Source organism: Clostridium brassicae, assembly GCF_026738875.1.
GTDB classification, from domain to species: Bacteria; Bacillota; Clostridia; order Clostridiales; family Clostridiaceae; genus Clostridium_H; species Clostridium_H brassicae.
In genome coordinates, this window is record NZ_JAPQFJ010000005.1 from 115,344 (window position 1) to 173,014 (window position 57,671).

The 57,671-nt window shown below is 26.9% G+C and carries 55 protein-coding genes and 4 CRISPR repeat arrays (2 of these 59 cut by a window edge); of the genes, 7 read left to right on the top strand and 48 right to left on the bottom strand.

The features are described 5' to 3' along the window. The 17 genes from OW729_RS06830 to OW729_RS06910 all read right to left on the bottom strand — a co-directional run. Window positions 1-81 carry the beginning of a LytR/AlgR family response regulator transcription factor gene (locus OW729_RS06830; protein WP_268060730.1) on the bottom strand. Its footprint begins 627 nt before the window's first position, so 81 of the gene's 708 nt are visible here — the first part of the coding sequence; the start codon lies at window positions 79-81; its stop codon lies beyond the left edge, outside the window. 85 nt (window positions 82-166) lie between these two features. Next, a complete protein-coding gene (locus tag OW729_RS06835; protein WP_268060731.1) occupies window positions 167-1,036 on the bottom strand; it encodes a hypothetical protein in 870 nt (289 codons plus the stop codon). Between the two features lie 212 nt (window positions 1,037-1,248). After that, window positions 1,249-2,496, bottom strand: coding sequence for a sensor histidine kinase (locus OW729_RS06840; protein ID WP_268060732.1), 1,248 nt, complete (start codon window positions 2,494-2,496; stop codon window positions 1,249-1,251). 6 nt (window positions 2,497-2,502) lie between these two features. Beyond that, the gene (locus OW729_RS06845) at window positions 2,503-3,198 is read right to left on the bottom strand and encodes a response regulator transcription factor (protein WP_268060733.1); all 696 of its coding nucleotides are present in this window, start codon (window positions 3,196-3,198) and stop codon (window positions 2,503-2,505) included. 261 nt (window positions 3,199-3,459) lie between these two features. Next, window positions 3,460-6,003: an ABC transporter permease gene (locus tag OW729_RS06850; protein ID WP_268060734.1), complete on the bottom strand. Its 2,544-nt coding sequence runs from the start codon at window positions 6,001-6,003 to the stop codon at window positions 3,460-3,462. A 17-nt stretch (window positions 6,004-6,020) separates the two neighbouring features. Further along, complete coding sequence (locus OW729_RS06855) at window positions 6,021-6,719, bottom strand: ABC transporter ATP-binding protein (RefSeq protein WP_268060735.1); 699 nt, start codon at window positions 6,717-6,719, stop codon at window positions 6,021-6,023. A gap of 362 nt (window positions 6,720-7,081) precedes the next feature. Further along, complete coding sequence (locus OW729_RS06860; protein ID WP_268060736.1) at window positions 7,082-7,261, bottom strand: aspartyl-phosphate phosphatase Spo0E family protein; 180 nt, start codon at window positions 7,259-7,261, stop codon at window positions 7,082-7,084. A 392-nt stretch (window positions 7,262-7,653) separates the two neighbouring features. Further along, window positions 7,654-8,202, bottom strand: coding sequence for a GNAT family N-acetyltransferase (locus tag OW729_RS06865; protein WP_268060737.1), 549 nt, complete (start codon window positions 8,200-8,202; stop codon window positions 7,654-7,656). 129 nt (window positions 8,203-8,331) lie between these two features. After that, entirely contained in the window at window positions 8,332-9,189 is an 858-nt protein-coding gene (locus OW729_RS06870) for a GNAT family N-acetyltransferase (protein WP_268060738.1), read from the bottom strand. 236 nt (window positions 9,190-9,425) lie between these two features. Further along, entirely contained in the window at window positions 9,426-10,154 is a 729-nt protein-coding gene (uppS, locus tag OW729_RS06875) for a polyprenyl diphosphate synthase (protein WP_268060739.1), read from the bottom strand. Window positions 10,155-10,224: 70 nt separating this feature from the next. Beyond that, window positions 10,225-10,731: an AAA family ATPase gene (locus OW729_RS06880; RefSeq protein WP_268060740.1), complete on the bottom strand. Its 507-nt coding sequence runs from the start codon at window positions 10,729-10,731 to the stop codon at window positions 10,225-10,227. Between the two features lie 387 nt (window positions 10,732-11,118). Next, window positions 11,119-11,571: a peptide deformylase gene (def, locus tag OW729_RS06885; protein ID WP_268060741.1), complete on the bottom strand. Its 453-nt coding sequence runs from the start codon at window positions 11,569-11,571 to the stop codon at window positions 11,119-11,121. Between the two features lie 54 nt (window positions 11,572-11,625). Continuing rightward, window positions 11,626-12,159 carry a GrpB family protein gene (locus OW729_RS06890; RefSeq protein ID WP_268060742.1) on the bottom strand — a complete coding sequence of 178 codons (534 nt, stop codon included), beginning with the start codon at window positions 12,157-12,159 and terminating at the stop codon, window positions 11,626-11,628. Between the two features lie 67 nt (window positions 12,160-12,226). Next, window positions 12,227-12,610, bottom strand: a complete 384-nt coding sequence (locus OW729_RS06895) for a hypothetical protein (protein WP_268060743.1) — start codon at window positions 12,608-12,610, stop codon at window positions 12,227-12,229. A 503-nt stretch (window positions 12,611-13,113) separates the two neighbouring features. Beyond that, a complete protein-coding gene (locus tag OW729_RS06900; protein WP_268060744.1) occupies window positions 13,114-13,722 on the bottom strand; it encodes an HD domain-containing protein in 609 nt (202 codons plus the stop codon). Between the two features lie 98 nt (window positions 13,723-13,820). After that, window positions 13,821-14,201: a nuclear transport factor 2 family protein gene (locus OW729_RS06905; protein WP_268060745.1), complete on the bottom strand. Its 381-nt coding sequence runs from the start codon at window positions 14,199-14,201 to the stop codon at window positions 13,821-13,823. Window positions 14,202-14,430: 229 nt separating this feature from the next. After that, window positions 14,431-15,087, bottom strand: a complete 657-nt coding sequence (locus OW729_RS06910) for an alpha/beta hydrolase (RefSeq protein WP_268060746.1) — start codon at window positions 15,085-15,087, stop codon at window positions 14,431-14,433. 263 nt (window positions 15,088-15,350) lie between these two features. Here OW729_RS06910 and OW729_RS06915 point away from each other — a divergent pair, with 263 nt between their 5' ends. Then, window positions 15,351-16,262, top strand: a complete 912-nt coding sequence (locus tag OW729_RS06915) for a hypothetical protein (RefSeq protein ID WP_268060747.1) — start codon at window positions 15,351-15,353, stop codon at window positions 16,260-16,262. A 162-nt stretch (window positions 16,263-16,424) separates the two neighbouring features. Here OW729_RS06915 and OW729_RS06920 read toward each other — a convergent pair whose 3' ends face one another. The 7 genes from OW729_RS06920 to OW729_RS06950 all read right to left on the bottom strand — a co-directional run bounded on the left by OW729_RS06920 (window position 16,425) and on the right by OW729_RS06950 (window position 21,301). Then, window positions 16,425-17,009 (bottom strand): GrpB family protein, encoded by a 585-nt coding sequence (locus tag OW729_RS06920; RefSeq protein WP_268060748.1) that lies wholly within the window; start codon window positions 17,007-17,009, stop codon window positions 16,425-16,427. 138 nt (window positions 17,010-17,147) lie between these two features. Next, window positions 17,148-17,864, bottom strand: a complete 717-nt coding sequence (locus tag OW729_RS06925) for an alanyl-tRNA editing protein (RefSeq protein WP_268060749.1) — start codon at window positions 17,862-17,864, stop codon at window positions 17,148-17,150. Between the two features lie 32 nt (window positions 17,865-17,896). After that, window positions 17,897-18,448 (bottom strand): helix-turn-helix domain-containing protein, encoded by a 552-nt coding sequence (locus OW729_RS06930; RefSeq protein ID WP_268060750.1) that lies wholly within the window; start codon window positions 18,446-18,448, stop codon window positions 17,897-17,899. Window positions 18,449-18,681: 233 nt separating this feature from the next. Next, window positions 18,682-19,416: a class I SAM-dependent methyltransferase gene (locus OW729_RS06935; RefSeq protein WP_268060751.1), complete on the bottom strand. Its 735-nt coding sequence runs from the start codon at window positions 19,414-19,416 to the stop codon at window positions 18,682-18,684. A gap of 116 nt (window positions 19,417-19,532) precedes the next feature. Next, window positions 19,533-19,796: a CD3324 family protein gene (locus OW729_RS06940; RefSeq protein WP_268060752.1), complete on the bottom strand. Its 264-nt coding sequence runs from the start codon at window positions 19,794-19,796 to the stop codon at window positions 19,533-19,535. A gap of 583 nt (window positions 19,797-20,379) precedes the next feature. Beyond that, on the bottom strand, window positions 20,380-20,688 hold the full coding sequence (locus OW729_RS06945) for a DUF1989 domain-containing protein (RefSeq protein ID WP_326498363.1): 309 nt from the start codon (window positions 20,686-20,688) through the stop codon (window positions 20,380-20,382). Window positions 20,689-20,905: 217 nt separating this feature from the next. Continuing rightward, window positions 20,906-21,301 carry a hypothetical protein gene (locus OW729_RS06950; RefSeq protein WP_268060753.1) on the bottom strand — a complete coding sequence of 132 codons (396 nt, stop codon included), beginning with the start codon at window positions 21,299-21,301 and terminating at the stop codon, window positions 20,906-20,908. A 513-nt stretch (window positions 21,302-21,814) separates the two neighbouring features. Here OW729_RS06950 and OW729_RS06955 point away from each other — a divergent pair. Both OW729_RS06955 and OW729_RS06960 read left to right on the top strand, forming a co-directional pair. After that, complete coding sequence (locus OW729_RS06955) at window positions 21,815-22,627, top strand: alpha/beta fold hydrolase (RefSeq protein ID WP_268060754.1); 813 nt, start codon at window positions 21,815-21,817, stop codon at window positions 22,625-22,627. 306 nt (window positions 22,628-22,933) lie between these two features. Further along, window positions 22,934-23,413, top strand: coding sequence for a YbaK/EbsC family protein (locus tag OW729_RS06960; protein ID WP_268060755.1), 480 nt, complete (start codon window positions 22,934-22,936; stop codon window positions 23,411-23,413). Between the two features lie 233 nt (window positions 23,414-23,646). On the opposite strand, the gene OW729_RS06965 is transcribed toward OW729_RS06960, so the two are convergent. Together OW729_RS06965 and OW729_RS06970 are read right to left on the bottom strand one after the other, a co-directional pair. Beyond that, the gene (locus tag OW729_RS06965) at window positions 23,647-24,249 is read right to left on the bottom strand and encodes a GNAT family N-acetyltransferase (RefSeq protein ID WP_268060756.1); all 603 of its coding nucleotides are present in this window, start codon (window positions 24,247-24,249) and stop codon (window positions 23,647-23,649) included. Window positions 24,250-24,812: 563 nt separating this feature from the next. Beyond that, the gene (locus OW729_RS06970; protein WP_268060757.1) at window positions 24,813-25,811 is read right to left on the bottom strand and encodes a hypothetical protein; all 999 of its coding nucleotides are present in this window, start codon (window positions 25,809-25,811) and stop codon (window positions 24,813-24,815) included. A gap of 314 nt (window positions 25,812-26,125) precedes the next feature. On the opposite strand from OW729_RS06970, the gene OW729_RS06975 reads away from it, so the two are divergent. Continuing rightward, complete coding sequence (locus OW729_RS06975) at window positions 26,126-26,557, top strand: hypothetical protein (protein ID WP_268060758.1); 432 nt, start codon at window positions 26,126-26,128, stop codon at window positions 26,555-26,557. Window positions 26,558-26,641: 84 nt separating this feature from the next. Here the strand turns inward: OW729_RS06975 and OW729_RS06980 are convergent, their stop codons facing one another. Both OW729_RS06980 and OW729_RS06985 read right to left on the bottom strand, forming a co-directional pair. Beyond that, a complete protein-coding gene (locus OW729_RS06980; RefSeq protein ID WP_268060759.1) occupies window positions 26,642-27,457 on the bottom strand; it encodes an EFR1 family ferrodoxin in 816 nt (271 codons plus the stop codon). 67 nt (window positions 27,458-27,524) lie between these two features. Continuing rightward, entirely contained in the window at window positions 27,525-28,154 is a 630-nt protein-coding gene (locus tag OW729_RS06985) for a hypothetical protein (RefSeq protein WP_268060760.1), read from the bottom strand. A gap of 574 nt (window positions 28,155-28,728) precedes the next feature. On the opposite strand from OW729_RS06985, the gene OW729_RS06990 reads away from it, so the two are divergent. The 3 genes from OW729_RS06990 to OW729_RS07000 are packed head-to-tail and all read left to right on the top strand — an operon-like array spanning window position 28,729 to window position 31,752. Further along, a complete protein-coding gene (locus OW729_RS06990) occupies window positions 28,729-29,859 on the top strand; it encodes an ABC transporter permease (RefSeq protein ID WP_268060761.1) in 1,131 nt (376 codons plus the stop codon). A 1-nt stretch (window position 29,860) separates the two neighbouring features. After that, window positions 29,861-31,054, top strand: a complete 1,194-nt coding sequence (locus OW729_RS06995; protein WP_268060762.1) for an FtsX-like permease family protein — start codon at window positions 29,861-29,863, stop codon at window positions 31,052-31,054. A 2-nt stretch (window positions 31,055-31,056) separates the two neighbouring features. Further along, a complete protein-coding gene (locus OW729_RS07000) occupies window positions 31,057-31,752 on the top strand; it encodes an ABC transporter ATP-binding protein (protein ID WP_268060763.1) in 696 nt (231 codons plus the stop codon). Between the two features lie 748 nt (window positions 31,753-32,500). Next, window positions 32,501-33,250: direct repeats of the CRISPR family, unit length 30 nt; unit sequence ATTTAAATACATCCTATGTTAAGGTTCAAC. A 183-nt stretch (window positions 33,251-33,433) separates the two neighbouring features. On the opposite strand, the gene OW729_RS07005 is transcribed toward OW729_RS07000, so the two are convergent. From OW729_RS07005 to OW729_RS07105, 20 genes are all read right to left on the bottom strand, one after another. Further along, entirely contained in the window at window positions 33,434-33,718 is a 285-nt protein-coding gene (locus tag OW729_RS07005; protein ID WP_268060764.1) for a hypothetical protein, read from the bottom strand. A gap of 350 nt (window positions 33,719-34,068) precedes the next feature. Further along, entirely contained in the window at window positions 34,069-34,563 is a 495-nt protein-coding gene (locus OW729_RS07010; protein ID WP_268060765.1) for a DUF7832 domain-containing protein, read from the bottom strand. Window positions 34,564-34,663: 100 nt separating this feature from the next. Then, window positions 34,664-36,262: direct repeats of the CRISPR family, unit length 30 nt; unit sequence ATTTAAATACATCCTATGTTAAGGTTCAAC. Between the two features lie 233 nt (window positions 36,263-36,495). After that, a complete protein-coding gene (cas2, locus tag OW729_RS07015; protein ID WP_268060766.1) occupies window positions 36,496-36,786 on the bottom strand; it encodes a CRISPR-associated endonuclease Cas2 in 291 nt (96 codons plus the stop codon). Continuing rightward, window positions 36,787-37,785, bottom strand: a complete 999-nt coding sequence (cas1b, locus tag OW729_RS07020; RefSeq protein WP_268060767.1) for a type I-B CRISPR-associated endonuclease Cas1b — start codon at window positions 37,783-37,785, stop codon at window positions 36,787-36,789. It abuts the gene before it with no gap. Between the two features lie 9 nt (window positions 37,786-37,794). After that, window positions 37,795-38,286 (bottom strand): CRISPR-associated protein Cas4, encoded by a 492-nt coding sequence (gene cas4, locus OW729_RS07025; protein WP_268060768.1) that lies wholly within the window; start codon window positions 38,284-38,286, stop codon window positions 37,795-37,797. A 9-nt stretch (window positions 38,287-38,295) separates the two neighbouring features. Continuing rightward, window positions 38,296-40,908, bottom strand: a complete 2,613-nt coding sequence (cas3, locus tag OW729_RS07030; protein ID WP_268060769.1) for a CRISPR-associated helicase Cas3' — start codon at window positions 40,906-40,908, stop codon at window positions 38,296-38,298. Between the two features lie 312 nt (window positions 40,909-41,220). After that, window positions 41,221-41,985, bottom strand: a complete 765-nt coding sequence (gene cas5b, locus OW729_RS07035; RefSeq protein ID WP_268060770.1) for a type I-B CRISPR-associated protein Cas5b — start codon at window positions 41,983-41,985, stop codon at window positions 41,221-41,223. A 2-nt stretch (window positions 41,986-41,987) separates the two neighbouring features. Beyond that, a complete protein-coding gene (locus OW729_RS07040; protein WP_268060771.1) occupies window positions 41,988-42,947 on the bottom strand; it encodes a type I CRISPR-associated protein Cas7 in 960 nt (319 codons plus the stop codon). Then, window positions 42,940-44,670, bottom strand: a complete 1,731-nt coding sequence (cas8b, locus tag OW729_RS07045) for a type I-B CRISPR-associated protein Cas8b/Csh1 (protein WP_268060772.1) — start codon at window positions 44,668-44,670, stop codon at window positions 42,940-42,942. Before cas8b ends, OW729_RS07040 begins: the two co-directional genes overlap by 8 nt. Before the next feature lie 12 nt (window positions 44,671-44,682). Continuing rightward, entirely contained in the window at window positions 44,683-45,396 is a 714-nt protein-coding gene (gene cas6, locus OW729_RS07050; protein ID WP_268060773.1) for a CRISPR-associated endoribonuclease Cas6, read from the bottom strand. A gap of 675 nt (window positions 45,397-46,071) precedes the next feature. Then, window positions 46,072-47,212: a CRISPR direct-repeat array (repeat unit 30 nt; unit sequence ATTTAAATACATCCTATGTTAAGGTTCAAC). Between the two features lie 328 nt (window positions 47,213-47,540). Continuing rightward, the gene (locus OW729_RS07055) at window positions 47,541-47,735 is read right to left on the bottom strand and encodes a DUF4250 domain-containing protein (RefSeq protein WP_268060774.1); all 195 of its coding nucleotides are present in this window, start codon (window positions 47,733-47,735) and stop codon (window positions 47,541-47,543) included. 401 nt (window positions 47,736-48,136) lie between these two features. Then, window positions 48,137-48,628: an NUDIX hydrolase gene (locus OW729_RS07065; protein WP_268060775.1), complete on the bottom strand. Its 492-nt coding sequence runs from the start codon at window positions 48,626-48,628 to the stop codon at window positions 48,137-48,139. 73 nt (window positions 48,629-48,701) lie between these two features. After that, the gene (locus OW729_RS07070) at window positions 48,702-49,028 is read right to left on the bottom strand and encodes an inorganic pyrophosphatase (protein WP_268060776.1); all 327 of its coding nucleotides are present in this window, start codon (window positions 49,026-49,028) and stop codon (window positions 48,702-48,704) included. Window positions 49,029-49,729: 701 nt separating this feature from the next. Continuing rightward, a CRISPR array of direct repeats spans window positions 49,730-50,542; the repeat unit is 30 nt; unit sequence ATTTAAATACATCTCATGTTAAGGTTCAAC. 185 nt (window positions 50,543-50,727) lie between these two features. Then, window positions 50,728-51,639: a type III-B CRISPR module RAMP protein Cmr6 gene (cmr6, locus tag OW729_RS07075; protein ID WP_268060777.1), complete on the bottom strand. Its 912-nt coding sequence runs from the start codon at window positions 51,637-51,639 to the stop codon at window positions 50,728-50,730. Window positions 51,640-51,657: 18 nt separating this feature from the next. Next, window positions 51,658-52,053 (bottom strand): type III-B CRISPR module-associated protein Cmr5, encoded by a 396-nt coding sequence (gene cmr5, locus OW729_RS07080; protein ID WP_268060778.1) that lies wholly within the window; start codon window positions 52,051-52,053, stop codon window positions 51,658-51,660. After that, the gene (cmr4, locus tag OW729_RS07085; protein WP_268060779.1) at window positions 52,046-52,936 is read right to left on the bottom strand and encodes a type III-B CRISPR module RAMP protein Cmr4; all 891 of its coding nucleotides are present in this window, start codon (window positions 52,934-52,936) and stop codon (window positions 52,046-52,048) included. Before cmr4 ends, cmr5 begins: the two co-directional genes overlap by 8 nt. Before the next feature lie 18 nt (window positions 52,937-52,954). Then, window positions 52,955-54,184, bottom strand: coding sequence for a type III-B CRISPR module-associated Cmr3 family protein (locus OW729_RS07090; RefSeq protein WP_268060780.1), 1,230 nt, complete (start codon window positions 54,182-54,184; stop codon window positions 52,955-52,957). Continuing rightward, window positions 54,174-56,015, bottom strand: coding sequence for a type III-B CRISPR-associated protein Cas10/Cmr2 (cas10, locus tag OW729_RS07095; protein WP_268060781.1), 1,842 nt, complete (start codon window positions 56,013-56,015; stop codon window positions 54,174-54,176). The genes OW729_RS07090 and cas10 overlap by 11 nt, the downstream gene beginning before the upstream one ends. Next, window positions 56,015-57,214 carry a hypothetical protein gene (locus OW729_RS07100; protein WP_268060782.1) on the bottom strand — a complete coding sequence of 400 codons (1,200 nt, stop codon included), beginning with the start codon at window positions 57,212-57,214 and terminating at the stop codon, window positions 56,015-56,017. Before OW729_RS07100 ends, cas10 begins: the two co-directional genes overlap by 1 nt. 28 nt (window positions 57,215-57,242) lie before the next feature. After that, a protein-coding gene (locus OW729_RS07105; RefSeq protein ID WP_268060783.1) for a cell division FtsX domain-containing protein crosses the window boundary here: on the bottom strand, window positions 57,243-57,671 show its final stretch. Its footprint extends 1,143 nt past the window's final position; 429 of the gene's 1,572 nt are visible here — the last part of the coding sequence; its start codon lies beyond the right edge, outside the window — the gene reads right to left on this strand; it ends in the stop codon at window positions 57,243-57,245.

Below are 57,671 nucleotides of genomic sequence, written 5' to 3' on the forward strand. Positions count from 1 at the left end.
TAAATTTAAAGCTTTGTCTATCATATGTGCTATTTCTTGTCTTTGATTGTTTTCATCATCACAAACAGCTATTTTAAGCATAGAATCACCCCACAAATAATTATAACATGTATTAAGCCTGTGGATAAGCATTCCACAGGCCTTAAAAGTACTCTATTAAAATTTTCTAAGCTGTAATATTTATTTTTTCATTATTGTGATTAGAGTCGTCTTTCATATTATCTTTATATTGCTTAATATTTTGTGCTATTTTCTGTTGTTGTATCAATAATTTATCTGGATTTTGTGTATTTATGCTACTACTAACTTCATTGCTTTGTTTATTTTCATCAGTATTATTGTCACTTTGTATACTGCTATTTTTATTTACATCATTTAAGTTATTAGATATATTTTGAGAAATTTTTTCAATATTATCATTTACTTTAGAAAGACGTTTCTTTTTTCTAACAGGGTCAATTCCCCTTTGCTCATCTGTCTTTATTTCATTTTCTAAAACTCTTGCTTCTCCTGACATTATAGTTCTTTGAGATGATAGTTCCTTAGCTTGTGATAGATTACTTGAAAGATCTAAAATATTTTCCATGGATTTGTCTACTTTCACACCATTAACTGAATCATTCTTTGACTTCTGTTTAGATTCTTTGTTTTTATTATCCTTATCTTCAACACCCATTGGCTTACGTTGCTCTTGTAATTTAATTTCATTTAACTGTTTATCAATTTCTTCAATTTGTTTATCAATGTTTTTCATCTTTTCTTGTATGGACTTTGAGTCCTCACCGTTTTTTAAACTTCTTTCTTTAATGGCATTTTTACTCTCCATCAAATTTTCTTTCTGCTTCATTAGGTTCTCCAATATATTGTTTTGTTTCGACTTTCCTATTGAAGATTTAACCATACCGTTTTTGTTGATACTACCATCTTTTTTAATCTTTTTATTGTTATTAACAGCATTCTTAGACGCATTGTTGTTAGAATTATAACTTATTCTTCCGAATCCTATATGCTGTCGTGGCGAAAAAGATATATTCATATATAACCCTCCTTTATCACAATTTTGTAATGATTGTATATTTTGTTACACCACTTATATCGTAAACTATTATATTTACTTAATTAGTTTGTAACAAAAGGTAGGCAAAATGTACCCAATAGACTTCACTTATATTTTTGATAAACTTAAGAACTAATTTAAATTTGTACTTAATATATAAACATGTTTATATATATTTAATAACTCTATGTCTAACTTGTAGCTAAAAAAATAATAGTGAAACTAGTTCCTTCATCTAGTTTACTTTTCACCTCAATCATTCCTTCATGTCCTTCTACTATAGACTTTGAAAGAGATAATCCAATTCCAACAGATTCCGTTTTTTTGCGTGTTTTTCCTTTGTAAAACCGCTTAAAAATATGTGGTATTTCATTTTTATTAATTCCTTCTCCATTATCCTTAACAATTATCCTAATACAAACAGGAGTTCTTTCTATAGAAACTTCCACATTTCCACCTTCTTTTGTATGTTCTAAAGCATTTTTAATCAAATTTATAATTCCTTCGCTAAGCCAATTAGCATCATGTTTCATCATAATTTGGTTTTCTTTTGGACAAAAAATAAGATTGATTTTTTCACTTTCAGCCTTTGCCATAAGCGCCATAACAGCTTCTTCTACTGTATTATTTATATCACAATTTACCTTTTCAAATTTTATTACTCCTGCATCTAATTTTGCAAGCTGAAGTAAGCTTTTTATAAGCCACTGAATTCTATTTAATTGTTTTCTACTATTTTCCAAAAATTCTTTTCTTTTATCTTCATTTATTTTTCTATTTAAAAGTATATCATTATATATTATAAGAGATGATATTGGAGTCTTAAGTTGATGTGAAATATCAGACAATATATCTGTCAAAAATTCCTTTTCATTTTGAACTTCTAAAAAATTATTCTTCATAATTGATCTCATGCTGTTAAAAGAATGTCCAAGTTTCGCAAATAACCCTTCTGCATTTTCATAAATACCTACATCAAATTTACAATCAATTATATTTTGTGCTGCTAGTATAAGACTCTCAACCTTTTTATAAATATTTACATATTCAACTGAAGTTATTATCAATACAACACTAAAAAATAACGCAAATAAAATTAATATGTATTTTAATGCCATTTTATAGCTATTATCTACTTGTGGTATAAAATCTATTTTTATATTTTCACTAAATCCATATTCTTTTAATAAATTCTTACCCTCTTGTATATTTTCTTGATTGGCTCCTTTTGTTATTATTGGGATTATTTCTTCAGTTAATTCAGGATGTTTTTTACTTATTTCTCCTAGTATTGCCATATTGCTTTTTGCATAATTAATCTTTATTTTATCATAGCTTGTATTCATTATAAAAAAAACCATTATTAAAGTTATAAAAGCTACACTTAATATACTAAATGAACTCCGTTTTAGTTCTGGATTGGTAAAATAATTATTCATAGCTTCCTACCCCTTCTCAACTTCTAAATCCCACTGATACCCTAACCCTCTCTTTGTTTTTATATAAACAGGTTTTGAAGAATCTTCCTCTATTTTTTCTCTAATCCTTTTTACATATACCGAGAGAGTATTGGTATCAAAATAATTTCCTGCACCTTCTATTAATTTATCTAATATTTCTTCTCTACTCATTAACTTTTTAGGATTTGTCATAAATATTAAGAGTAGTTTATATTCTTGTGTAGATAGAAGTATGTCTTGTCCATTTTTTTTAACCTCTGCTCTTTCTGTATCTAAAATAATATCTCTAGATTTTAATATTTTTTCATTATAACTTTCTGTATTAAACCTTCTTAAATTAGCTTTAATTCTTGAAATAAGTTCCCTTACCCTAAAAGGCTTTGTTATATAATCATCACCACCAATATCTAATCCTAAAATAATATTTACTTCATCATCACAGGCAGTTAAAAATATTATAGGGACTTCACTTTTCCTTCTTATGTATTTGCATACATCATATCCACTTCCATCTGGAAGCATTACATCCAATATAGCTATATCAAATTTTTCTTTATCAAAAGTTTTTAAAGCTTCCTCTACATATTCACATCTAGTAACATCATATCCTTCATCTACAAGTGTAAACTCAATTCCTAAAGCTAGTCCTTCATCATCTTCTAAAAGCAATATTTTACTCAAACTTTCTGCCTCCTATATAAAAATCTCAAACTACAAAGTTATACTAAGCTAAGATAATCCCTTAAAATATATTTTACACAGTTTTTAACACATGTCTACTTTAACAAACTCATATATTATATCTTTCTAATGACCGAATTATTTAAACTAATAAACAAGCAAAAGCAGACTTAACTTAGTAACAAAGCTAAGCTTAAGAGGGTAAAAATTTTCTCTTAAGCTTAGAATGTTTATTTATATTCCTTATAACTTTATTTTAACTTACGCATCTGCTCTTATTAAATCAATAGTGTTTTCTTTTTTTATTTGATTTAATGGTTTAATTACTGCAATTAACCCTACAATTACTGCAGCTACTACCGAAATTCCTATAACTTCCCAAGGTACTCCCCATTTAAACCTTTTTATATGCCCAAAAGAAACGCTAATCATATATGAGAAACCAGTTCCAACAATTGCTCCATAGAAACAACCATATAATGCATAAAGAATTCCCTCAGTTAAAATCATAGATCTTATATTTTTATAAGTCATTCCTAAGGCACTTAAAGAAGCTATTTCTTTTTTCCTCAAAATCAAGTTAGTTGTTATAGTATTTATGATGTTTACTCCTCCAATTAAAGATATTACAGCTACAAAACCATACATTAATACTTTCATTTGAAGTATACTATTTTTCATCTGCTGGAGTTGTTTTACCATATTAATAACTTTAACTCCTTTAATATCCCCTATAGGTTGAATCCATTTTTCAAACTCTGCTTCCTTATTTTGATCCTTTAGTACGATTTCAGCAGATTTTAAAGGCATATCATCTACATTTTTGCCAGATATGTTTTTAATAACTTCCTTTGTCGTTATTAGTTTTAAATCTTTAAGTTTAAAATTTTCGGAATATGGTGGATCATCTACTATAGCAACTATCTTAATCTTTACCATATCTTTATCTACATTTTTTACTGTCTCATTCTTATTGTTACTTTTATTATAATTTTCATCCTGTATTGATTTTTGATACTCAATATTTTTATTCACATACAAACTATCCCCAACTTTTAAGGTAGTAATGGGTCCTTCATAATATTTTCCATTTACCTTTAATAAATTATTTCTTACCAATATAACTCCATTTTCTTTATTCATTTTTTCTGCATTTATTTTTCCTTGTTTAACATATGCTGTACTTCCTTTTAATTTTGCTTCTTCATAAATATCAAAACTCATATCTAAAGAAGTCATATCTTTACCTTCAAAATTTATTTTCTTGTACAAATTAGGCATCATACTTGATACTTCTTTATCTTTTTGATTATCTAAGATTAATGCTTTCGAGGCGTAATTTCCATAACTTACAAATATATTTTTTACTAAATCATTCTTTTTAACATCATCTATCATATCTTTTGTTAAAGAATTGTTACCTTTTTTATTTATGGTATCCATAATTACAAAATGTGTTTTATAACTTTCTGAATCTTGGTCTGTAAACATTTGACTTATATTTACAAAGGAATAGAAAGCTATAAATATAGTAACACTTATACTTATTGAAAATACAGTAATATTAAATCTTCTCTTATTTCTTTTTATATTCTTAAATGCCATTAAACTATTTATTCCTAAAAATTTCTTTGCTATTCTTCCTCTATTTTTCTTTATTTTTTCTTTTGTTATAGATGCCCTACTACTAATAGCAGTTAAAGGAGATATTTTTCCTGCAAACCTTGCGGGAATTAATGCTGAAATATATATCGAGACCAATCCAATTATAGCACTAATTACTAAAACATAATATGGTACTACAATATCCATTTCTCCAAAAACAGACCCAGACATCATTTTGAATAATTTGCATACTACAGCTACTGCAAATATCCCGCAAATTAACCCAATAGGTATTCCTATTAAACTTATTATAGTTGCTTCTCGCAAAACTATTTTTCTAACTTGCTTTGGCGTTGCTCCTACTGCTCTTAAAAGTCCATATTGTTTCATTCTTTCAATAACACTTATCTGAAAAGAATTATATATAACAGCTATTGTTGCTATAACAGCTATTATTATAACTATTGCCGCAACTAAATATAAGCCAGTATTAACTCCTCTATTTTCTCCTTCTCCCAAATAAGTTAATAAATTTGAATTAGTAGTAATATTTTTAAAAGATCCCTTTAATTCAGCAACTGTATCTGATATATCTGCTTTTTCTGATATTCTTACATATATAGTAGATTTAATTATATCAAATTTATCACTATAAGTTATTCCTAAAGATTTTCCTTCAAACTGAGTAACAGCATCATTGGCAATTAATCCTGTTATTTTATAGTCTTTTATTACCCCATTACCAATATCTAATTTTATAACATTTCCCACTTTAGGTTTATCTTTAATATAATTTAATGCCCAAGGTTCTAATGCTATTTCTTCATCTTTATTTGGAAATCTTCCTTCTATAGTTTTATAGGGTAAAAGTTCTAAAGCATCTTTATTGAATTTCTTAATATCTATTTCCTTTGAGTCTCTAAGCTTTACGCTTTCTAAATTCTCCTTAAGTCCTACCTTATCAACCTTAGGATTATTCTTTAATTTTTTATAAGCATCTTCATCATTTTTAGACATTTGTAGATGAAAACTTCCTTTTTCTCTAATCTCACTCTGAACAAAAGAATTCTGCATACTCTTTATGAATAATCCTATAGATGTAACTAATGCCACAGAAAGTATTATTCCACAAATTGTAAGTATGCTTCTTTTCTTATTGTTTTTTAAGTATTTATTTGTTATGTCCTTATAGCTTCTCACAACACTTTCCCCCTAAACTAGCTTATTTTCTCCTTAGATTTCATTTTCTCATCACATTTTATTTCCCCATCACTTATAGTTATTACCCTATCTGCTTGCTCTGCTATATTTAAATCATGAGTTATAACTATTAAAGTTTGATTGTACTTTCTAGAAGAAAGTTTTAGAAGTTCTATCACTTCTTTACTATTTTTACTATCTAAATTTCCAGTAGGTTCATCTGCAAGAATTATGGAAGGTTTATTTATTAAAGCTCTTCCAATAGATACTCTCTGCTGTTGGCCTCCAGATAACTCTGAAGGAAGGTGATTTTTCCTATTTTTAAGTCCAAGCATTTCTATTACTTCTTCTAAATATTCCGTATCTGCCTTTTCTTTATCTAATAATGCAGGAAGAGAGATATTTTCCTCAACGTCTAGTACTGGTATCAAATTAAAAAACTGAAATACAAATCCAACATTTCTTCTTCTAAAAATAGCTAACTTTTCTTCATTTAATTGATATACATCTTCTCCATCTAAGTAAATTTTTCCTGAAGTTGGCCTATCTAATCCTCCTAGCATATGAAGAAGTGTACTTTTACCTGACCCTGATGCTCCAACTATAGCAACAAATTCTCCTCTCTCTACAGAGAATGATACATTCTTAAGAGCCTCTACTCTATTGTTATCTTCACCATAAAATTTTGATAGTTTTTCAACTTTTAATATTTCCATATATGTACCTCCAGTCAATCTAATTAAAATTTTCTTATTAATATCTACAACTTAAACTTAATATTTTAAATACTCATTTATCCCTCTTGAGTAGCTTTCTATGTTTTCTCTCTATAGGTTTATTATATTTTCTTAACTTGTTTATAACAATAACAGCTCTCTTACATTTGGAAGTTTAAATCTTACAATTCAGTAAGATTAATATATAAAAACATAAATATACTTATCAGAATAAACTGCCTAATTACTAGCTTTATAAGTATTTTAATAAATTTTATTATAGAAAAAACAAGATAAAAATAAAAGACTAAGGATTAACCCTAATCTTTTTTACTACAAAAAAAAAGCCCTATTAAAAGAGCTCATTTCTTTTTTAACTTTTCATCAATAAACTTATTATACTGATTTAATGCTGCATTTAATATCTTGCTGGCTGTTACTACTTCCTGGTCAACCAAGTTCCCCTGTTTTTTATTTATTAGGTCATTTAATTGTCCCCTTAATATATCTATATCTTTTAATAAATCCTCTAACTCAGACATATTAACACCTCCATAGTTAGTATTAACTACGAAAGTGTTTTTAATCATTCTTATGTATAATTTCACTTAACAAACTTTAGTAACATTAATATCCACTAGATGCTAATCTTTTCATAATATTCTTTAATCCTCTTCTTATGTTCATTGAATGCCATTTTTATTATTTTAGCTATTTCTTAAATACCTATATCAAAATGCACAATACCATACATCCTAAAGTTTCCACTTAGTAAACAAATTAAAAAGTAACTGATCCTAAGAAAGAGATTATTATTCCTCCTAGGGTTTAAAATACAATAATATAAAACCCCTTCACGTTCGGTACAAGTTAACATTAAATAAAAAGCCCTGAGATTTCTCTCAGGGTTGATATTAAAACTCTCTTTTTATATTCAATTATCTAATATTTTTCCCATTATAACAGTATTATAATAGTTTCCATCTTTATGAATACGATCATTTATTAATAGTCCTTCTTCTACAAATCCATATTTTTTATATAATTGAATTGCCTTTGCATTTGTTTGTACCACAGTTAATGAGATTTTCTTAATTCCCGCAGTACTTGCACACAGCAGTATATTTTCTATCATTACCTTACCAATTCCATGTCCCCAGTATCCTTTCAATATGCATATTCCAAACTCAGCTTTATGTCTAAACCTACTTAACTTACTTCCTTCGCAACGAGCAAATCCAACAATTTTACCATCTATTTCTGCAACTAAAAATACATTTTTTACTGCTACTGAATCTTCATAAATAAGTTTTTCAAAGTCTTCTGGTGTTAACAACCCTTCGCCAGATTCCCTGTCAAGATTTTCTGTTTCTCCATCAATTTCAATTCTTAATTTAGATAATTCAGTTGCGTCATTTTTTGTTGGACAACGAAGTATCCATGTTAAACTATTCCTCTCTACTCTTTTGCTTTCAATAATCATACACTTCCTCCAAGAACTATCCTAAAATATTATATTTAAAAAAATCTCATCTTCTGATTTAAATACTGTTATTTCTTTCTTAAATCCATAATTGCAGTATAGTCTTATATCCACTCATTGGGTGTAAACTTAATTCCACCTTGATAATCTATAATAATCAACTTGAAAATCAATCTTGAACCCGCATTTCCTATATAAATTGAAAGCTGTTGGATTTTCAGAATCAACATCAAGCACTACTTTATCACATTCTTTTAATCCTTCATTCAGTGCAAATCCCATCATTTGTTTTCCAAATCCTTTTCCTCGATATTGTGTTGCAATTCCCACACCATAAAGAAAAATATCTCCTTCCTCATAATTGAAATCAAAAACACCCACTGGAATTCCTTCTTTATAAGCTATATATCCTCTTCTATTTTCAGAAGAAATTACAGTATCGATAAAATTGCTCCTTTCCTCTAAGTCAGGAAAAGCATCTCGTGTAATCTCTGCAAATATTTCTTTGTTCCCATCATTCACATCACAAAAACGTAACTGCCCATACTCTGACAAATTCTCAGAACCATTATGAGACATCCTATATTCTGATCGTTCTAACTTGGCATCTGGAAAAGTTTTTAAAACTCCAATACCACCCGTGCTTTTCGGTTCTACGACTAATAAAATCTTATTTACTCCCGATAATAACAAGGTTTCTTTGGCAGCTTGAAATAGTTTTTTGAAGTATCCTTTTTCTCTATGTTGTGGATGTGTAACCGCTAATATTTCCGCTTCATAAGAGGTTGGCATAAAGGTAGTTAAAAAAGCAATTATCTTATCATTTTCATATCCCATATAAAAACACGGCATTATCTTATCAAAATTAATTTCATTTGATAAAAAAGCATGATTTTCTAAATTATCTTCACAAAAAGCAATTGTTTCTAAATTAAAAATTTCAGCCATCTGATTTTCTGTTAGCCTATTTGTCTTTTCTATTCTCATATAAACTTAACCTCACAACATATAATAGTTATTTATTTCACACTATAATACAAATTTATCTTGATACATTATATTATCTTATAAACTACTTTCTTTTAGATTATATATATCGATTTATTTTATAATATTTCCAAAATTTATACAAGCTTTGCAAAAATAATAAAAACCCCTAAGAATTTCTCCCGGAGTTGATATTAAAACTCTCTTTACTTTAATAATTGTTTATAGTGACTTTTCTATAAAAATTTAGAATCTGCTTCATTATAATATTTGATTGCCTCTTTCAAATGGTCATACTTAAAATCTGGCCAATAATCCTCTGTAAACCATAAACTTGCCTTTGCAGATTGCCATAACAAAAAATTACTTATCCTCATTTCTCCACTTGTTCTAATAATTAAGTCAACATCTGGCACTCCAGCAGTAAACATATAATTGCTAATTAACTCCTCGTTTATTTCATCAATATTAAGATTTCCAATACCTATACTATTCATTATGTTTTTTGTAGCATTTATTATTTCTGAACGACTTCCATAATTTAATGCAATATTCAATACCATACCAGAATTATTTTCTGTTAAGTTTTCTGTTTTCTTAATTTCGTCTATTAATTCCAAAGAAAGATTCTCTGTAATACCTATATGTTTTACTTTAATATTTTCTCCAGCTTCATTACGTAATTTTATAAAAAATTCTATAAAAAGCTTCATTAAGAAGGTTACCTCTTTATCAGAACGGCTCCAGTTTTCAGTAGAAAAAACATAGAAAGTCAGTGTTTTAACTCCTAATTCATAACAATTTTTAGTAATATCCTCAATTGGTTTTGTACCAGCTTTATGACCAAAAGCTCTAGGAAATCCTTTCTTTTTAGCCCATCTGCCATTTCCATCACAAATTATAGCAATATGCTTTGGTATCTTAATTTGATTATTGTCTAATAAATCCTTAATTGGACTATTCATTTTTTTATGACTCCTTTTCTTTAATAGTAATTAGTTATTTATTGTTGCATATAATCAAAATAGTTGATAGTTATTTACATACGATTTTTATTATCTTATCAACAGTTTCCGCTATAGAAATATTCGTCGTATCTATTTTTATAGTGTTCATACTTTTATATAATTCGAGACGCTGAAGGCTTGTATTTAATTCTTTTCCATCTCTTAAATTAAACTGGACATCATTTATAATTCTCTTATTAAGTGTTTCTTTTGAACAAATAAGAGTAATTTTTATAACCTCAAATTCTAAATCACTCAATGGTTGTAGTACAAGATTAAAGATATCTTCGTAATGTATTACCCAATTAAAAATAACATATTCAAAAGATGAATTATTAAGAAAGTTTCTTAATAAATAAATTATATTATTTACAACCATATTTTTATTTTCATCATTTACAGTAAAAGGATTCATCATCCAACACCAATCACCATCAAGCCATACTGAATTATTAAGTTTCTTATTAAGCTCTCTACTTGTTGCTGTTTTTCCTACACCCATTGTCCCATTAATTATAATAAGTTTTTTGACCAATTTTAATTCCCCCATAAAATCTATATTTCAATTTAAAATTAATAGTTATACTCGTAATTCTCAACACATGTTTTTTCAGTTAATACTTCATTTTCCCATGACTTTTTTATTTCAATAAGATTTAAAACATTATATCCATTGTTAAATAGAAATATTATTATCTTATCATTATTAGGATGCACCCAATTAAATACATTTTATAATGTTTATAAAATTTATACAAGTTTTGTAAAAAATAAAAACCCCTAGGAATACTCCTAGGGTAAATACTCTTTTCTATATACATTAATTTGCTGTTGCATATTAACTACTTCTTTTAATATTAGCTTTTTATAGAATCATTTAAGAAAGAAACTACTTATTATAAAATACTTAAATATTATAAAATCATCTTATATATTCGGTAACCCAATCAGTAAAAAGTATGCCTTCTAAATGGTCTATCTCATGGCAAAAACATTTTGCTAAATCTCCTGTACCTGTTAATATAATCTTCTCACCATTTTCATTTAAAGCCTGTACTGTTACTTTTGCAGGTCTTTTTAACTTTCCAAATACATTTGGAATACTTAAGCATCCCTCTATAACTTCTTGTTCTCCTTCCTTCTCGATTATTTCTGGATTAACTAATTTTATAAGTCCCTGTCCCATGTCTATTACAACCAATCTCTTTAATATCCCAACTTGTGGACCTGCTAATCCTCCACCATTTTCTGAATTATACATAGTATCAGCCATATCGTCTAAGATTTGCCTTATTTTATCATCTACTTTTTCAACTACTCTACTTTTCTTTCTTAATATTTCATCATCAGAAAGTCTAATTTGTCTTAATGCCATCTTAACAACTCCTCTACTTTATTATTTTATTTCACTTTCTTCAAAACGAAAAATTTATCTTGATTTTGACCATTCATATGCTTTCCTGTCTATATCTTTTATAAATGCATCTTTACCATCACAATACCCATCAATATCATATCTAAATTTTATTGCTAACTCTTTTTTTAACTCTCCATAATTATTTGCCTCTTCCGGATGATCAATCATATAATCTCTAAAGTTTAAGTGTCTTTCTATTTCTGAATTTCCTGTTTCAAATACATGTATATGGTGTGTTCTATGATATAGTCCTTTCAGAAAAAATCTACGTCCCTTTATTCCATATTCTCCCTTTGCTATGTATCCTAACTTACTTAAATCATCATTGTACATATCTATATTGTTAATATCTTTTACTTCAACCAAAAAATCTATTATTGGCTTTGCAAAAATTCCAGGAATTGAAGTACTCCCTATATGATGAATTTTTAATATTTCGTTATCCATTACATCCTGTATTAATTTTGATTCTTTTATAAATTCTTCTTTCCAACTAGGACTATATTCAACAACTTCGATTACCCTGACTTGATTTTGTTCATCCATTTTAAGTATTCCCCCTATCTTGTTTATAGTTGTATTATAATAATATCAGTAAATCTTATAACACTTTTCAATCATGACATTCTAAGTTGTACTTTTTATTCAAATATTCAGATACATAATAACAAAAAATCACTCCTAATATTGTTGCAATTACGTCCTTAATATCAAAAATCATATGTGTATAGTTTTGTTCCAATTCATAAACAAGAACACCTGCAGAGCAAGTTAAAATTGTATTTTTAATTGCTTTTTTATTTACCTCTTTTTTTACATATAAAATAAAGAAGACTATTCCTATAATATAAAAGAAATTAGGAGCTGAATCTGCTATTCCAAAATCATTTATATTATTTTTGTATATATAGTCTCTATAACATGACTTAGAAATAAAGCCTAATACTGTATTAATAATTGCTATGACTAAATAAATTTTCTTAACTTTGCCTTTCATAATGTCCCCTTCCATTTAGTAGTATAAATAAATCGTATATTCCTAATCCATTTCATTGTCTATGAACATATTTAATAAATATAAGACGTTGCTTCATAAATTTTTATATTTTATCATTACTGCTTGTACAATTTTTACTACATTATCCAAAAACTATATGAATAAAAGCACAAGAAATATTATATCATATAATTTTACGAGCATGTACCCTCTCTATATCTATCTCTCGTTAACCATAACTTCTGTCTTGTTAACACTTCCACTTAATTTATGGCATTTTATCTAGCTTAAAACACTATAAATAAACCCTCAAATCATATCACAATTTTTTTAAACTTTATCTTTATACCCATACTTTAATCCTAAATCTATGGTTACATATCCACTTACCTTTTTATGGTACCTTTATAATTATTGATGTTAAAGTATTTTTCTTTTATAAAACCAAGCGGAGACAGTTTTTCGTCACTATCTCCGCCTACCTATTTGATAATTAATGATAACTATGCAAAAGTGTTTTCTTTAACATTTGGAAGTACATCATAAATTGAACACTTCATCTTCTTTTCAAAATAATCTTTTATTTCTATAGTCCTTTTCCATCTTGCAACAGTATATTCATGTACACCATACTGACAAGCAACATCAACAAATCTTTTTTCAAGTAAACAAAATCCTGTTGGTAGTGCTAAAGCATCGCTTAGTTGTACTAATAAGTCATACTCATCATAAATAGCTGAATTTATAATTTTTTCAGTAAGATCATATTCTTCTTTTGTAACATCCCATTTTCCTATTGCTGAACGAATATCTTGTATCATAAATGAATGTGTAATACAAATTTTAGCAACATCTTCCCAACCTTGTTCCATGCAATATTGGTATCCAGCAATCACATGACGTTCTGAAACTACTCCCACTCGTCTACCTATATCATGTAACAACCCTAAAACATATGCTTTATCACTATCTAGATTTGCACAGTGTTCCGCAATGTTTTTACACGCTAAAGCAACAAATTCAGAATGTTGTTTCCATAATCCTGGATTTAACTTTTCAGCCTCTTCAAGAACCTTTACGGCTACATCTTTATTAGGATATTTCTTACACATATTTTATCTTTAGTGAGATAGTATATTGTAAGTACTAAACTCTCACTAAATCCCCCTTTCTTCCTTACTATTTACTTCTTAGTTTCTAATAAGTTATTTTATATATCAATTTTAGACGTATATGTTCCTTGATGAAAAATCATTTTCCACTTTTCATCAATACATTTCCATATTGAACTACGAAGTGTATATTTCTTATTTTCATTTAGCTCGTCATGTTTTATTACTTTATACATTGCTAATATACAATCATCTGACAATTGTCTTATTTGAAAATCTATAATTTGCCATAATAATTCATAATTATCATTTTCCCTCTGAAATATATCACCACTTTTATAATGATATTCATATCCTGAACTAGTAAACTCAATAAAATCATTTGCCAAAATATCATTTATTTTCCGTGCTGATTTTCTTACTTCTAATTTTAACAAATCATTTTCTAATTGTAATATGTGTTCTTTAATAGAATTCACTTTATCACCCCACAATTAACAAATCAACATATAAATACAAGTATCTTCATTTCGCCCTCCAAAATAAAATATAAATTTATTTCTATTTATTTTATAATGTTTACAAGAATTATACAAGCTTTGCAAAAAATAATAAAAACCCCTGAGATTTCTCTCAAGGATAATATTAAAACTCTCCTAGTGCAAAAATGTACATTACCACTCAAAAAACTATCAAAAATTTCTGTAATCATATTTCAATATGTTTTTTCTTTGGCTTTTTCTTAATTTTAATAATGAATTCCTTTAATATTTTCATGGTCTTATTTAACATTTCTATACTTTTTAATGTATCTGAACATTCAAGACGATGATTGCCATTATCTATTTTAACTAATTCAATATTTTTCATTTTTTCTATCTTTAACATATTAAAACTATTTATTTTATTATCTGCTGTACCTGTTATAGCTAAACATGGGTGATTTGTTATATTTTCAAATGTTTTATCTACTGGTGTTAAATAAATATGTACTTGTTCGTAATCTACCAATTCTTTAGATAATTCATTTTGGATAATAGTCCCCAAACTTTTACCAATAAAAATTATTCTTTTATAATTTTTACTCAAACATTTTTTTAATACCTGCTCTGATTCCTTCGCTACAATATCAAATTCTGTATTAATATCAAAACCTTTGTGTGAAATTTGAAAACCATAATCTATACAAAGTACATCTAATCCAATCTCTGATGCTATTTTCTGCGTGTAATACATAATTGGTTTAGCATTTGAATAACCTTCTCCAGGTAAAATAATAACTAGTGTGTCACTATTTTGCTCAATATAAATGTTTTCTAAAGTTACTCCCCATTGAGATTTTAATTGAATAAATTTTTTATTCATACTCTTTGCCCCTTTTACTTTTCATTCAAATTATTAATGATTTATAAAGTACACATTCATCTTACAATTTCTTTAAACTGTATATTAAATTAAAATTTATTTCTATATTATACCATAAATTTTAATTTTACTAAATTTTATGGAGTGTTAATCACTGTTCAGTGAATACACCCTATTTTACTATTTTTAATGCCTTTCAATTAGGAGAGTGGTATAATTTGATTATTCAATATAGAATTCATATATTAAAGGTGGTGTTATTTATGTCAAATGAAACATCTACAAAAAATATAATAGAAATTATGAAGAGACAATTTGAATCAAGCGAGAGTAAAAATATTTTTTGTACAGACAATCAACTTTATTTCAATACTAACACTGATATTGCAATACAAAAGTTGAAGGATAAATTATCTTTACTTTCAAAATCTGATATTGACTGCATAATAAGACATTATAGAAATAGCTTTTTAGAACAGTTTTATAAAGTAGATCAATATATATATTTTAGCAAAGATGCTGAATTCATAATTGAAAGAATTTGTATGGCATTATTACAGGATTTACAGAATACAAATTTAACAAATAAAGAATTAGAATACAGACACTATGATCGTATAAGAAAATTGATTAAGATTACAAATCCAGCGATTTTCCATATTAACAATAATACTAATCCACAAGCACATCATTTTGTTTGTTCTGAATATAGTGCTGATTTTTTGATACAGTTATTAGCTTTAGACAAACAAAGGTTAACTGAACCTATTCTGGATATTGGATGTGGAAGAAATGCTAATTTGATTAACTATATGAGGAACATTGGTATTGAGGCTTATAGAATAGATAGAAATATTCCTAATTTTACAGATGATACATTATTTAATACAGATTGGTTTGAATTTGATTATGGAGTTAGCAAATGGGGTACAATAATTTCAAACCTCTCATTTTGCAGCCATTTCCTTTATCATCACTTACAAAATGATGAATTAGCTAATACATACGCCTATAAATTTATGGAGATATTGAATTCTTTAAAAATTGGAGGAACATGGATTTATGCACCTTCTATTCCTTTTTTTGAAGATTTATTGCCTAAAGAAAAATATACTATTAAAAGAATTAAAATAAATGAAGATTTTTCAAGAAGCGAAATAATTAAACTTATGTAGATTCATAAAGACACAGAAAGCGTGTAGACCACTCTTAAGTGAATTACGCGCTTTTACTATTTATATCACTTTTTCTATTAATATATAAATTTTTAATGGAAGTCATTTCAGTTTCATTGTTTTGACTCTTTAGGCTGTTATCTATAATTAGCATTTAGGTTCTTATCTTGGCAAATATCTATCACCAAACTCTTTTCTTGCTATTTTTGTATATTTTAAAATAAACTCGGTTTTAGCATTAGTGTATTCATCCCTATTATGTGTATACTGCTCTTTTAGTTCTTGTTTTAATTTGCCATATTCTTCAGCAATTTCTTTATGAATTAAAAGATAATCTCTAAAATATAGTTCATTCCAATCTCCCAAAAACCTAACATGGAGATGAAAAACTTTTTCAGCAAAACCATGTGGAGTATAACCCTTATTAAATGACATATTTAGGTCTGTTTTATTTTGTAATGACATTAATATCCAATCAGCATTGCTTAATTTATACTTTATTTGCTCTATATCGCTGTTACGATCAATTTCCAACAAAATATCTACAGTTGGCTTGGCAATCAATCCTTCAATAGCACTGCTTCCAATATGATTTATTCGCTTTATGTTATTTTTTCCTATTATATTAACTATTTCATCCTTTTCAACTAAGTACCATTCCTTATAAGAAGGGCTATGTTCCTTTAAAATAATAGGAAATAATTTCCACAATTCTTCTAATGACATTTCAGACAATGCTTTTCCCATAGAAACCCCCTTAATATGCATAAATGTTTTTACTTCACAATATTATGCAATTTGTTTTAGGTATAAAAGTACTCCTCTTAGCAGATTTTTATTCTTTAATCTTTCTACCTCAAGAGGAGTATATTTTTTATTGCTAATCTATTCTTCTATTTCAATATATATTCTCTTATTGTTTTTTCCTTTGCTTTTATAATCGGTTATTTTTATTTTCCCAACTTCAAAAGTATTTTTTACGTGAGTTCCGCCATCTGCTTGAAGATCTAATCCTTCAATTTCAACTGTTCTTATTTGCTTAATTCCTTCTGGTAAAAGATTTATTTTTGTTCTTATTAAGTCAGGAATTTTAAAAGCTTCTTCTCTTTCCAAAATATTTACCTTAATATTTCTTTTACATTGTACTTCCTTATTAACCTTTTCCTCAATTTTATCTACTAATGCCTTATCAAAATTTTCAAACTCAAAGTCCATTCTTCCTTTAAGACAATCCATATCTCCACCAGTTACCTGTGCTTTATAATCTCTCCATACAACTCCACATAAAATATGCATAGCTGTATGAGTTCTCATTAATTTATATCTGTGTTCCCAATCTATTTTCCCTGTACATATTTCATTGACTCCAGGAAGTTTTCCATCAATATAGTGATATACATTATTTCCTTTTTTCTTAACCTTTTTAACAACATACTTATCTACAGATGTTTCTAATACTCCAACATCACAGGGTTGGCCACCTCCCCCTATATAAAATGCTGTTCTATCTAAAATAACAGCATTTTCAGCCTCATCCACACCAATGACTTTACATTCAAATTCCTTTATGTAGCTGTCTTTTTGAAATATTAATTCAGTCATCTCTAATTCCTCCTAATATTTATTTTAAATTATTAAATTGGATAAAAGTTTACAACTATAGCTTTAAGAGTATCCTTACCGCAACTTTTATAAGTATGAGGATTTGCTGATGAAAAACAAATGGAATCTTCCTTTTTCAACAAATAGTTTTCATTGTTTGTTGTAAGTACAAGTTCTCCTTGAATAATATTAATATACTCTTGAGATTTTTCAGAATGACCAACAGAAGTATAGGCTGCTTCTGAATCCAATTCAAGTAAAAATAATTCAAAATTTCTATGTGGTGTATTTCCATAATAACAATACACTCTATATGTTCCATCTTCACTATTCTGATATTCAGCTTCTGTTTTTTTTACTACAGAGGTTTTATCTTCATGTTTATCAATGAGGATTGTATAGGGTACATTTAAACCCTTCGCAATTTTCCAGATAGTATTGATTGTTGGATTTGTATCTCCTTTTTCAATTTGTGAGAGCATTACCTTGCTCACCTCAGACAATTCTGCCAATTGTCCTAAGCTTAAATTCCTTTCCAATCTCAATCGCTTAAGATTTTCTGCAATTATTGGATTCAAGTTCATGTAATAAACCTCCTGCTAATAATGAAATGTATCTAAATATCGTTAATTATAACTTACATTTGTTATTTATATGTTACAATCGTTAAATATATTATACATATCGTAAATTATAATTTCAAGTTTTATTATAAAATATTTATCTTTTCCTTTAAATTTATATAATATTTATACTCTGAATGCATCTCATATTCTATCTCAATTTTTATTGGTATTTTTTATTCAACACTCTATTATTACTTTTTTCTGGCCGATACGAGTAACATCATTGGTCGACGAAGTTCATCCACCATTCCAGGAACTGTATAGAGTAAATTTTCTTCTGGTTTCGGCTCAACAAGTCCTGTTATTTCAAATCCAGCTTTTATAAGGCTGTTTAAGTATGTTGTCAATGTTTTATGATACTTTATAACTTCCTCTTCTAAAAAAGTGGCTTTACGCATACCCTCAGTAAAATATTGGTCAACTGGCCAATGTAGAATATTACCTTTATCATCATAATACCACTCCTGTAATCCTTGTGCAGTAAAAATAGGATGTTCCACAGAAAACACGAAATCTCCTCCATTTGAAAGACATTTACTTGTTTTGCTTAAAATATCTTGAAATGATTGAACATAATGTAGAGCCAGAGAACTAATAACAACATCAAAAGAATTAGCGGGAAAATTAATATCCTCGATAGGCATACACATATACTGGATATGCTCAGATTTTGTTTTACTCTTTGCTGCATCCAACATTTTTTGTGAAATATCAATTCCAATAATTGACTTTGCACCATTCTCTAAAGCATATCGGCAGTGCCATCCAAAACCACAGCCCAAATCTAAGACCCGTTTACCTTCAAAATCAGGTAACATTTTTCTCAATTCATGCCATTCTCCAGCAGCTTGAAGTCCATTCTTGGAACGTTCCATATTACTGTACTTATCAAAAAAGATGGTATCATCATATTTATTTTGTTTCATTTCTACTCCCTCCATTCTAACAATATTGTATTGCCTTATTAATAGTATATTCAAGATAAAATATGATTCTATATCGTTTTATAGAAACAGGGCTGCCTACTGGCAACCCTATTCAATCATTTCTTATAAACTATCTTTTTTATTGAATGGACAGAAAGACAATATTCCTCTGCCAACTCTATCATTGTAAAACCCTGTTTATATTTGTTTATAATTTTCTCATTTCTATGTTCCAGAATTTTACGAATTCCAGATTTCTCTCCCCACTTTTTATGGTACGTCTTCGGTGCAGGAATATATAAATATTCACCTTGAACATATTGCTGTATCTCAAGCAGTAAATGCTCTGGCAAAACATTATTTGCATTTTGATATTTCATACAAGCTCCACTCCTAAATATTCAGAATAAATAGGATACAAAGCCGTATGTATTAAATTTTTATTAGTGGCTCAACACTCCATACAAAATCCCACTGTAATCACATACTGACTTTGTATGGAGTAAATCAATTTTTTGACCTATAATCATTTTTTATCCTCCCTTATATACAATAAAACATATTTATTATTTATTTTTCATATCTATTAATAGCTTTAATATTGTTTCTACATCAATTTTTATATTTTTTAGTGAAACAAGTAATTTATCACAAACTGAAATAATGTCTTCATTTGAGCTTGGTGTGTTAAGTACTTGAGTTATATTGACATCTATTTACTTAGATATACTGTTTAAAAGCCGTAAAATTGAACTTATATTATACCATAAATTCATCTGTTTTAAGATTAAGTAGTTCTACGCTTATTAACCACTTATACTGGATAAAGTTTGAAAATTTATACTTTAGCTAATTAGAACTTAAAAAGCTCACCATGGATATTTTCCCATAATGAGTGATTCTTAGTTAACTATTCTTCTGAAACAGATATGGTAACACTTAAGAAATATGATATCTTTACTCTTACATTTCTTGTCCCTCAATTATTACTTTCAATGAAGTACATTTACCTCCGTTACATCTACTCTTACTAACACTACATGAAGCAATCCCTATAATAGTATCCATTTCAACTAATAATTTTATCTTATCTCCTGCTTTTGAAATTGGTTCTTCCACCAATATTGTTCCATCTGGTTTTATTGTTGTATACATGAAAATATTAAAAGGATGTATTATGTTATGTTTTGATATTCCGTATTCCTTTAAATTTTCATTTCTACCACGAGGTAGATAACAATTACTGTAAACAAAACAATCTATTCTTAAAATTTATTATATACCTAAATCCCTGTATTTCCAATTGATTAATAGATTTTTTATCAGGTATTTATTGATTTTTCCAAAAAATTATTAAAGAGCTTATTAGCTCCTTAATGTCAGCGTTTAGCACTGTTTTATATGAACTTATAGTTGGTAAAAATTCATAAGAAAGTTACTTTAAAATAATATTTATAATACCATCTTATAATTTCTTTTAGTTTATATTTTAAGAATGGCACACAGTAACATTCTTGTTATTAAAAAAATTTCTTTTTGATAAAGTATATATTAACACAATAATTGACCATATCCCATTACCAATGAAAGGTTGCTGATTATATTGTAGTGCTAAACCAATACTTACCACTAAAAAGTATAGTGAGTTAATTATCATAAACCAATAACCCCATTTTTTAAGTTTCAAATATCCATAACTTACTATTAAAGAAATTATAGCTACTAGTACTCTCATTATATTTTCTGGAACATTAGGTACTCCAAATCTAACTGCAATTCCAAATTGCTCCGAGGCATTTGTAAATAATGTTATTATTAATACAACTGCTCCCAAAATATAGAAATATCCAATTAACATTATCCCTAAAGGTCTTTCTTTAAGCATTTTATCCTCCTAATCAATATTATATCATCTTAATGTATTACATCTTCTTATAACGCACTCTCTTTACACTGTGTATTAACTTACACTTTCTTTCTACATTATAACATAAATTCATTTGTTTTAGGATAAGTAGTTTTTATTTTGATTAACATTTATACTGGATAAGGTTTGGGCTTGAGAAATTAGACTTTAGCTAATTAGAGTTTAAAAAGCTCATTATGAGTGTTCGCTGGATTTCTTATCAGGAGTTTAGAAATTTCAAAAAAATCATTAAATGGCTGGTAAGCTCTTTAATATCAGACTTTAATAAGGTTTTATATGAAATTGCAACTGGAAAATAATTTATAAAAAACTATATTAAAATAATATAAATATCTTACAACAATTTTCTAAACTATATTATAACATTATTTTCAATTTCACATTAAATTTATATATAAATGAAATAGTAACTTGTTTATCTTAAAGAGAATACAATGTTAATGAAAAAATGTTATTAATGGAGGTGTTTAATTGGGGTATTACGTTAGAGTAGAACCAAATGTAAAAATATACGTAGAAGATCTTAACCCAGATGGCAAGAAAACAATCTTGTTTTTACATGGATGGCCTGGAAGTCATAAGTTATTTGAATATCAGTTTGATCAGCTCCCTAAGATGGGATATAGATGCATTGGTATAGATCAAAGAGGATTTGGTGAATCAGATAAGCCTTATACAGGTTATGATTACGATCGATTATCAGATGATGTTCGAGGTGTAGTAGATGCACTAAAATTAAAGAAGTTTATATTAGTGGGACATTCTACAGGAGGAGCTATAGCTATTCGATACATGTCACGCCATAAAGAACATGAAGTATCCAAACTTGTTCTTTGTGCAGCAGCAGCTCCTAGTCTTATCAAGCGTCCCAATTTCCCATACGGTTTAGAAAAAGAAGATGTAATAAACATTATTAATGGAACATATGCTGATAGACCTAAAATGCTAAGGGATTTTGGAGATACGTTTTTCTTTAAGTATATAACCGAACCATTCTCTAGTTGGTTCTTACAATTAGGATTACAAGCAGCAGGCTGGGCAACTGCGTCTGTTGCAAATACTTGGATAAATGAAGTATTATTTTATGATCTAGAAACAATAACTGTTCCAACTTTAATTCTTCACGGAATTCATGACAAGGTTGTTAAATTTCCACTAGGCGAAGTACAAAAACAATGTATTAGTAATTCGAAACTTATACCATTTAAATATAGCGGTCATGGGCTGTTCTATGATCAACGTGATAAATTCAATGAAGAATTAGTGAAATTTATTGAAGAATAAAAATTTTGAAGTATATCACCTCAATAAAATATAGAATAACTTATTAACCATTCAAAGTTGTATAAAACTAAAGAAATATGCTTTAGTGGGAGTTTAAAATATAAAATACATTCTCTCACTAAAGCTAATTAAGTTAATATTTTGCATTGTAAAATCCCCCAATTTAAATTATTTTCACTTAAAGTTATAGCATAATATTTGTATATTACGCAATTTCAAACTTAGATGCCATAAATTTTACTTATATATAAACCTATTGTATACTGAATCATATAGAAACCAATAAAACATAGGGAGGTTAACAAAGTGTCAATTACTAAAGTAAAAGATTATTTTAAAAGCTTTGGCGTTGAAGACAAAGTAATAGAATTAGACCAGTCGAGTGCAACGGTAGAACTTGCTGCAGAAGCAATTGGATGTGATCCGGAAAGAATCGCCAAGACTCTTTCATTTTTAGTTGATGGCAAAGGGATAGTGGTTGTTGTTGCGGGAGATGCTAAAATAGATAACCGAAAATACAGAGAAGAATTCCATGAAAAGGCAAAAATGATTCCTGCTGAAGAAGTAGAAACAATAGTCGGTCATGCACCAGGTGGAGTGTGTCCATTTGCCATAAATGAAGATGTAGAGGTTTATCTTGATATTTCATTAAAACGATTTTCTACAGTATACCCAGCTGCAGGAAGCGGAAATAGTGCTATAAAATTAAACTTAATGGAACTAGAGAAGTATTCAAACCCAAGAAAATGGGTTGATGTATGCAAATGCTGGATTGAAAACCAGTAAAAATATTTGTGTACTATTTTAGAAATTTCATGAAAAAGAATTTTTTAATGAACTGACGGAAAATATAGCTACTTCTATAAATATATAACGGATTACCTGAAGGGCTATGGGGCATAATCTACATAGAACATACGAAAAATACATCGATTTTAAGGGAAGTCATTTTGACTCCCCCTTCATTAACTCTTAATAATGTTATAAATTAATTATTTAATGATTTGTAACACTTATTATTATTGCTTATGTGAAAAATGTTTTTTCTTACATGGAAACTGTTTTTCAAAACTATTTAATTCCTCTTTATTTGTTTTAAAAACAGAATCCTCGTAAAACTTACCTGAAATTCTTTCAAGTGAACCTTCATATAATTCTAGTGCCATAAAATCTTCAAAATTATCTCCCCATGATGTTTGAATATTATACTTCTCAGCATTTTCAAAACCAAAGCGATGATAATAGTTTGGATTACCAAAAATTATGATTGCATTATATCCTAATGTTTTGGCAACTTTAATAGAATGTTTCATAAGTAAAGTTCCAATTCCTTTACCTTGATAAGGAGGTAATACCCCAAGAGGTCCCATGCACAGAATTTCAAACTCCTCATTATTTTCATTAATTATCTTTGCTTTTGTATAAATTATATTACCAACAATTTTTTCTTTATCACATGCAACAAAATCTAATTCCTTGATAAATGCATTTATCTTTCTGATTTTATGAACTACTAAATGTTCGTCACAACCAGGTTTATATACATCCCAAAATGCCTCTCTTGTCAAGTTTTCTACATTTCTAAAATCATTTTCATTTTCCAATCTAATTGATATATTCATTTTTAATATACTCCTTTGATATGTTATTTTTTTATTTAACCAAATTTATGGTGATAAAAGAATAACACGCAAAGTTATAATATATATTCAAATAGTATCTTAGGCGTGTTATTCAAAAACCACCCTTGATACAATGCTCTTTTTACTCATAACGAAAACACTTCCTTTTCTAAAATAATACTGTGATTATACCATATATTTCAATACCTCACAATAATATAACTTATTAACTATATGCTTTTTTATTAGGTAAAAGGGTATACATAAATCCCTGTATTTTGAATGAATTAGGTGTTTTTTCATCAAGCGTTTATAGATTTTCCAAATAAAAACTCTTACCGATATAGCTCAGATAAGAGTTGTAAATACTACAATAATATTCATAGATTTTGTTATTATAAGAGTTCTACTTTATTTATTCGATGTCTACCACAACTAATCCTCCAAACTTCCACAGTTTGGAGATAAATGGCGCTACGACCCTGGATAACGGTTTTTAACCTTCAAATGGAGTAAAAACTCCACTTGAAACCAAAAACCCTGTTTATGATACAGTACCAAAATTAGTTACCTGCATTTCCAGTAGTTCCATCCGTCGGTGCCTTTTCATTTGTATTTCCAGTTGTTTCTTCTGTTGATGTCTTTGTATCAATACTTTTATTTGCTTCGCCTGTATTTCCGGTTGTTTCTCCTGTTGTTTCTTTTTTATCTGTATCTTTAGTTGTTTCTACTGTTGGCATTTTTTTATCTGTATCTTTAGTTGTTTTTTCTGTTGGTACTTCTTTATCTGGCTCTTTAGCTTTTCCTTCTGTTGACGTTTTTTTATCTGTATCTTTAGATTTTCCTCTTGTTGGTGCTTTTACATCTGTATTTTTAGTTGTCTTACTTGTTGATGGTTTTGTTGCATCATTGGACTGATTACTAATATCCGTTTTTACACTTGGATTTTTTGTACTAGTAGGCACTCCTTTTAAACAAAATTTTAATACCCCTAAAACAATCGCAAATACAGCGATAGATGCAATAACTATCATTGTCTTTTTATTCTTACTAGTTTTATTCTCACTAGTTTTCTTATTTCTATGGATTTTACTTATATTAAATACTGGTAAGCTTCCCTTCTTTTCTATAGAATCTACCCTCTTAAAATTTTCAGGTGATCTCATTACAATAATAGGCTTATTACACAATCCATATTGATTTTCTACATACACTGTAACTGAAAATTCATCATCTTTACTTAAAAAAGGTATATGAATATCTAAAATGTCATCTTTTATTGAAGAATGAAATTTTAAACCCTTTGTCATTTTGGCATCTGCAATCCTCAAGTTACTTTGTGAACTTTGTATATTTAAAGTTAACTCATGAATTGTCTTTTTTGATAGGTTATTAACAGTAATATTATATGCATAAACCTTTTTATTATTTATTTCCATAGGCACGCCATTTCCTATACTACATAATATTCCAGGCGCTAAATTTTTAAAACGTTCTAGCAATAACCCAGATGTAATTGATATCATTATAGTTATAATTGCAGTTTTAATAATATTTACCATATTAAGTCTCGCTTCCTCACTTTTCCTGATTTACCTAATAAATTATAGAATAGATAAATATTTGTGTCAAACCTAAAAATTAATTATAATTCCACAAAAATTTAGAGATAATTATGCTCAACTACTTCAGCACCCATTTTGAGATTAGCTATATTGTTTTTGACGTTATTAATATACATTTCAAATAAAATATCAGTTTAATAAATCTCTTACTTCTTTTACACACCAAATATCTATGTTTTTTAATAATTAAAGTTTCCTCTATTTAAAATAACTCAGTTCATTATGGGTACAATAACAGAGAGGTGATTTATGTGATTAAAAAATCAGTAGTTGTATTATCTTTTTTATTTATATTTCTAAATCCAGTTTATGCTAATGCTGAAGACTTTAAATATGTTGAAATTTTTGATCCAAAGCAAAATAAGGTTGTGAAAGTAGTTCAATTAAATTCAGAAATTCAAAATATAGTTGGGAATTGGGTTAAAAATGTTCATGGTATATATGGGAAAACTGATCCTATTACTGATGATGGATATGTAGTTAAAGTACCATTTGATTCTGCTATAGAAATAAAGTGTGAAGCATTAACCACAACTATAAATGAAGTATATATACTATTTCCTGAAACTGCTCCTCCATTTTACATCATTTTTGAAAGTGCCAATAAAGCATCTTGTTACCCTTTTAATGGTGATATAGATATATTGTCAAAAATTTTAGATTTCAAACTAACTTATAAATAATCTATATACGAATCATATACCTGAAATGTACATAAAAAATATCGTATTATTAAAATTTCAATAATACGATTAATCATAAAAATACTACAAATATATTTTAGGTTCTTTTTCTTCCTTATTTTTAGCATTTAATATACGAGTTACAAGAAACTTTTTCTTATAGATAATTTCCCTGGCTTTTCTGGAGCATTTCTTAACACAGGAAAAGCAACGGATACACTGGCTTTCCTTTATTTTTAAAGTATTCTTATCGATTGCAGACATAGGACATAATTTCACGCATACACCACAATGATTACATATACTCATGTCAGCTTCAGGCGTTTTTGTAAATATCCTTGCACTATTTTTAGGTAAAATCTTGGCCATTAATGGAAGATTTCCTTCAGGTATAAACAGTGAAATTTCTTTTAGGTCATTTATTGTTTGAACTTTTTTCATTATCTTTTGTCCAAAGTCTTGAGCTTTTATTAAATCCCCATGGTTCGGTCGTCCTTCTGCTATTGGTACCTTTTTTGTTGAAAATGAATGTTCTCCTACGAAGGAAGCAGCCGCCACTACTTTAAAACCAGATTTCTCTGTTATATCTTTTAGTTCATTCAAAACTATACCTTCACCAATATTACCATAAACAGCTACAAGTACAACAAGTTTTTGGCTACTTTTTAGACTGATTAAAAAAGGGTATAGCATTTTTGGTATTCTTTCCTCATAAACAGGTACTCCAATTATCAATATATCATCATGAATAGGTGATGCATTACTAATACGTTTATTAGGCAAAGTAAGATCAATGTAGTTACAGTTATCCATATTCATCCCCTCTACAATTGCATGAAGAACTTTTTTAGTTGTACCTGTTGGGGAAAAATATATTATTGTTGCTGAGTTTATTATCATAAGTTTCCACCTTTACACTCAGTTTTAATTTCTGCATTCTATATTTAAAAATTAAGTTTTATCTTTTCTATGCTTTAGTATGTTTTACTATTGAACATTTAATAATATTCACTGAATCATTCTTTAATAAATTTTCTAATGACTTTTTATCTCCATTAAAAACATCATCTTCTACAATTGATTTTTCTTCTCCATAAGCATTAACAACTAGATTTATACTATCATAATCAATTGTTTTCTTATCTTTTAACATCATGCTAACTCCCCTAGCAAGGTTAGGAACTCCTTTAATTGTTGATCCTTTAATAAAATCTTTTTCATTATATATTGAACACTTTATGTCACTAGCAATGTTATCTATTTTGAGTACTATACGCAAACCGTTACTTTTCTCTGTCACTAAAGGATTATTTAATATCACTGATTTTTCTTTTAAAATACCATTTTCATAATGTTCAACCCAACATTTAAAATTATATTCATATGCTTTACAATCTAGATTATTAACATTAAATATATAGCAACTACTCTGTTCTGATAAATATAACTCTCTTACCTCTTTATCTGATAGTTTTATTGGCATAATTGTTTCAATAGGAGCAGCTTTAATAGTTTGAAAAATATAAGTTGATATAGCTATTATTATTAAAGCAATGCCAGTTAACTTTGAATAACCTACCTTCTTTTTCCCACTCACTTCACATTTTACACTCCATTCTTCACATTTTTATATAATTCAATAGTATCCTCATCACAATACATATTATACCATTTTAACATATCCTAAACAATTCACTAATGAAAAAGGCCCTCTCTTAGCTCTTTACTACAATTTTATTATATCTAATTCAACTTTTTACTACTATCCCTTAATTGTAATGCTTGGCTTTGTTTAGTACATAATATTTTACAACTATTTATTAAATTACATTTTATTTGTATATCTTGCTTCTATATTATACCATAAACCCCAATATTAAATTTTAAGTATCACTCAAATAAACATTACTTTTTATATCTAGTGTTATACATTCCAAATAAAATCAGATAAATTTTTTTCTTTTAAAAACAGATAAAAAACTGTAATTTTTTTAATTTAAAATTCATAATTTTTCATTAAATATTTTACAAAATATAAAAATCAAAATAAAAAATGTAATTATAAACCTTTTTTCATTTAATTTTATAATTATTAATAAAATTCAAATTTATTAATAGTGTATAATAGCCAAGTGGGCAAAATACTATAAACTTAATAGTGGAGTGATGTAATGTTCAAATTAATTTTAAGAAGAATAAAAAGCAATTTTTTTCATTATTTTTTAATATACATAGGTTATTTAGCAGCTTTGATGATAATTTCATTTGGATTTAGTTTTTTAAAATGTAGTAAAGATATGAATATTGATTACACAAATGGTAGAATAAATCATCAACAGTTAATTTCCATAAATATTAATGATTCAAATAATATAGATTATGATAAATTAACAAATATTTTAAAAAAATATTCAGAAACGACATCAATCAGAATAGACGGTTTAATTGAAGAGAAACCCGTAGGTGAATATATATTTCAAATTCCAATTCAACCAGTAATATTTAATGAAACACCAGAATGGATACCTCAAATTACCCACGGACGATATTTAAACCCAAATGAAAGTAAGTCAAAAGCTAAAATTGCTGTTATTGGTAAAGGTGTAGAACTTAATAAAATCAGTGAAAAGAACTATATTAATTTAGGCGGAGAAAAATTCAAAGTTATAGGAACCGTTGGTAAAGTGAGTAATTTTTCTAATTATCTAGGTTCTGTTTTTATCCCATTAGAATCTTTACCTGACAAAATGAAAAAAAATATAAAAACAATTAAAATATATTTATTAAAAAATAATAGTAATCCTAAATCTGAAATGAATGAAATTTTAAATGAGCTTAATAAATTTTCTAATATAAATGCCATTAAAGTTGACATAAGTAACGGCTTGAACGAATTTTATAGTACTTTAGCTATAACTATATTTGTAAGTTGTTTAATTGTATTAGTGTCAGTAAGTAATATACTTATTTTAGTATTTTATTTAATGTTAAAAAATAAAACAAATATTTTAATTAGTATTGCTTTAGGTGCAAATAGAAAAATAACTTGGAAACAAATATTTATAGAACTTATGTTAGTATCATTATGTGCTATTGTTTCTGCATTAATGCTTGGAAATTTATTAATACCGTTTGTTAAAAGCAATTTTACACATATTTTAAATATAGAAGATATACAATTAGGTTATTTTAATATAATAATAACTTCCTTAATTGCTATTATAATGAGCTTTTTAATATCAATAATAAGTGTAAAAAAGTTTTTCAAACTAAATCTTATAACAGAATTAAAAGGGGAATAATATGTTTAGATTGAGATTATTGATTAAATCTATAATAAAACAAGGCATAAAATTTAAATTAGTTTTTTTTCAATTAATTATAGTATTTATATCTTTAAATTTTGCTTTTACTTTAATAAATAAAAACTTAGAAGTAAAAAGTAATATTAATAAATTAGTTGATAAAGATAAGTCAGCGCTGCTTAGAATTTCAGTAGATTCACGAAATAAAAATCCTATAAATTCAGTTAACAATATATATGAACAAATTTCAAACAATAACCTGATCGATAAAGTCGGAAGTTATTGTATAAAGAAAGTTAAAGTTAATCAAAATGAGATAGATGCTGTCTTTTTAAATAAAGGAGCTCTTGATTTATATAATATCAATATTAGTAAAGGCACAAATAAAATTTTTAGTTACCAAAAATCTCAAGATGAAATTCCAGTTCTTATTAGTAATGATTTATCAAATAAATGGGGTTTAGGTACTATAATTACTATTGAATTATTTCAAAATAACCAACCAAAAAATTTCAAATTTAAAATTATAGGAATAACAAATAAAAATGCTGTTTTTTGGAATTCTAGGATGGGTGATAAATCATCTATCACTTCTTTAAAAAATTCCATTATCATCCCATTTGATAAACAATATTTTTATGATGAGATTGTTGATTTTACAATGAAAGCTAATCACACAGTTGTTTCAACAAAAAAAGTACAGGACTTAAATAAATTCACAACTTATTTTTCAAAAATAATTTATACTAATACAATACTTGATTATATTGAAGTTAATGAATTAATAGCTCAAATATATAATAGAAGTAAACCTTGGATTATGATGACATTAACATTTTCATTTTTATTATCTGTTTTATCATTTATAGGATTCATAGGTATCTTAATAAGTTATATTACTTTTAGAAAAAAAGAATACGGAATTAGATTTGCATTAGGATCAACAAGTAGAGAATTATCTAGATTAGTATGTGGCGAAATATCTTTGTCACTAATAATAACTAATTTTATATCTATCCTTATTCTAATTATTATAAATTATATAACAAAGATGGATTTAAATTCATTATTAATTATTAAGTCAATGATACCTTCATTTATTATTTCTTTTGTTCTAGTTTCTATAACATTTTTAATGTATAAATCTTATATATTAAAGAAAAATATTGTTGATTTAATAAGGGGGAATTGAATTTGAGTTATATACAGTTAACGGATATTGTAAAAAACTATGGAGATAAACAAGAAATTGTACATGCTTTAAATAAAGTTAATTTTAATATAGAAAAAGGCGAAATGATTGCTGTTTTAGGTACATCAGGCTCTGGAAAATCAACGCTATTAAATTTAATTGGATGCTTAGACAAATGTACTAGTGGAAAATATATATTTGATGGTAAGGATATCACAAATTATAAAGATAAAGAATTAGCTATAATAAGAAACACTAAGATGGGATTTATATTTCAAAATTTTTCTTTAATTACAGATTACAATGTTATAGAAAATGTTGAAATTCCTCTTATATATAGAAATTTGCTTTTAAACAATGGTAAAAAATTAAATAAACGAGAAATTAAAAAATTAGCATTAAAACAGTTAAAAGAAGTTGGTATAGAGGATTATGCTAATAAGAAAGTTACCGAATTGTCTGGTGGACAACAACAAAGAGTTGCAATAGCAAGGGCAATAGTTAATGAACCAGATGTAATTTTAGCAGATGAACCAACAGGTTCTTTAGACAAGAATAACAGTTTAAAGATTATTAATATGTTAAAAAATATTAATGAAACTAATAATACTACTATAATAGTGGTTACTCATGATGAGCAAATTGCTAAATTCTGCAATAGAATCATTAGGATGGAAGATGGTGTTATTCTTAACTAAATCCAATTACATACTATGTAAATAATTTGAGATATAGATAGATTTATAAATTTTAGAATACCATTAAAAAATATTACTATATATATAACACTATATACACTTACTCTTATTAAATTATTGTTATGTACTTTCTATAATACTTTTAAACCTTAACTATTAGTAATGTTACTTCTTAAATTAATATAATTTCATAACTCATTTTAAAATTAAATATGATAAATTATAACTATACAGCTTCTCCAACTATATTAAATAATATAAATTCAACAATATATTTTTATAATAAAATCCACTATAAAAAAATAAACTATTGTTTATATGATAAGTCATAAGCCCACGAAGTGGCTTATGACGCTAACATCGCCTACAGGCGGATAAATAAAAAATGGATAAGTTTTTGACCTATGCTACATTGCTACTGCTCCAGAGCATACAGGTGAAAAGCTTATCCATTTTAACTCATTATTGATTCTTTTAAGTGGAAGCGGTAACTCCCCTAATATTATTCAACTTTTATTTTAACATAAATAATTTCTATCCTTATTAATATTTATACTGGAGAAGGTTTCGGCTGGAACGATTAGGCTTTAGCCCATTATAGATTTAAAAATGCTCCCTCTAATGTCAGTTTTATTATTTTAACTGTCTACTATAAAGGGAGCATATCATTTTTGCATGGTAAGCATTTTTTTAATTACCTTATTGATTCTTTAGGAATAGAGGTGGTAACACTTCTATTCCTTATATTTAATTAATACATCATATGTTAAGGTTCAACTCACAGAAACGTCACTGAAACATACAAACAATAAATTTAAATACATCTTATGTTAAGGTTCAACGTCCCCATCCGTCAGTTTGTCTTAATCCAGTACCTTGATTTAAATACATCTTATGTTAAGGTTCAACGCTATTCGACGAGGAATATTGAGCTAATTATTACTAATTTAAATACATCCTATGTTAAGGTTCAACTATATCACTATGGGATATACTACTAAAAGATAGGAGAATTTAAATACATCCTATGTTAAGGTTCAACATTGCTTAGATTTGGTACTTGCTCTCTTGTGTACATTTAAATACATCCTATGTTAAGGTTCAACAATACGCTACATTTAGGCGATAACATCGAACTACAATTTAAATACATCCTATGTTAAGGTTCAACGAAATAATTTTATCTAAATTAATTTTTTTTAAATAATTTAAATACATCCTATGTTAAGGTTCAACGCGCTGGATTTGGAAGTAAAGTTAACTTTGTAAAAAATTTAAATACATCCTATGTTAAGGTTCAACAACCTTCTTTCATATTCTTATATTTTAGAAATTCTATTTAAATACATCCTATGTTAAGGTTCAACATATTGGTGGGAATGTGAAGAGTGTGGAAGAAGCTAATTTAAATACATCCTATGTTAAGGTTCAACGCTATATCAGAAGCGACTTATCAAGACGAAAATGTATTTAAATACATCCTATGTTAAGGTTCAACCACTGTAAATAAGCCATTCTTTAAATTTATTATATACCTAAATGCCTGTATTTTCAATGGATTAGCTGTTTTTTTACCAGCCGTTTTTGAATTTTGGCAAAAAATTATTAAAGAGCCTATAAGCTCTTTAATATCAATGGTTAGCACAGTTTATTTTTTAATTGAGGTTGGGAAAAGTAAGTTTCATTTAACCCAGTTAATCTTTTGGTTAACAGCCTTCTCAGCATCCTTTATTGCATCAGATAATGTTAAGAACCCACCTCTTACGGAAGTGACTCTTCCTTTTTCTACCATAGATTCAAATTCAACATAATAACATTCACTTTCTTTGTCATTTTCAATTTTTGGTGGATCTTCATAATCACCAGTACCATATAATACATCCCATTTAATAATCCAAAGATTACAGGTTACATTGCCAGCATAAACCCAAGTTCCTTCTATAACTTTTTCTGCATTCTCAAACATAATACTTATTCCCTTTCAGTTATAATAATTTAAGGCTTTATTTTAAAAGAGTGTAAGACTAGTTCAAACTTCCTTTAGTAACCCTAATGCTGTGTTTTAAATTGTTGCGTTCATTTATTCACTAATTATATCTTTAATTAAGGCATTTAATTTCTATATTATACCATAACCCTTATTTGTTTTAAGCTAAATATCTTTTACCTTTATTTAATAAAAATCTTATTCTGGAACAATTATATTTTATCTTATTATAACTAAAAACCGCTTACCACAGACATTTTTTCCCATGGCAAGCGGTTTTAATTACCTATTTTTATTCTTTCGATTAGATTCCAAACTTATTAATTATTTTATCTCACACATCCTACTTTTCCTTTTTTAAAGTCACTATAAGCAGTATCTAACATAATGCTAATACTTTCATAGTTCGTCCATTTATCTTCCACTTCATATATGCTATATTCTATATCAAACTCACATAAAATTAAATCTGCATAATCTCTTAAATAGTATTCATAATAACTTCTTGTAAATTCAAGCCCTTCTTGATTAAAATCATCACTCCACAGCTTTCCATCACAATTTTTAAGTAAAAATTCTACTCCTGTCATCTGATTGTTTCTTACTTTGTCCAAATCTTCCTTTGAATCTTTCTTATGAATACTTCCTTCTAAGTTATGTTTAATAATCCATGCAATATACATTCCCATATGAGTTGCCGCATATACTACTCCAGCTTCAATATGATTGCTATTTTCCCTATCCTGTTCACAATCAAAACGCTTGCAATATCCATTATAAGCATCATCAAAATGCCAATTTGCATTATCAAATTTATTTTCCATATTATTACTCCTTAATATATGTTTACATTCTATATAATTTTTAAATAACTACTTTGTTGTCTTTTAACTGTTTCAATATTTATTGTGAATACAGTTTTATATTTAAATACATCTCATGTTAAGGTTCAACATGAATATAAAACTAGATTCAAATCTAAAACAAGAATTTAAATACATCCTATGTTAAGGTTCAACTAAACAGAATAATTTTCTATTTTACTTAAATGAGATATTTAAATACATCCTATGTTAAGGTTCAACCCCACTCGGCTCTTACACATGCCCACTCGCATGTAATTTAAATACATCCTATGTTAAGGTTCAACTTCAATGAAAATGGAATGTTATATGAAATATTCCTATTTAAATACATCCTATGTTAAGGTTCAACTGCAGCTGAAGAATTAATTGTAGCTGCACTTAAATCATTTAAATACATCCTATGTTAAGGTTCAACGGAGACCTAAGAAAAGGCGTTTTAAAATTAAGTGAATTTAAATACATCCTATGTTAAGGTTCAACAGTACAATAAAAAAGACCAGACTCTCTGGTCTTAGATTTAAATACATCCTATGTTAAGGTTCAACGATGCTTTCTGGTATTTGCTCGTAGTCTGTTGGATATTTAAATACATCCTATGTTAAGGTTCAACAAACTTTGTGCTAAAATGCAGGGAAATGAGGACTAATTTAAATACATCCTATGTTAAGGTTCAACAACTTTACCTTTAAGACTTCCGAAACTGTTACTAATATTTAAATACATCCTATGTTAAGGTTCAACTGAACCACTTGGAATGTTAACACTCTCTCAAGCGAATTTAAATACATCCTATGTTAAGGTTCAACGAAGTAGAAAACGCACATAAAAAAATATATGAACTCAATTTAAATACATCCTATGTTAAGGTTCAACGACTTAAAAGAAACATTGAATTGAAATTTAAATGGATTTAAATACATCCTATGTTAAGGTTCAACGCTATGGGACAGTTAACCAAGATGATAAAACAATAATTTAAATACATCCTATGTTAAGGTTCAACTACATTTTATCGGAGGGTTAAAGAATATGAAAAAGGATTTAAATACATCCTATGTTAAGGTTCAACCACCCATTTTATTTAAAATTTCTTCCAATAATTTCATTTAAATACATCCTATGTTAAGGTTCAACCGAATCGACTTTGAGAAAGATACTCTAAAAACTTCAATTTAAATACATCCTATGTTAAGGTTCAACAAGAAACTTAAAAATAGAATTATTAAATCTCACTTATTTAAATACATCCTATGTTAAGGTTCAACTGCTGTACCACATTTCATTCTTGTAGAACCAGTGATTTAAATACATCCTATGTTAAGGTTCAACTTTTTTATATCATCCATAGCACTCTCTTCTACAAAATTTAAATACATCCTATGTTAAGGTTCAACAATATCGGGGAAGTATTTCAAGGAAACACTTTTTTAAATTTAAATACATCCTATGTTAAGGTTCAACAAAATCAGTTTTCCATGGTCCATTAGTATAAGTCTTATTTAAATACATCCTATGTTAAGGTTCAACTAACACTTTATGGATATGTAGTCAATATTTTTCGATTTAAATACATCCTATGTTAAGGTTCAACCAATTGCTTATTTTCTGCTGCATAATCATAAAATCTATTTAAATACATCCTATGTTAAGGTTCAACCACTGTAAATAAGCCATTCTTTAAATTTATTATATACCTAAACACCTGTATTTTCAATGGATTGCTTGTTTTTTTACCAGTTGTTTATGAATTTTTTGGAGGAAATTATTAAAGAGCTCGTGAGCTCTTTAATATCAACTGTTAACAGAATTTTATGTGGAATTGTGACTGGGAAAATAATCTATTGCACATATCTCCATATTAATGTCCTAATTTACTTATATTTTTAATATTTATAATATCAAGTCTTCTCCTGTAACATTTTGGTTGTTTCCTAACACTTCTTCACCATAAACATTATTATTCATTAACTTTATTATGCATATAAAATCCTCATTTTCATCTATTACTTTTTTCAAATCTTTTCTTAAAAGAATAAGATTTGATGGGGTTATTTCTCCTCTAAAAACAGACTTCTGAAAATGAGATAAATATTTTTTACATACTTTAAATACCCTATTTACCCTCTTCTCATTGACATCATAAAAAAGGAAAGCATAATTATAATTAAAATTTTTTCTCATTTACATTTTCTCCTTTAAATTAAAAGGTTTGAATTCCTTGTCTTCCAGTATAAATTTTATAAGTTTATAGCAATCCAATTTTATGGCAGTTCTATATGTTGTTTTTCTCCTAAGCTTTTCATGTATAAATACACTTTCCAACCTTTCTTCAAAAGCAGTTATGAATATTTTTCTACCTTCTTCATTTAACAAGCAATAATTAACTTTCTTATCAAAATGTTTAGGTACTTGTAGCTTTTTATGATTTACTAAATCAAATATGGTTTTAAAAACTACGACTGGCTTAAAAGCTTCACTTATATCTAAGCTTAAAGAAAATCTTCCTTCTGATGGTTCATGTAAAAAACTTATTCTTTGATCTAAATGAGTATTATATATAGCTGTTATTGTTTTTGCATATAATAATGTATTACCAAAAGAAATAAGTGCATTTATAGGATTATCAGGTGGTCTTTTCACTCTCTTATTCATAACAAAATCTTCTGGTAATATATTTTTAAATTCTCCATAAAATCTTTGCCATGTTTCTCCTTCCACCTGCATAACCTGTTTAATGTCATTACCTTTATCTAAATTAACTTTCATATCTGTCTTTATCCAATCAAGAGTCTTTTTTACTTCCTTCTTATCATGTTTATAATAATGATATAGAACCTCATATATATTCTCAGAAATAGCCCATACTATTGCTTTAGCTACTACTAATCTTTTGTTATTATAAGCCTCTACTTGCTTAACAACAATTTTTCCACTATTATAATATTCTCTTGGATAAAAAGTCCCACTATATCCTTGATAATAATTAAAAAAATGTATTATTATGTTGTTTTGTGCTAAAAAATCTAAAAGTTTACTATTTATACTTACCTCTGACATACAGTAAATTTCTCTTGTATTCTCTACTGGTATATACACATTCTTATTGTTTTTTCTAAAACATAAAGAATTGTCCTTTCTTGTTAATTCTCCCATAGACGTTATATATCTAGTGCTTCCCATAACTTCCTCCTAAATATAACAGTATTCAAAATATGCACATTTTTTACATTTAGATTCATTTATAACCTGTGGTGCATTTTCTTCTAAAAGCAAATTTTCTATATCTTTCTTTATTTTTTCTAATTCTTCTAAGTTTTTATCATTCAATTCAATAATAATAGTACTTTTACTTTTATTCTTTTCTACAAATTCTAACTTTCCTTTTCTCTCTATTCCCTTGTCTTTTAATACTTTTAAGTATAGTAACACTTGCCATTTAGCAGCTTCTATATCTGAATCAGATTTTTTTACTTCTGTTAAATATTCTTTTGTAAGCTTGTCTATTTTTATATTGTCAATACTTATCTCAGTTTGTTTACTTTTCTCACTTTTAACTTCATGAATAGCTTTTCCTATCTTTACATCTTGGCTATTATCTTCAAGATTAATTCTATTTCCATGAAGCCAGCACTGCCTTTTACAGTGAAAATAATAGTTTATCAATGTGCCATTTACTTTCATAATTCCTCCTTATATGAAATCTCCAATACCTTTATTAAAATTTTCTCTGTTAAATTTGCCATTTTCAAAATATTTTTCTCCATCTTCAATATAATATAAATCACCTATTCTATCTTCATAGGAAAAGTCATTTTTATTAACCTTATATATAAAATAGTTTAATTTTGATTTTACTTCAGATAGCCTAACCTTCTGTTCTGCATAGTCTAAGCTACTACCTTTTAATAAACTAATATAATCATTCCAAACCTTTTCTCCATCTAATATTTCACCATTCTCTAATTTTAACGTTCTATTTAAAAATGCACTGTACTCATAACGCTCGTCTATAAGCTTCATTCTTTCTTCAATCTGTTTGAAATTTAATTTATTTATACTATTTTTAATAAAATCATTAAAATTTTTATCAGTTAAATTACTAGCATGTTTGTTTAGTTCTTTAAGTACATAATCATAAAAATCCTGAAAATTTTTGTTTATAAGTATATCTCTTATATCTTTAGATTTTAAATTTATGTTTTTTTCTTTCCTAATATCATTTTTGTATATATTAGAAGCGGCATCTAAATCAAAAAAGTATACTTTACATTGTAGCTTCTTACAGGAACGATTAATTCTTCCTAAAAATTGTTCCTCCGAATCTAACATAGATATATCTTTATATCCTATATCCATATCAATATCTACTCCAGCTTCTATGACCTGAGTAGCTACTAAAATAATGTTTTTATTATTTTTGATTTTGTTTATAATAATATTTCTTTCTATACTATTATCATCTCCTGTCATAAGCTCTATTTGCTTTTCTTTATCACCTTTTGATAGTTCACTTCTACATTCTATTAAATCCTTAAAAAATTTTGTTGCAGTATCCTTTTTTATAAATTCAATTAGTATGTTACCTTCTATTTTTTTTGAAGTTTTAATAACATGCTTTAATAGCTGCTCTTTAACATTTCCCTCTACTTCTAATAATGAAAAATCTGGAACTACTCTATTTTTAAATATTGGATTTTTAAAATATTTCTCTCTATCTCCTATTAAAGTTACAGTTTCAATATCTCCATCTATAAGCTTATTTAGGTTTGGCAATGTAGCAGACATTATTATAAATTTTATATTTAAAAGTTCTGAATAATATTTTAAAAATGTTATTATCTCCTTCCAAATACTATTTCTATAACTTTGTATTTCATCTAAAACCACAACACTATTTGCCATTTGTGCTAAAGGAAATAGATTGTCCTTTGAAGTTCCAAAAAGATAATTGAATATACTTATATGAGTTGTTAAAACTATGGGATAATGTAAGAATTGCCTATCAAGAAGAGCTTCTTCATAATTTATAACATCACTGTCTTCATTTTCATCTGCATCTTTTTTTCTTCTTTCCTTTATAACTTTACCTTTTGTTTTTATTGGCACTACTGAATTTATTACTGCTATATCCTTCATAACACTACTGCTTTCAAATATATTTTCCATAGTCTTTATGTTTTGTTCTACTAAAGTATTAAATGGGTATACATAAAATATTTTATTTATATCCTTACATTTCTCTATTATCCTAAAACTTAAATTTAAACTTACATTGCTTTTTCCACTTCCTGTAGGTGCTTCTAAATAGAATATATTGTTATCTAGATTTTCTAAAAAACTATTTTCTGCATCAAGAAACATTTCATTTCTCAATATATTAATATTCTTTATATTACTAAAATCATTGGTCTTACAGTAACTTTCTTTTTCATATTGTCTTATACTTTTATAAACTTCTGTATTTTTAAATACATCATAAAATTTGTTTATATCATCTATTTCTCCTAACTCTTTTATTTCTGATTGATTTTTAAAATGAGAAGTAGAATAATAATCACAAGCTAAAAGAAGTGAACTTAGAAATCTTTCATAAATATAAAAGCATATAGAAATTTCTTTATTCTCTTCTTCCTTTCTCGCTAAACTCTTTTCGACAACATTAAATATTCTCATTAATAACTTATTTTCTTTATTAAATATTATTTGTTCTTTATATACTTCATTAAATATAGATAACTGATCCGTATATAGCCGTTTCCCTTCTCCATCATCATCTAGCAATTTTTCCTTAAATTCATCAAAACTATCTAAAGCTCCATGATGTTTGGATATTATATACGCATTCAACAGCATAAATATGGTTAAATCTTCCCTATCTTCCTTTACATCATGCCCCTCTATCTCATTAAAGTAATGATTTAAATAAATCAAAGAAGATAACATAGAATGATTTGTGTTGTTAACGCTCAACCCTTTCGCATTTTTAAATTCATTATTGCCCATTTTTACATATTGAAAGTTACAATTTATCTTGCCTAAATCATGCATATATATAGTATTCAATAACATTTCTCTATAAAAATTTTTCCCTTTTAAACTAAGTTCATTTACCAATCCGTTTTCAAAATTTAAAAATACATTATCTAGTTTTTTACTCTCAATAATTTTATATAAATACTCTACTGCTAAATCAATGTGTTCTTTCAATCTTTCTTTTCTTTCATTAAGAATATGAGCATATATTTTATTACTGTTTGCTATAAATTTATCTAAATCAACCTTTTCTATATTAAAAAAATACATTTACTGCCTCCTAAAACAACATTTTAAACTCCAATCAAAGTTTTATTACAGTTAAAAATCGGAAATTCCTATCCAAAATCGTATCGCCACTTATCTCAGCCATATTATTTCTTAGAGTATTAGTGGCGATAGACATAATATAAACAGAATTCTTAGGAATTTTGTTTCTTAGAAGTCGTTATCCAGAGTCGTAACATTCTTTACTCTCACTTAAAAGAAGTGAGAGTATTAGAATAACTAAACATCGAATAAAATCATTTATATGCCAATTAAACTATGTTTTATTTAATAAGAAAATTTTTTATTCAACTATTAAAAGAAAAATATTAAACCTTCATTACACTTATATAACAAAGCATCTTTTAAACATTTCAATTGTGAATTAGTATATATAAAAGTTTCTAAATTATATTTATTAGTTGTTTCTTCTAATGATATTGGCAGCATTTCCTGATATTTATATATAGGAACATATTCCCCGCTGCCAAATATATCATCTTTAAATTCAACAAATTCAAAATAATCTTTTATAAACAAACTATCCATTTTATTTACATTATCTGCTTTTTCAACGTCCTCAATAATTTCAATGTCTGTAATATTGGCTAAATGATCATTTTTACCTAAATAAGGTATATACTCAAAACTCAAATTCATCAATCTATCTGACAATTCTTTTTCAACTTCTCCTTGAATAAGAATATATATATCCCATTTAGGTTCTTCTAACCATTGTTCTTTAACTATAAGGTTGCCCCCTTGTTCTTTTGAGGCATAACCAACTGAATTATTAAATACTTGAACTTTCTTTGGAATGTATCCCTTATCATTTTGAGGAACTATTCCTATCTTAATATCTTTAAGTTTTTCATAAAACTCAGGATATGCTCCTTTTTTACCATTTCCTTTTCTATTAAACTCTTGCTCATTGTATCCCCCATATCCACTTACAGCTCCCAAGATTCCTAGTAAAGCTATTTTATGAATATTACCATAAGTGAAATAGTAGTAAGTATTAACATCTGGTTTTTTAAAAAAAGCAGTCTTACCACTTAATGTAAATTTTAAAGCATTCATTTTTACACCTCTTCTTTAGTAAAAATGTTCATTTTCTTAGCATTCTCTATATTACATTCAACGGTTGTAGTATATGGGTTATAGTATATCTCTATATTCTTAATTCTATCTTTTAATCTATTTAACAAATCATCACATTTTAATGTTATAACATTCTTTTCTTCGTCTTTTTCAAAATCTACATATTGAGATAAATCTGGCAAATATAAATCACTTTCTGTTTCTACAAACAAAGCAAATTCATTTTCGCAACCAATTTTTGCATTAGTACTAAAAGAAGTGGCTGCTACCATAGATGCTTCCTTAAATTTTTTATAGTCTTCTTCTGTATATCCTTCTGTTACTTCAAGTTCCTTAAATTGATCATATGCTAATGGATTTATTACAAAAGGATAAAAATAGTGTGCTTCATTGCTAACTATTTTAGTACCTAGTGTAGATGATTTCGCCTCTTCCTTATCCTCATCTTTTTTATTCCCTTCTTTTTTTGATGCATCTCTAAAAGGTGAAAGTATTTGTTGTTCTTCTGCATTAGTTTCTTCGTATTTATTAAATCCTTGACCTATTTGAACTGCTCCTGTTATAGAAATATTATTTCCTTCCTCTGCAAAAGTAGCTCCAAAGTTTTTAACATCTATTGCACTAAATAAATTTGTTAAAACAACTTTACTGTCTTTATTTTTCTTTAAATCTTCCTCATTAAATATGTACTCATATCTTTCTTTTAAAGCTCTTGGTATTAACTCTACCTCTCCTTTTTTATTCTCTTGCAGCTTTACTGATTTTATATATAGAACCTTTTCTCCTTGCTGTTCCCACATTTTTTTCATAGGATATTTAAAAGCTTTATCACTTCCAAAAACATCCCCAGATGAAGTTGTCTTTGGATACCCAGTAAAGTCAGCATTCCAATTGCTCATTCTTGAAGCTATTCCTAAAATTCCATACACTCTTTTATTCATTTTCATTTTCCCCCTTGCTTGATTTTTCATAAACTAGGTTGCTGTGTAAATATCCTGCTATAATTAAATCTTCTTGAACCTTTTCTTGTGGATTATAAGATGAAGCCATTGCAAATAAATTTCTAAACTTCCTATTGCCTGTATTAATTGTGTAGTTATATTTCTTATACATTTTTATAAGTTCATCTTTTATTCTCTTATCTGTTTTTGCATTAATAATTGGGTTAGCTAAAGAATGTACCTTGTTTTTACCTTTACTTAATGAAATAAAATAGTTAGCTAATTGTCCAACTGCAAAATAGTACTCCTTATCATTTTCTATACTAGCTGTATCACCTTGATTGATTTTTTCTCTTAATGAACTTTTAACATTCATTAAAATATCAGCCATATTATCCCCTCCTTCAAAATATTTTTTTAGTGCACATCTTAGATTAAATTGGTCACTTGCTCTTGATAAATACCCATTATTTATAGCACCTTTTATTAAATCTAAACTACTTTGCTTTAATATTCTCCATGTATTACTACTATTTCCCTTATAAAACCATGTAAAAAGAGCTGTTCTTGATATTAATAAATTTCTCTTTAAATTATTATCCTTTACGTTTAAATCCTTTGCTTCAGTAAAATAATTTGTTGTTAAAAACTTACTAAATAAGACTTCATTTATTAAGTTTCTCATTCCTTGTAAAGTATTTATTGGCGTATACTGAATCTTTGATTTTTCAACATTTAAAACGTTTACCAAATTCATTGGTTTAATTTTAGTTTTATAAAGTCCTATAGTATCAAAGTCATGAATTTCAACTTCCTTACCTTTTTTAATTCTTAAATAGTAGCCCCTAAAATCTTCTCTTTGCATTTCTTCATTAGAAAATGATTTTATTTCATCTTCGCTTATATAAATATTTGTTTTTCCTGCCGCTGCTTGATTCATTAAGTAATCGAAAAACTTCTTTTGAGTTAAAACTTCTTCTTGAGATAATAAATAAGGTACTTTTGTCTTTCGGCTTTTATTTTCTAGATAAGGTTTTTTAGAATTTAATCCCATATTGTCATTTGGAAGTCCATAGATTTGTTCGTTTATATGTATGTTGAAATCATTACTGTTGTAGATATTTGTAAGTATATATTTTTCGCTTTCTTTTCTATATTCCTCTAAATCATATTTGAAAAAAATTTTTAAATATGATTTATCCTTGCTACCTTTTTCTACAAAATCATATATATTGTTTTTGACCCATTCTTGAATTTTTTCTATTCTATTTTCATCTGATTTCCCATGTTTTTTCTCAATTTCTTTATATAGTTGTTTAGCTTTAGGTTTATTATACTTTATTAATGGATTTTTCAATACATTGTAGTAATCTTCTATAATTTCGTCAGTTAGTTTGCCATTGCCAACATTTTCTTTTTTCACAAAAAAGCTTAAATAATTATTACTGTGTATAATTTTTTTAGAATCAATAGGCTTATTCATATCTATAAGCTTACTCATATAATCCGCTTTGCACACAAAGTCAAAATATTGATTGGTTCTATCAATTTCTCTAGTCTTCTTATTTAGTTTAATTTCTATTCTGCCTAATTCTTTAAAATCATCGTTACTAATATCAATAAGTACATATTCCCCATCCACGGGAATATAAGAATGTGTTATATAATTGTCACCATGCTTCTTATATTGCTTTTCAAAAGTTTTTATAACATCCGATAACACTTTTTCACCTCCTTAAAGCCATTTGTAGTTCACAAACCCCATACCTCTTGAGTTCATTTCAGATATCCCTGTACCTAATGCAAGATATGCTAATTCTTGAGCAATTTCATTTTCAGCAATGTTTAATGTAAGCTTGTCCCCTAAAAGACAAATAGATTTATAGTTTGTTGCTATAGGCTTTCTATTGTCAAATTTAATAAATGTAAAAAGTTCAAAATTTTCATCTATTTTAGTATTATTAAATTGATTAAATTTCTTAATTAAATTAGTCTTAAGTCGATTTTCATATTGTTCTAAGCTGATATTGTTTTTCCAATAGCCTTTTTCAGATTTTATAACTACAGGGGTAATGCTGTATATCTTTTCTATGTGTTTTCTTGGAATTGTTTTTCTTTCTATAGTTAAAATTTTTATTGAATCTGTATATTCATTAGTAAGATATTTAAAGAAATATTGTGAAAGATTTTTATCTATTGTTCTTATTACAAAAGTATATATTTTACCTTTTTTATAGATTTTATCAGCAGTTTCCAATGGATATAGTTGATTAAACGTATACATTTTGTACCTATTTTCATGATGAAACTGCGAATATTTTTCGTTATGCAAAAAAGATTTATCAACTAAATTCCCTATCTTAATGTTAACGTCTTTTTGGGGTATATTTTTTGTTAAATACACTTTTATATATAATTCTGCAATTATATATTTTTCTATTTTTATCATTTTTAATCACACCTCCCTTTTATTTGTATTTATAGTTTTATGTTACCAGTTTGTATTTATAAAATCAATATCAAAATAAAAAAAATCATATTGATTTTATATAAAAAATAAAGAACCAAGTTTAAATTTATTCAACTTGATTCTCTAACATCCTATGTTATGGTTCAATTTAATTTTATCAAAATAAGAAAAAACATATTTTTAAATACATCTCATATTATTGTTCAAGCACACCAAAATAGCCATTCTTTAAAATTAAGAATACCACAAAGCCATTGAGATCTCAATATTTTCTTAAAAATTCACCAGGCAATTTAGGTTACTTTCAAAAGTATATAAAAATACTATCTAAAGCTTTGTAAATGAATGCTTTATTGAATAATTTTATAGTATTACTGCTCTAGGACATATATGTGAAAAACTTGTCCATTCTATCTCATTATTATTCTTTTAAGTGGAAGCGAAAACTCCCCTAATTTATTAACTTTTATTTTAACATAAACAACTTTTATCGTTGTTAATATTTCTATTGGAGAAGGTTTAAGCTGTAATTATTAGGCTTTAGCCCATTGTAAATTAAAAACTGCTCACGATGGGTGTTTTTCCATGGTAAGCGGTTTTTAATTACATCTTTTCATTATTTAGGAACAGAGATGATAAGTCCTCTGTTCCTTATATTAAATACATCCTATGTTAAGGTTCAACCTTACTAAGAGATTAGATACAGTACAAAATACTATATTTAAATACATCCTATGTTAAGGTTCAACTTAGCAGCTAAACTATCTTTTAATTTAGTAGTACGATTTAAATACATCCTATGTTAAGGTTCAACAAAAGGAGAGTAGTAATGAAAGTGATATATGATGCTAATTTAAATACATCCTATGTTAAGGTTCAACAGACAATCGAAGAACAATCTTAGAGAATTAGCACATTTAAATACATCCTATGTTAAGGTTCAACGTGAATACAAATACCAAAAAGAAGGTTTAAAAGCCAATTTAAATACATCCTATGTTAAGGTTCAACCAAGAGGCTATAGTAGTTGTACAATCTAAAAAGGTATTTAAATACATCCTATGTTAAGGTTCAACGATTAGTATAGCAGGTCATATTCAAACTTCAAGTTAATTTAAATACATCCTATGTTAAGGTTCAACTAAGCTTCTTGCATTAAATCATCCATAGTATAGCCAATTTAAATACATCCTATGTTAAGGTTCAACTACTTATACTAAATGAACTAACATTATCTCTTTCTTATTTAAATACATCCTATGTTAAGGTTCAACATTTCACTAGCATTTTTAGTAATGTCCTTTGACTTTATTTAAATACATCCTATGTTAAGGTTCAACAAAAACCACCATATCTGTGCTTTCATAATAACAAATTTAAATACATCCTATGTTAAGGTTCAACTATTATAGGTAGCCAATTATTAATAGATGTTTTATACATTTAAATACATCCTATGTTAAGGTTCAACAAAGAAAGTCATTGGCTCTTCACCGGGGATTATCATTTAAATACATCCTATGTTAAGGTTCAACCCTCAACTTTGTCTAGTAAATAATCAAAAAATTGATTTAAATACATCCTATGTTAAGGTTCAACCTGTGTCGAATAATCAGCACCTTTTTTATACTTAATTTAAATACATCCTATGTTAAGGTTCAACAGTGCCTATTAGTTGGCTATTGGGGGAACAACAGCTATTTAAATACATCCTATGTTAAGGTTCAACTGAAATCAAAATAAATAATATTTTTACAGTAATATAATTTAAATACATCCTATGTTAAGGTTCAACCACTGTAAATAAGCCATTCTTTAAATTTATTATATACCTAAACACCTGTATTTTCAATGTATTGCTTGTTTTTTTACCAGTCGTTTATGAATTTTGTGGAAAAATTATTAAAGAGCTCGTGAGCTCTTTAATATCAAGCTTTAACAGGATTTTATATAAAATTGTGACTGGGAAAATAATTTATATAAAATTATTATTAGAGTAAACCTAACTAAAACTGAAGTTGAAAAATTTCAGCATATTAAAAGTTTTTCACTTCCGCCCCATTTAGAAAATACTATAAAGAGTTAAAATTATGATACAACATAATATTAACCTCTTATCTTCTCTACACGCCTATAAATTGCTTAGTTTGATCATTATATTTATAATCTATCTTTTTTAATTTATCTTCAATCTCTTCACTTTTTATTTCATAATAGTTACATAAATCCTTTAAACTGCTAAATTCATCTCTTAATTTCATATTAACAATACTTAATAACATATATGGATCCATAGATAATAGCTGTTGTCTATCCATTCTATCTTCACCTACCCTAATTCAAATTATTACACTTTATATTTAAACTGTGTAGAAAATTACATTTTATTTGTATATTATACTACAAATTTTAATTTTAAATTGGGTATTCTTATTTAGCCGACTTTTTATATCCTCCTAATGTTCCCTTAAAATTCCTAAATTTCATATTTATACTTTGAATATTTTTCTCATTCTTTAATTCATTCGCCACTAATGTTTGGCGAAGTAAACCATATCACTTTTAGCAAGTAATACACATCCTTTTTCAATAATTATTGCAGCTGCTCTGTATCTGAACCATTTATTTCCTTTAGTAAATCCACAATCATACAATCATATTCCATAGATTTATCCCACCCTCCAAATTGCTATTTAACCTTAAAATCGCAATTTGTTTATTACAATAGTTTAAAATATTTCTTAAGTGCATTAACATGCATAAGAAAAAAACTATCTGGATTATCTTTCAACATATCTTTTATAATATCTGCTTTTTCCCAATGAATATTTTGAGCTTCATTTGTTGATTCAGCCAATATTCCATCAGCTTCACAAATGAATGTATTTAAAATAAGAGAGTATGCTCCTGATAAATTTTGAGTAACACAATATGGGTGAAAACTTATAACTCTATTACCATTAACACAAGATTGTAAACTACACTCTTCTCCATTTATTTTGGTAATAATTAATCCTGTTTCTTCTTTTACTTCTCTACGCAATGCTTCAAAAATGTTTTCATATTCTCTAATCTTTCCTGCTGGAATTTCAACCATTCCATTTTCTTTTTCACCATCCTCTTTTTGTCTTTCCTGTACCAAAATAAATTTTTCTCCATCAATCTCTTTTTCAATAATTGCACCTACTGCTGGTTTAGCAAACTTCTCCATCATTTTTATCTCCTTAATTTGCAAACTTTATTTTCTAAATTTTAAGTAATTGGCTATTTACAATACTTAGACATTAAATTAGCATTTTTATTGAGCTATCAAAATATTGTTCTTGAAAATGAACTTGCTTCTGTATATCTACTTTTGTTATTTTCATTCCTTGTGGCACAACTACCCATTTTTCTTCAACATCGTCATTTCTATGAATAATTGCTACTACCTCACCTGTAAACTCTTCTATAGGTTTGCTTATACCAAGAACATATGCATCTTGTTCTTCTCCATCTAGTGCAATAATATCAGGTACATAACCATAATTAACACAATAATATATATCTTTATGTTCAGGATGATATGAACCTAATGGTCTATCAATTATAACTTTTACAATTTTATTCATTATAGTTTCTCCTTAAATTACTATTTGTCTGCAAAGCATATTACTTTGCTATAAAATGCTTAATGGAAACAACTTTCTCCCTCTTTACTTCCCACATTATAGCTTGTATAGATTGATCCTCTTTTTTTGCCTTACCAACCCTCGTCCATCTTATGCTCTAAATCAAACCTTTTTTCCCAAATTTTATAAAGTCTTAATTTAAATTGGTCTAAAATATCAGACCTTTTATTTGATGATTGTAAATCTTTTGTACCTTTATTCAAATGACTAGAAAACCTTAAATCTGATCTCTTATGTTTAATACCTTTCGTTTATGAACTTTAAAAAAATCATTAAAATGCTTGCCAGATCTTTAATATCAAGCTTTAATAGGATTTTATATAAAATTGTGACTAGAAAAAAATTTATAAAATAGGGGTTTTTAAATCCTTGATACAAGTTTACTGCTACAGAACATAAAGGTACATATCTTTTATCCTTATTAATATTTGTATTTGAAAAGGTTTCGGCTGGAACGATTAGGCTTTAGCCCATTATAGATTAAAAAATACTCACGATGGTTTTTTTCCATGGTGAGTGGTTTTTAATTACATATCTTCTTTAGGCATAGAGGTGGTAACACTTCTGTGCCTTATATTTAATAGATCCTATGTTAAGGTCTAACATAATAGCTTTTGGGAATTTAAAACTAAAATAATATAATTTAAATACATCCTATGTTATGGTTCAACTTTTTAAGGAAAAAGATATAACTACATTAGATGAATTTAAATACATCTCATGTTAAGGTTCAACTGATAAATATATAATATCAGGACATGCAGCAGTATTATTTAAATACATCTCATGTTAAGGTTCAACAAGATACATTTATACGAAGCTTAATAGGTGCTAGATTTAAATACATCTCATGTTAAGGTTCAACGGTAAAGAGTATAGAAAGTATGGCAACTATAAATCGATTTAAATACATCTCATGTTAAGGTTCAACATTAACAAAGCTATTAGAGATAATAATTATACAGTATTTAAATACATCTCATGTTAAGGTTCAACTTGCTAGTAGCTAGTTTGCTTTTATCACTCATTGCTATTTAAATACATCTCATGTTAAGGTTCAACCAGAAGGAATGTTAAAGATGATGGGTGTATTTAGATTTAAATACATCTCATGTTAAGGTTCAACACGAAAGTTTTATGCTAGATGTGGCTGGAGCTGCATTTAAATACATCTCATGTTAAGGTTCAACGATGTAAAGCTATCCCAACAGCAGATGGCAATTATATTTAAATACATCTCATGTTAAGGTTCAACACACCTTCTTTCATATTTTTGTATTTTATAAATTCTATTTAAATACATCTCATGTTAAGGTTCAACTATTCTTTGTTACATTCATTTACTTTCAACATCTTAATTTAAATACATCTCATGTTAAGGTTCAACTCTGTACTAGTTTGGATTGCTATATCTTCTATGCCGCATTTAAATACATCTCATGTTAAGGTTCAACTACTGTAAATAAGCCATTTCTAAAATTCATTATATACCTAAATCCATGTGTTTTCAATGGGTTAGTGGATTTTTTACCAGTCGTTTATGAATTTTAGAGAAAAATTATTAAAGAGCCTGTAAGCTCTTTAATATCAATGTTTAACAGGATTTTATATAAAATTGTGACTGGGAAAATACCCTGTTTTATTTTTTAGTATTTTTAAATTGAATCTTACTTTTAGTATATTTATCATCAAATCTTCCATAACCTATATTAGTTTTTGCCCCTACTCCCAAATCTAGAATTATTTGATGAAACAAAAGTAATTTTTCATCCTTTGTTAATATCCCATCTTTCAAGTCAAACTGAAATCTAAGAACAATATTAGGCATTAACTTTATAAATTTTATAGGATTTGGATTTTTTAGTGGTTCTTTATGTGGAGTTATATAATCTTCACCCAAAATTTGTATATCATTGTTTTTATTAATCTTTTCATTAATTTTTTTTGTTTCCTCTATATCTATAACCGCCTCATAAAAAATATCCCTTTGGTACATAGATATATTTTTTCCTTCTTTAATGCCTTCAAAAATTTCTTCTCTTAATGTTTTAAAATATTCACCATTTAATTCTTTACCATTGTATTTTCCTAACTCATAATCTTTTAGACTATTCTCCAACATATTTTCACTCAAGATAATACCTTTTAAATACTCTACAGCTTCGTTTTTTTTATCAACTAAATCAAATATACTTCTTATTGCACCCTTAACAGAAGAACCATTTATTATAGGTAACCCTGTTGTATAATCAAATTGAAATCCTAGTTTGCTTTCACCCTTCACACCTATTGAATGTATGAGTCCACTTCCTATTAACAATCCAGGATATGTAGTCTTAAAATATAGAAAATCTTCTCCAATTTTTTTAGTTCCACTTACTCTTTCCATATCTATAGGTTTAAATAATTTTTTATCTTTATCTTCATAATATTCTTGCGTCTTTTTTTCTTTTTCTTTATCTCCTAAATTTCTATATTTCTCATTATAATTTTCAAAATAATCCATATAATATTCTTTAAAATAAAGGTATCCCAAATTGGATATACTCATTAACTACTCACCTACTTTTTATTTATCACTAAACTTAAATGTTCTCATAGCCAATTTCAAAGCAATAGCTATATTTAATATATTTCCTTTAATTTCTTCTATATCTTCTTTATTATCAAGTAAATAATCCAGTAATTTATATGTTTTGTAACTTTCCTTTTTATTTAACATGCTAAAAATCATCTCTGTAATTTTAGACCTATCTGACTTTGAATTAGAATCTTTGTTTTCAAAAAAAGCTACTGTTGGTAACAATCCACTTTGAATGATTCCTGCTCCAAAACTCGATATATATCCTTTAAATTCTTTTGGCAACTCTAAACTCTCTTTATCAATACTTTCATTTTCATTCATTACTCTTATGATACTATTTATTGCTAAAGGCATATATTTTTCTACTTCTCTTTTATTCATTTTTATCACCTAATTCATATATTTTACAATATCCATACCCTATAGTAGCATTAGCTCCAAATTGAACAATATTGTTTTTTATTAACTTATTAAATCTTTTGTTAAGATTTTTTATACATTCTCTATCTTCACTAGATTCAATAACCCCAAAATAAAACCTTGTTTCTCTTGGAACAACTTCCTCATACCAAAGATTTTTGCTTACACCAATCTCTAATTTATTTCTAGCTATAACAGGCAATTCTTTTACTATTTGTTTAAAAATTTTATCATTAAAAATAACTAAATCCTCACCAAATATTTTTTCTAAGTTTTTAGAAATTTTCATGACATTATCTTCTGCCTTGATTACTTTATATCCTTCAACCTTTGCACTATTAACATCAATATCACTTAATAAAAAGCCTATTTGTTCTTCATCCGTTTGATTATTCTCTTCCTTAAATAAATCTTCTAATTGCAGTAATATTTCTTCTAAATTTTTTCCTAGTTCAACATCTTTTTCTAGTTCGATCTGTATTTTAAAATCATTTAGTATATTTATAAATTCTTTAATAATTAAAGGACAAATAGCTCTAAAAAAAGGTTTAACATCACTCCTTACAGGCATTGATAAAAGAGAAGCACCCAAAAATTTATATCTTCCTATTCCTGTCTTTTTATCTCCAAAAATATGCTTAATTTCATCTTCATTTAATTGCTTTTTTAGATTTTCTCCACAAAACGCCCTTAATGAACCTTTTAAACTAGATGGATTTATTGTGGGAAATTCTGTGATAACATCTCTTTGTACTTCATTATCAATAATATTAAAATTTATATCACCATTTCCAACATGCATATTTGTTATATTTTCTATAATGTACAGCTTAAAATTATCCATAAACCCTTGTCTCCTTATTTATACATATTCATTGTAACCTATATTTCTAACATTCTGGTTAGCCTCTATCTGAATTTTTAATTTTTCATAATTACTTCCTAATGAAAATAACACAGAACCTCTTTCTAAGAATATAAATTTATTGGTTTTTTCAAACTTTTTATAATACTCTCCTTCTTCCTTAAATTTACTATAATCTGTTTTTAAATTTCTAAAAGTAATTCCATTAACTATTCCATAGTCACAATATTTATCATACTTTTCTTTACTTATATAAGTATTGCTTAATAAAATCATCTTTTTATAAATGATTTTATCGTCTTTATCATTAACTTCATTATTTGTATTCTCAAAATCATCTTTTATATATTTGTCCACTTTTTTAAAACTTATTTTAAAATAAGAACCTTCTCCACCTAAATTCACAACATTGCTGTAACCATCTAAATCACTTTCTTTAAAATCCGTATTAAAATTTACATCTAAATTAAATGCAAATTCATAATCATTTTCTAATCTATATCTTATAATTTTATATAATCCATCTTCTGATGTCTGCTTATTCTTCTCCACATTAATTCCAATCTGTTTGTCTTCTTTAAAAACATCATTAAAATTTATTATATTTTTACCCTTATCCATAAAGCCAGTTGCCAACCCGTCTTTAGCTACATAATCATAAGGAATATATATTGTTTTATTTTCTTCTTTATTGTTTCCAAAATTAACTTTACACTTTTTGTTTTCATTAAAATTAAAATTAAAGGGAACATACCTTTTATTAAAAGGGACATATCTTTTATTAAAGTTTAAAATTCTATATTTTTTATTATATATATTAATTTTTTTAATCTCATTTATTTTGTTTTTATTTATTCTAATTACCTTTTTAACTTTATGATCCTTAGGTACAGAAATCAAATATTTATTTTCCTTTTTTATAAACACAGGGTATATTTTTTCTATAACCCCAAACTGCTGCTTTTCTATAGCATTAATATTAAAACTTTTATTTCCTATTAATATATTAACCTTGTCATAAATTCCGTTATAATTCCAATCATATCTTATTAAGTTTTTTATAATGAGCATTTCTTTTCTAAGCATTCCTAATATGGAAGTTTGTTGTGGAAAACATTCAGATTGAATTATATAATGTTCATTATCTTCACCTAAACCAAAAGTTCTTTCACTTCCGAAAAAGAATGATCCCATAGGTTTTAATGTAACTAGATATTTATTCTTCATCATCCTTCTCCTTTTCTCCTAAAAATCTTATAAATTTTAAATAAGTATATATTTTTTCCTTAACTTTCTTATCTTTAAATCTTTCATTTAATTCTCTTATTTCAGTTTCGTCTTCATTATTTTCTATCTCTAACTTACATTCATAGTAAATCTCAAAAATTAAATTTTGGATATTAGTTATACATTCTTTAACTTCACCTTTTTCATGATAATCTTCATTAAAATTATTATGAAAGTAATTTTGAAGCATTTCTAAACTATCTCCAACACAATTTAATATGCTATCTTCTACCCATAATTTATTAGAAATAGCTCTTAAATTGTTTATTAACCCTTCTCTTTCATTTTCTCCTTTGCCTAAAATTTTCATTTCTTTTTTTAGAATTTCTTTAAAGTTTTCATATGACTTAGATTTTTTATTTAGTGTTAATCCATACCATTGCCCACTATGCTTTATAACTTTAAAAGATATAGCATCCTTTTCTATAGCTTTCACTTCAGTTTCTTTATCTTCCTTAGAAAAATGCTTATAATTTTTAGCATTATTGAAAAGTAAGCTTCCTGTATCTTTTAATGCCTCATACAGTGGATATTTATAATGTATTATTGACATTCCAAAAGAAAGAGTAGGTTTCTTTATACTATCTTCATCATTTTTTAAATTTTCTTTTAAGTACTTCTCAAATCCAGTTTCAAACTTTTCTGAGACTATATCTATCAAATCGAATATATTTTTACAATCATTTTTACTTTTTCTATTTATTACAGGAGCTATAAATAACAAATCATCTCCTCCTGCATATAGGGTGAATCCACCATAATTTTCAATAATGTTTACAGAATCCTTTGCATGGTTATATAATTGTTTAGAAAATCCTTTAAACGTTTCCTTTTCATTCTCATGATTTTGTTGCAATTTTTCAATAATTTTCCCTATACCATCCCCATCTACTTGAACAATAGCAACATAATTATGTACTTTTCTTCTTTCTTGCTTATGTGACTTTCTCAGTTTATCCTCTGAGCTATCATCATCAGCCTCTACCCCTAAGTCTCTCATTGCAATATTAGCTAATGAAGGATAGTTTTTATAAAACTTTTCTTGCACTTCTTCAGCATCTATATTTTTTGTGATTCCCTCTCCAAACGCATCTATTGCCAAAAAACTTTTTTTCATAATTTCATTTTTAAAAAAATAAGATAAATAATTGTCTTTTTCACTATTACTAAATTTTTCGTTTAATTCAACTGCATCTAGATATCTTGAAACCTCAAAAATTATATTTGTTTTATTATTCTTAATATCAGCTTCATTAATTTCAACTTCTACAGAATATATTTGAAAATATTCTCTTATATAATCTTTTATATTATTTTCAATATCTCCCCTTTTAAATATTTCATTTAGTTTTTCTTTAAGCTTATATTTATCATTTTCCTCACTACTAAATTTTACAATTCTCTCATAGTAACTACTTATATCTTTATACACTTGCTCTGCAACCATCTTCTTAACATCATCTATTATTCTATTTACTGATTCAAATTCATTTTCATTTTCTTTTGATTGAAAAATAAATCTATCATGAAATATGCCAGCTTTATGCTGTTCCTTAAATATGTTATCAGTATATCCTTCTCCAACATAAGGCACTATAAATCTATCTTGAATATTATCGTTTTTATGCTTTTTTAATGTTTTCTCAATTATTTTTTTCATTATAAATGAAAATATATAACTACTACCCCATAGCTCTCCTGTACGTTTTGCTAACTGAATAGTTTTATATATCGGACCTATTGTTACCCCTACATATGTTCTTGTTCCCATTACTTCACCACCTGTCTGATTTGTATCTCTCTTGTTTTTGCTATATTTAACTTATCTTCAAAGAAATTATGTACTTTTGCTTTCTCTAAACGATTATTAAAATACTCTGCAAATTCACATAAAAAATCTTCTAAGTTAAATTGATCACAACGTGGAGTATAGATTATTTTTTTATCCGTTTTCATTACGCCTCTACATAAATATGTATTGCTAAATTCAAATCTTTTATTAAACATTTCCTCTGGAATTTTTTTAGGAACTATAAATAATTTATTTTCTATAATTTTAAATAATATAGGTGACTGAAATCTATCTATATCACTAACATATCTTATTTTCCCTTTTCTTACATTATCTCTAAATTCAATGCCATCACATATTCCTAACATAGCTCTAACATATTTCTTGGGTTTTCCATCATTCTCAACTCTATCATTAATTTTAAAAAAATTTTCTTTAATAAACCTTTTTTCATTTCCTATATTTCTATTAAGCATATATTTAAATAAAAAACCTTTTCGATAGCTATTATTCGGTCTTTTAGGGAAATTCCACCCCGACTTCATTAATGGATATATAATAGATATATCCTTCATAATATCAAGATACTTTTCTTTATTATATTGAATAAATAAATATTTGTTTATCCCGTTACACATACAAGCTTTTTCTATTGATTTATTAATTTTATTTTTAGGATTTTTTACATAAAACGAGCCAAATCCTTTACTTTGCCTTGTACCAAAATTATTTATAGATAAAAAAAACTCTATATTTTCATTGATTTTATCTTTTAGTTTTTCATGTAATGTGAAAAACTCTAAGACAACATCATCATCTGTAAAAACGCTTATAATTTCATCCTTTTCTTTACCTTTATTTTGACTTCCCATATTAGCAAAATAAAGTGATTTTATATGTCCTTTTATATCTAACTTTCTTATTTTAGATATATCTGTAATTATCCTTAACTTATAATCAAAAGCTTCTTTTTCTTCAAAATCTTCTTCTTTTCTTGTATCGTTATACCCAATTAAATACTGCTTATACTCTTCAAATCCACCTTTAAAAACATTTTCTTTTAAAAATTTGTCAAGCTTTGGTTTAAATTCTGTAGCTCTTATAGTGGCCCCTTTTTGACTCCCTTGAAAATGAATCAAAGGAGTATGCTGTTTTAATGTAATTGTAAGTTTAGGCATAAAAAATCTCCTTTATTATCTGTAAAATTTATTTTATAATACGTAAATAATATATTATTCCAATAATAGCACTAATTCTCATTACCCAAAGAATATTTTTAAGTGATTTAGGCTTGTTTGCCATCTTCTTAAAAAAGGTAATACAACATATTACAATTGCAAAAGGTATATATTGATATTTAAGTACCCATTTCAAACCCATATCTTCCTTCTTCAACCCCGCTATAGTTGCAATTAATGTCATAAATGCAATCCCTATTCCTGTAAATGTAACAATATTTAATAAATTGTTAGTTTTCTCATTAGAAATAAACGCAGCGTAGCTATTCACTTCATCTATTTCTTTATCTAATTTTTCTATATCTTTTTCTATTCTCATCATTTCAATTAATTTATCATATAATTCTATGCCCTGTTCTTGTGCTGTTACTTCTCTAAAGGAAAGCTTGTTCACAAA

What these genes read in the sequence shown, in the direction of transcription:
- OW729_RS06835 (WP_268060731.1), bottom strand. Translation starts at nt 1,036, where the DNA reads ATGAATATATCTTTTTCGCCACGACAGCATATAGGATTCGGAAGAATA.
- OW729_RS06840 (WP_268060732.1), bottom strand. Translation starts at nt 2,496, where the DNA reads ATGAATAATTATTTTACCAATCCAGAACTAAAACGGAGTTCATTTAGT.
- OW729_RS06855 (WP_268060735.1), bottom strand. Translation starts at nt 6,719, where the DNA reads ATGGAAATATTAAAAGTTGAAAAACTATCAAAATTTTATGGTGAAGAT.
- OW729_RS06860 (WP_268060736.1), bottom strand. Translation starts at nt 7,261, where the DNA reads ATGTCTGAGTTAGAGGATTTATTAAAAGATATAGATATATTAAGGGGA.
- OW729_RS06865 (WP_268060737.1), bottom strand. Translation starts at nt 8,202, where the DNA reads ATGATTATTGAAAGCAAAAGAGTAGAGAGGAATAGTTTAACATGGATA.
- OW729_RS06870 (WP_268060738.1), bottom strand. Translation starts at nt 9,189, where the DNA reads ATGAGAATAGAAAAGACAAATAGGCTAACAGAAAATCAGATGGCTGAA.
- uppS (WP_268060739.1), bottom strand. Translation starts at nt 10,154, where the DNA reads ATGAATAGTCCAATTAAGGATTTATTAGACAATAATCAAATTAAGATA.
- def (WP_268060741.1), bottom strand. Translation starts at nt 11,571, where the DNA reads ATGGCATTAAGACAAATTAGACTTTCTGATGATGAAATATTAAGAAAG.
- OW729_RS06890 (WP_268060742.1), bottom strand. Translation starts at nt 12,159, where the DNA reads ATGGATGAACAAAATCAAGTCAGGGTAATCGAAGTTGTTGAATATAGT.
- OW729_RS06895 (WP_268060743.1), bottom strand. Translation starts at nt 12,610, where the DNA reads ATGAAAGGCAAAGTTAAGAAAATTTATTTAGTCATAGCAATTATTAAT.
- OW729_RS06900 (WP_268060744.1), bottom strand. Translation starts at nt 13,722, where the DNA reads ATGTGTAAGAAATATCCTAATAAAGATGTAGCCGTAAAGGTTCTTGAA.
- OW729_RS06910 (WP_268060746.1), bottom strand. Translation starts at nt 15,087, where the DNA reads ATGAATAAAAAATTTATTCAATTAAAATCTCAATGGGGAGTAACTTTA.
- OW729_RS06915 (WP_268060747.1), top strand. Translation starts at nt 15,351, where the DNA reads ATGTCAAATGAAACATCTACAAAAAATATAATAGAAATTATGAAGAGA.
- OW729_RS06920 (WP_268060748.1), bottom strand. Translation starts at nt 17,009, where the DNA reads ATGGGAAAAGCATTGTCTGAAATGTCATTAGAAGAATTGTGGAAATTA.
- OW729_RS06925 (WP_268060749.1), bottom strand. Translation starts at nt 17,864, where the DNA reads ATGACTGAATTAATATTTCAAAAAGACAGCTACATAAAGGAATTTGAA.
- OW729_RS06930 (WP_268060750.1), bottom strand. Translation starts at nt 18,448, where the DNA reads ATGAACTTGAATCCAATAATTGCAGAAAATCTTAAGCGATTGAGATTG.
- OW729_RS06935 (WP_268060751.1), bottom strand. Translation starts at nt 19,416, where the DNA reads ATGAAACAAAATAAATATGATGATACCATCTTTTTTGATAAGTACAGT.
- OW729_RS06940 (WP_268060752.1), bottom strand. Translation starts at nt 19,796, where the DNA reads ATGAAATATCAAAATGCAAATAATGTTTTGCCAGAGCATTTACTGCTT.
- OW729_RS06950 (WP_268060753.1), bottom strand. Translation starts at nt 21,301, where the DNA reads ATGCTTAAAGAAAGACCTTTAGGGATAATGTTAATTGGATATTTCTAT.
- OW729_RS06965 (WP_268060756.1), bottom strand. Translation starts at nt 24,249, where the DNA reads ATGAATATATCAATTAGATTGGAAAATGAAAATGATTTTAGAAATGTA.
- OW729_RS06970 (WP_268060757.1), bottom strand. Translation starts at nt 25,811, where the DNA reads ATGGTAAATATTATTAAAACTGCAATTATAACTATAATGATATCAATT.
- OW729_RS06980 (WP_268060759.1), bottom strand. Translation starts at nt 27,457, where the DNA reads ATGATAATAAACTCAGCAACAATAATATATTTTTCCCCAACAGGTACA.
- OW729_RS06990 (WP_268060761.1), top strand. Translation starts at nt 28,729, where the DNA reads ATGTTCAAATTAATTTTAAGAAGAATAAAAAGCAATTTTTTTCATTAT.
- OW729_RS06995 (WP_268060762.1), top strand. Translation starts at nt 29,861, where the DNA reads ATGTTTAGATTGAGATTATTGATTAAATCTATAATAAAACAAGGCATA.
- OW729_RS07005 (WP_268060764.1), bottom strand. Translation starts at nt 33,718, where the DNA reads ATGTTTGAGAATGCAGAAAAAGTTATAGAAGGAACTTGGGTTTATGCT.
- OW729_RS07010 (WP_268060765.1), bottom strand. Translation starts at nt 34,563, where the DNA reads ATGGAAAATAAATTTGATAATGCAAATTGGCATTTTGATGATGCTTAT.
- cas2 (WP_268060766.1), bottom strand. Translation starts at nt 36,786, where the DNA reads ATGAGAAAAAATTTTAATTATAATTATGCTTTCCTTTTTTATGATGTC.
- cas1b (WP_268060767.1), bottom strand. Translation starts at nt 37,785, where the DNA reads ATGGGAAGCACTAGATATATAACGTCTATGGGAGAATTAACAAGAAAG.
- cas4 (WP_268060768.1), bottom strand. Translation starts at nt 38,286, where the DNA reads ATGAAAGTAAATGGCACATTGATAAACTATTATTTTCACTGTAAAAGG.
- cas3 (WP_268060769.1), bottom strand. Translation starts at nt 40,908, where the DNA reads ATGTATTTTTTTAATATAGAAAAGGTTGATTTAGATAAATTTATAGCA.
- cas5b (WP_268060770.1), bottom strand. Translation starts at nt 41,985, where the DNA reads ATGAATGCTTTAAAATTTACATTAAGTGGTAAGACTGCTTTTTTTAAA.
- OW729_RS07040 (WP_268060771.1), bottom strand. Translation starts at nt 42,947, where the DNA reads ATGAATAAAAGAGTGTATGGAATTTTAGGAATAGCTTCAAGAATGAGC.
- cas6 (WP_268060773.1), bottom strand. Translation starts at nt 45,396, where the DNA reads ATGATAAAAATAGAAAAATATATAATTGCAGAATTATATATAAAAGTG.
- OW729_RS07055 (WP_268060774.1), bottom strand. Translation starts at nt 47,735, where the DNA reads ATGGATAGACAACAGCTATTATCTATGGATCCATATATGTTATTAAGT.
- OW729_RS07065 (WP_268060775.1), bottom strand. Translation starts at nt 48,628, where the DNA reads ATGGAGAAGTTTGCTAAACCAGCAGTAGGTGCAATTATTGAAAAAGAG.
- OW729_RS07070 (WP_268060776.1), bottom strand. Translation starts at nt 49,028, where the DNA reads ATGAATAAAATTGTAAAAGTTATAATTGATAGACCATTAGGTTCATAT.
- cmr6 (WP_268060777.1), bottom strand. Translation starts at nt 51,639, where the DNA reads ATGAGTATATCCAATTTGGGATACCTTTATTTTAAAGAATATTATATG.
- cmr5 (WP_268060778.1), bottom strand. Translation starts at nt 52,053, where the DNA reads ATGAATAAAAGAGAAGTAGAAAAATATATGCCTTTAGCAATAAATAGT.
- cmr4 (WP_268060779.1), bottom strand. Translation starts at nt 52,936, where the DNA reads ATGGATAATTTTAAGCTGTACATTATAGAAAATATAACAAATATGCAT.
- OW729_RS07090 (WP_268060780.1), bottom strand. Translation starts at nt 54,184, where the DNA reads ATGAAGAATAAATATCTAGTTACATTAAAACCTATGGGATCATTCTTT.
- cas10 (WP_268060781.1), bottom strand. Translation starts at nt 56,015, where the DNA reads ATGGGAACAAGAACATATGTAGGGGTAACAATAGGTCCGATATATAAA.
- OW729_RS07100 (WP_268060782.1), bottom strand. Translation starts at nt 57,214, where the DNA reads ATGCCTAAACTTACAATTACATTAAAACAGCATACTCCTTTGATTCAT.